Below are 56,513 nucleotides of genomic sequence, written 5' to 3'. Positions count from 1 at the left end.
ATCGAACAGTGGCCGGTGGACAACGCCGCCACGGCCGTGGTGACCGCCGCCGGTGACGTGCTGGGCACGCACGGCGACCCGACGAAGGTGTACCGGCTGGCGTCGGTGACCAAGCCACTCACGGCCTACGCCGCGCTTATCGCGATCGAAGAGGGCGTCGTCGAACTCGACACCCCCGCCGGACCGGAGGGCTCCACGATCCGGCATCTGCTCGCGCACACCTCGGGCCTGGCCTTCAACGAGCACAAGCCGATGGCCGCGCCCGGCAACCGGCGCCTGTATTCCAACGCCGGGTTCGAGCAGCTAGCCGACGCGCTCACCGAGCATTCCGGCATCCCCTTCGCCGACTACCAGGCGGAGGCGCTTTTCCAGCCGCTGGGCATGAAAGCGACCAAACTGACGGGCTCCCCCGCCTCGGGCGCGGAGTCCACTGTGGACGACCTGGTCGCGTTCGCCGCCGAATTGCAGGCACCGAAGCTGATCGCCGCCGAAACGGTGCGCGAAGCGACTTCCGTGGTCTTCCCCGGGCTTTCCGGCGTCCTGCCCGGTTTCGGCCACCAGAAGCCGAACGACTGGGGCCTCGGGTTCGAGATCCGCGACCACAAGAGTCCACATTGGACCGGCTCGTCGAGCTCGCCGCGGACCTTCGGCCACTTCGGCCAGTCCGGCACGTTCCTCTGGGTCGATCCCGACGCCGGCGCCGCCTGCGTCGCGCTCACCGACCGCGCTTTCGGCCCGTGGGCGGCCGAGGTCTGGCCGCCCTACACCGACGCCGTGCTCTCGGAGCTGCGCGGCCTCACTCCATGACGCGGATCGGTGAACCCGCTTGGAAGGCCGCGATGTCCTCGACCGCGTCGCGGTAGAAGATCTCGTAAGCCTCCCGGGTGACGTAGCCGATGTGCGGGGTGAGCACGACGTTGTCCAGCGTCCGCAACGGATGCTCCGACGGCAACGGCTCCACGTCGTAGACGTCCAGCGCGGCGACCGCGATCTCCTTGCGGCGCAAGGCGTCCACCAGTGCGGTTTCGTCCACGATCGGACCGCGCGAGGTGTTGACCAGCATCGCCGTCGGCTTCATCGCGGCGAGCTCGGGCGCGCCGACCAGGCCGCGGCTGCGGCGGCTGAGCACCAAGTGGACCGACAGGACGTCCGCGCGGGCGAACAGTTCCTCCTTCGACACCGCCGTCACGCCGTGGGGATCGGCCTTCTCCTGGGTCAGGTTCTGGCTCCAGGCGATGGTCTCCATGCCGAACGCCTGGCCGATCCTGGCCGCGCCGGCGCCGAGCCTGCCGAGCCCGAGCAGCCCGAGCGTCTTGCCGGACAGGATCGTGCCGACGGTGGTCTGCCAGCCGCCCTCGCGCATGTTCGCCGACTCCACCGGCACGTTCCGCGCGGCGGCGAGGATCAGCGCCCAGGTGTGCTCGGCCGCCGGGGCCGCGATGTACCCGGTGGACGAGACGACCACGCCGTTGCGCCGGGCGGCGGCCACGTCGATCGCCGCGTTGCGGTGCCCGGTGCTCACCAGCAGCTCGAGCGCGGGCAGCCGATCGAGGACCTCGGCGGGGAACCGGGTGCGTTCACGCATCGCGACCACGACCTCGAAGTCGCGGAGGCGGGCCACCACCTCGGTGGGATCCGCGAACGGCTTCGTGAACACCTCGATCTCGGCGCCGAGGGAGTCCCAGTCCCCGAAACCGAGCGCCACTTCCTGGTAGTCGTCGAGAATCGCGATCTTCATGACCCCCAGGCTAGAGTCGGCGCCGAAACCATGCCCGGGGAGGCCACCGTGATCCTGGAAGTCCGCACCTACCGGCTGAAGCCGGGGACCAGCGAGGAATTCCTCCGTGTGATGGCCGAGGATTCCGTTCCTCTGCTGGAGCGCGCGGGACTGCGGGTCGTCGATTTCGGACGGTCGCTGGTCGCCGAGGACGGACACGAAGAGGCCTACCTGATCCGCGCATTCGGCTCTCTCGAAGAACACGAACGGCAAGAACGCGAGTTCTATGGCAGTGAGGCCTGGCTGTCGGGCCCGCGCGAGGCGATCGTCTCGCGGATCGAGAGTTACCACACGATCGTCATCGAGACCTCCGAAGAGGCGGTCAAGGCGCTCGGGCAACGGTGACCGAGGACGAGGAGCAGGGATGCACGAGGGCGGGATCCTGGCCTGGACCGAGGCGGAGCGGCTGAGCTTCGCCGAGCTGCTGGAGGGGCTCGAGGACAAGGACTGGTCCGCGGAGACGCTGTGTCCGGGGTGGACGGTCCACGCGATGGCGGGGCATCTCGCGCAGACCACCAGGAACCGGCTCAAGGACACCCTCACCGGCATCGTCAAGGCCAAAGGGAACTGGGATCGGATGAACGTCGACCAGGCCGTCGCCTACGCCGCGCGGTTCTCTCCCGCCGAACTCGTGGCCCAGATCCGCGAGGACGCCGGCTCACCGCGCCGCTCGCCCGGCGCCAAACCGGTCGACCCGCTCGCCGACGTGCTCATCCACGGCCAGGACGTCGCCCGCCCGCTCGGGATCGACCGGCCGATGCCGGAGAAGCCCGCCATCGCGGCGCTGGAGCACCTGCTCGTCAGCCCGTTCTGGGGCGCGAAGAAACGCTGCAAGGACCTCAGGCTGATCGCCACCGACGCCGAGTGGACCGGCGGAGCGGGCACCGAGGAGGTCCAGGGCCCGCTCGTCGACCTGCTCCTGTCCGTGAGCGGCCGGAGCACCGGGCTCGCCACCCTCACCGGCCCGGGCGCGGCGCTGCTCGGCGCCCGCTGAGTCTTACCAGCGAGGAACGAACACGTCGACACGCACCAGGTGGTGGTCCGAGGCGTCGTTGAGCCGGGCCAGCGGCGAATCGGGCAGCGGCCAGAAGACCTCGGCGTGCCACGGGAACAGGCCCTTCGACGGCAGGACGTAGTCGATCCGCAGGTTCCCCGGCGCCTTGTCGTTGAAGTCGCCGGTGTCGAAGAACGGGTCGCCCTTCTGGCCGATGTTGGCACCCGCCTGGTCCTGAGCGGCCCGCACGCCGCCTTCGCTGCCCGGCCGGGTCTCGATGACGCGCGGTGCGTTCAGCAGGCGTGAAATGGCGCCTGGGACGCTGTCGCCGTCGAGCGGGTCGGAGTTGTGGTCACCGGCGATGACGAACTTCTCGTGCGCGCCCAGGCCGCCGCGACGGCCGCGGTCGTCGTGGATGTAGCGGCCCTTGCCCGGGGTCACGTAGTCCGCCCAGAAGCGGATCTCGTCGTTGTTGCGGGTGCCGTTGCGGTCTTCGGGGCCGTCGAAGGTGGGCGGCGTCGGGTGCGCGGCCAGGAAGTGCACGGTCGAGCGGCCGACCCGGATCGGGACGTCCCAGTGGGACTTCGACGACAGGCGGAGCACGTCGAGCGCCTGCGGCGAGTACCAGTCGTTCGGCGCCGCGGTGGCCGGGTCGTCCGGCAGCAGCGCGCCCGGCATGTCCTTCCAGAGGAACTTCTGGAACGTCCGCACGCTGTGCGTGTCGATCGGGTACTTGGACAACACGAGCATGCCGTACTGGCCCTCGAAGAGGCCGAAGCCGTGCGCGTCGTTGCCGCCGCCGACCTTGCCGTCGCGGTCGAGGTCGAAGCCGGTCGCGACGCCGGTGTTCGAGGGCGCGGTGAAGGCGTACGGGTAGTCGATCGGGGCGGCGCCGTTCTGGCCGCGCTTCAGGTAATTCTCGCGGAACAGGTCCGCGGCGCGGTTGCCGGGCACGTAGTCGAACTCGTTGATCAGCAGCACGTCGGGCCGGTTGCGCTGGATCACCTCGGCGACCTCGTTCGCCTGCGCGTTGCCCGGTTGCGACAGGTCGGTCACGAGCTGGCCGGCGGCTCCGCGGTTGAGCGAAGCGTTGTACGTCGCGAAGCGGACGTTCTGCCCGGCGGCGGCTTCCGCCGGTGTGGCGGCCGGCAGCGTGCCGGCCAGCAAGGCGCCCGAGGCGAGCACGGCGGCGATGCGTTTCACGGTCTTACCTCCCAGAGTCGTAGAGACCCTACGCACTCCGGGCGGCCGCACGGGTGAGCTTCAGGTGAACAGCGCCACTTGAACGCGTTCAAAATCTGGGCTACGGTTCTTCTTGAACACGTTCAAAAGGAGGCCCCATGCAACCCGTAGTCGTGGCCTACGCGCTCTATCTGGCCATCACCGTCCCGTTGACCGTGCTGGTCGCCCGCACGCTGAGCAGGCACGGCAAGACGTTCCTGGAAGACGTCTTCCAGGACAAACAAGCGCTGGCACATTCGGTCAACCAACTGCTCGTCGTCGGGTTCTACCTGGTCAGCCTGGGTTTCGTGACCCTGTTCCTGACCAGCGACGACACCGTCCTCGACGCGCGCGACATCTTCGAGATGCTGTCGGTCAAGGTCGGCACCGTGGCGCTCGTGCTCGGCGTGATGCACGTCGGGAACGTGCTGGTGTTCAACGGAATCCGGCGCAAGCACCTCAACCACGCCGCCGCGCGGCCCGTGCCGGTGCCGCCGCCCTACCCCGGTTACCCGGCGCCCGCTCCACACCCCGCGCCCTGACCGGATAACGTGCAGTGGTGGCGAAGAGTGAGGAAACCAGGTCACTGATCGTGGCGACCGCGTTGCGGCTGTTCGCCGAGAACGGCTACGACCGCACGACCATGCGGGCCATCGCCGCCGAAGCGGGCGTGTCGGTCGGGAACGCCTATTACTACTTCGCCTCGAAAGACCAGCTGATCCAAGGTTTCTACGACGAGATCGCCAACGCGCACCTGACGACCGTGCGCCGGTCGATCGAAGGTGAGCGGGACTTCAGCGCCCGGCTCAAGACAGTCCTGCTCACCTGGCTCGACGTCGCCGAGCCGTACCACCGCTTCGGCACCCAGCTCTTCGTCAACGCCGCCGACCCGGACTCGCCGCTGAGCCCGTTCAGCGAGGAGTCCTCGCCGGCGCGGGACGCCTCCGTCGGCCTGATGCGCGACGTCATCGCCGACTCCGACGTCAAACTCGACCCGGACCTGCGCGACGACCTGCCCGATCTGCTGTGGCTGTACCAGATGGGGGTCGTGCTGTTCTGGGTCCACGACCGCTCGGCGGGCCAGAAACGCAGCCGGATCCTGGTGGAGCGGACGGTGCCGCTGATCGCGCGACTGGTGGGGCTTTCGCGGCTGCGGGTGCTGCGGCCGGTCAGCCGGGAGATCGTTTCGCTGATCCGGGACCTCTCGAAGCGGGACGACGCCTGAGAACGCGTTTAGTCCTCTGAATACACGACGCATTCAGAGGACTAAACGCGTTCAGCGGATCACTCGCGGGCGGTCCGGAAGTACAGGAACCGCGGCTCGGTCCGCAGTTTCGCGTACCACCGCGGGTCCGATTCGGCGATCACCTCGTCCGGCATCGGCTCGACCAGCCTGTCGACGGCGAACCCGGCGTCCCGCACCGCGCCGAACGTCCAGCTCAACGGCCGCCGGTAGAAGTGGACCTTCTGCCCCGCCGGGAACTCGTCTTCCAGCAGTTCGAGCTGGAAGTAGTTCCGCTTCTCGAACCACCGCCAGTCCTCGCCGGGATGGTGCACCGAGAACACCAGGAGCCCGCCCGGTTTGAGCACCCGCCGGAACTCCGCCAGCGCCGGCGCCCACTCCTTCAGGTAGTGGAGCACCAGCGACGCCGTGATGAGGTCGATCGAGGAGTCCTCGATGAACTTCATCGGCTGCGAGACGTCGGCCGTCTCGAACTTCGCGACGTCCCCGAACTTCTCCCTGGCGACGGCGACCATGCTCGAACTGGCGTCGACGCCGAGGACGTCCGCGCCCTTCGCGGCGAGCAGAGCGCTGAGGTGCCCCGCCGCGCTGCCGACGTCCAACACCCGTTTGCCCGCCACGTCCCCGGCCAGCTCCACGATGGCGGGCCGGTCGTAGTGGGCGTTGGTGCTGCTGGTTTCGGCGTGCGCCGCGTAGAGCCGCGCGAAGCCGTCGTACTGGGCCGCGCGCGCCCGTTCGATGATCTCGTCGATCACCTCGGTCTTGGCGTCGGCGTAGTGCTGGATGTACTTCCAGTTGCGCGACGCCAGTTCGCGTTTCTTGGCCTCGTAAAGCTTTCGCTCGTCATCGTGCGCGATCAGGCGATCGCGGAAGAGGCGGTAGCGCTCGGTCTGGCCGTTGTCCGGCGAGTAGACGTGCAGGTTGATGTTCGTGTCCGGACCTTTGAAGCAGCGGTGCTTCTCCCACTCCGGCTCGCGGATGACGAGCCGGTAGCCCTCGGCCTCCAGCTGCGGCACGTAGGCGTCCTCGTCGTCCGAATCGGCGACGATCAGCATGATGTCGACGATCGGTTTCGCGCAGAGCCCCGGCACCGACGTGGAGCCGACGTGCTCCAGGACCAGCGCGCGTTCCCCCAGGATCCCCCTGATGCGCTGGGCTTCGCGGTCGAACAGGGCGGGCCACTCCGGGTCGTATTCGGCCAGCGTGACGGTCGAATTCAGGACCGGGGCCTCATCGACCCAGGCGTTGTTGATGTCTTCTTCGGTGTAGTCGTCTCGATCGGGTTTAGGCATCGACCCCTTGTTCCTTCCTCAGCACTCCTCGCGAGTCTGCGCGCGACCGCGATCACGTCGCCAGGGCGCGAGTAGGAATCAGACGTCCCGTCCCCCATCAAGAGCGCCCTGCCGCCGAGATAGCGGGCCCAACCAGCCAGGGGCGCGCGCGGTGGTCACCTGGTTGCCGCGACGCCCCTCTCGAGGCAGTCGGCCAGATTATCGAACTTCGGCGATCTTGTCAGCCGATCGGCAGAGAAAGGATCCCGCCGGTCGCCTCACGCAGCGCGTCCCGCATCGCCGCTCGCGGCGCGGGCTGCCCGGTGAAGTACTCGGACTGCCCGAAAGCCTGATGCAGCAACATGTCCAGCCCCGTCGCGAGCCGCCCGCCCTGCTCGGCGACGGCTTCGGCGAGCGCGGTCGGCCAGGGGTGGTAGATGACGTCGAGGACGCACCCGATCCCGGACAGCTCCGCCAGATGCGGCCGGACGGCGTCCGGGGGCACCGTGTTCACCAGCACCGCCGAATCGGCCGCGAGCTTCCCGAAGTCGGCGTCGGCCCAGCGCAGGACCTCGACGTCAAGCTCGGCCCGCTGAGCCGCCTCGACCGTTTCCGTCGCCCGCGCGGGATCCCGCACGACGAGCCGCACCGTCCGCACACCGAGCGACGCGAGCCCGACGACGGCCGCCGCGGCCGTCCCGCCCGCACCGAGGACGACGGCGGCATCGTCCGAACCAGGCGAGTACTCCCCCGCGATCCGCAGGGCCTCGGTGACCCCGTCGACGTCGGTGCAGTCCGCCAGCCAGCCGGATTCCCGGCGCACCAGCGTGTTCGCCGCGCCCACCGCCGCCGCGCGTGGCGTGACCTCGTCGGCGAACTCCAGGGCGGCCCGTTTCCCGGGCATGGTCACCGAAAGCCCGGTCCACTCCGGACCGAGACCGTCGACGAACGCGGGCAGCCCGGGACCGTCGATCTCGACCCGCTCGTAGGTCCAGCCCTCCAGGCCCAGCGCGCGGAACGCGGCACCGTGCAGCACGGGCGAGAGCGAGTGTTCGACCGGCTTTCCCAGGATCGCGGCCTTGCGCTTAGTAGACACCGCGCCTCTGTGCGTCCAGCTTGGCCTTGTTGTGCTCGTCGTTCGTCACCGAGAAGCAGGAAAGCCCGTTCTTCTCGCATTTCACGAAGAACAGCCACTCCCCCGCCGCGGGCTTCAACGCGGCCTGGATCGCTTCCGCGCTCGGCACCGCGATCGGCGTCGGGGTCAGGCCGACGGACTTGTACGTGTTGTACGCGCCCGCTTTTTCCCGTTCTTCGGGTTTGGTGAGCAGGGTCGGCCGGTCGAGGACGTAGTTGACCGTCGAGTCCATCTCGAGCCGCATCTTCTCGTCGAGCCGGTTGTAGATGACCCGCGAGATCTTCCCGAAGTCGGCCTTGACCGCCTCACGTTCGATGATCGACGCGATGATCAGCGTCTCGTAGGGCGACTTGCCCTCACCCTTCGACTGCTCACTCAGCCCGGCGTTGAGAATGCGGTCCGCCGACGTCTTGACGACGAAGGTGAGCAGTTCTTCGGCCGTCCAGCCGGGTTTGATGTCGTAGATGCCCGGGGCGATCAGCCCTTCGAGGCGGCGGTCCTTGTGCTCGGCCTTCGTGGCGGCCTCGACGGCCCACGCCGGGACGCCCAGTTTCGCCAGATCCGCGGTCTCGATCGTCTTGCGCAGTTCCTCGACCGGGATACAGGTGCTCTTGCCGTTCAGATCGGCGCAGGAAGCCTTGGACAGCAACGTGTACACCCCGGGCGTCACCTTGCCGTCGGGCTGGGTGATGTCGTGGAACTGGGTGTACGGCCGGATTTCGACCTGGCCGACCTTCGACGCGGGGGCGATCATCTTCTCGACCGCGCTGGCGCCGGACATCTTCGTCTTCATGACGTAGTAACCCTGCTGGAGCCGTGAGACGGCGGTGTTGTCCTCGCCCGCCTTCACGAACGCCTTGCCGCTGGCGACCACTCCGGCCGCCTGCAGCCGGTTGCCGATCGCCGACGTCGAATCGCCCTTCTCCACCTGGACGAGGACGTCGCTCTCGCCGGTGCCTTCGTAGTCGTCGTAGCCGAAGATCTCGGTGAAGCCGTAGTAGGCGCCGCCGGCGAGCAGGACGAGCACGGTCAGCGCGGCGATCCAGCCCAGCGCGCGCTTCTTCTTACGCTTCTTGGGCGGCGGACCCTGACGTTCCGGGCGCTCGTCCTCGATGCGCTCCGGCTCGGCACGGTCCTCGTCGTCGTAGTCCTCGTAATCCTCGTAGTCGTCGTACTCGTCATAGTCGTCGTACGCGTCGTCGCCGAAGATCTCGTTGTATTCCTCTTCGCTGCCCTCAGGCGGTGAAGAGGGAGCCGCGCCGGGGCGCCGTGCCATCGGCGCTTCCTGGATCGCGGGGAGGATGTCGGTCGGCCGCTCGTCCGGGAGCGGGCCGTCGTCCTCGCGGCGACGGCGGCGGCCGGGCCGGGGAGCCTCGTCCTGGGCGTAGGCGGGCATGCCAAGACCCCGGTCACCCGGCTGGGGAGACCGCCGCTGCGGTGCGGGAGGAGGCGGCGGAGGGACCGCCGGTTCCGGAGCACGCCTGGCCGGAGCCGGACGCGATACCGGCGGCTCGTCGGCAGCACGCCGGGCGCGCGGTGGCGGCTCTTCCGGGGACCGGCGGGCACGCGGCGGTTCTTCCGCCGGGCGCCGCACGGGCGGCTCCGGCGGTTCCTGCCGGATGTGCCGTCGTCCCGTCGGCTGGGGTTCGGGCCGTCGACGCGGCGGGGCCGGTGGCTGAATGGCCTCCTCAGGCTCCCGCAACCGTCGTCTACCGCCCTGACGGCGCTCGGGCCGGCCGTGGGGCTCGGTCATGTATCGCCCTTCCGTGCGCGATGTGCCGCTACCGCGTCGATCCACGCCTGCAGGATCTCGACCGCGGCCGCCTGATCGACGACGGCACGTTGCTTACGTCCCTTCACCCCACGCTGCGACAGCATCCTGGATGCCGTCACCGTGGTCAACCGCTCGTCGGCCAGTCGCACCGGCACCGGCGCGACCCTGGCGGCGACCTTTTCGGCATAGTCCAGCGCCGCTTCGGCCGCCGGGCCATGACGGTCCTTCAGCGTCCTCGGCAAGCCGACGACGACTTCGACCACGTCGTGTTCCGTGACGAGTTCGACGAGCCGGTCGACGTCCTTGTCGCCCGCCGCGTCGCGAGTGAGGGTAACGAGCGGGCTCGCGAGGATGGGGTCGGGATCGCTGAGCGCGATCCCGACCCGGACGGATCCGACATCCACCCCGAGTCGCCTGCCGCGCCCCGGATCGGACTCCCCTGGCCGATCCGGGCGCCGCTGAGGGGCGTCGTCAGCCAACTTGGGCGACCGCCGCGCGCAGGGAGGCGATGGCCTGTTCGGCGCCGGCCGGGTTGGTGCCCCCGCCCTGGGCCATGTCCGGCTTGCCGCCGCCACGGCCGCCGATCGCCTCGGCGAACGACGGGACGAGCTTGCCCGCCGCGACGCCCTTCTCCTGCGCCGCCTTCGTGGTGGCGACGACGAAGGCGATCTTTTCGCCCTGCGGGGCGAACAGCGCGACGATGCCGGGCTTGGCGCCGAGCCTGCCGCGGATGTCCGAAGCCAGCGCGCGCAGGCCGTTCGAGTCGACGCCTTCGCCGAGCTTCTCCGCGACGACCGCGATCCCGCCGATGTCCTCGGCCTTGTCCGCGAGCGAACCCGCCGAGCCGAGCACCTGCTGGGTGCGCAGCTGCTCGATCTCCTTCTCGGCGTTCTTGAGCCGGGTGAGCACGTCGTCGATCCGCGACGGCAGCTGCTCCGAGGGCACCTTGAAGGTGCTCGCGAGCTGCGAGACGAGCAGCTGCTCCTTGCGGACGTACTTGAGCGCGTCCGTGCCGACGAGCGCCTCGACGCGGTGCACACCGGAACCGATGGACGAGTCGCCCACGAGCTTCACCAGGCCGAGCTGGCCGATGCGGTCGACGTGGGTGCCACCGCAGAGCTCGCGGGAGTACTCGCCCATGTCGACGACGCGGACGTCGTTGCCGTACTTCTCGCCGAACAGCGCGACCGCGCCCAGTTCGAGGGCCTTGTCCTTCGTGGTGACGAAGGTGTTCACCTCGACGTTGGTCTGGAGGTAGTCGTTGACCTCCTCCTCGACCTCGGTCAGCACGTCGGCCGAGACCCCGCCGGAGGTGGTGAAGTCGAACCGCATCCGGCCCGGCGAGTTCAGCGAACCGGCCTGCGCCGCGCGTTTGCCGTACGCGCCGCGCACGGCCGCGTGGACCAGGTGCGTCGCGGAGTGCGACCGCTCGATCGACAGGCGGCGGTGCTGGTCGACCGAACCGGTCAGCGCGGTGCCGATGGCGATCTCGCCGTCGAGCACCTCGACGCGGTGCACGAACAGGCCCGGCACGATCTTCTGCACGTCGTGGACCTTGAGCTCGACGCCGTCGCCGAGCAGCACGCCGGTGTCGGCGACCTGGCCACCGCTCTCGGCGTAGAACGGCGTGCGGTCCAGGACCAGCTCCGCCTTCTTGCCCGCGCCCACGCTGCGGACGGGGACGCCGTCTTCGAGCAGCGCGACGACCTTCGCTTCGGCCTGCAGGTCGGTGTAGCCGAGGAACTCGGTCTCGCCGTGCTGCTCCAGCACCTTGCGGTACTCGGACAGGTCGCCGTGACCGGTCTTGCGCGACGCCGCGTCGGCCTTCGCGCGCTGCCGCTGCTCGTTCATGAGCGTGCGGAAACCCTCTTCGTCGACGGCCAGGCCCTGCTCGGACGCCATCTCCAGGGTCAGGTCGATCGGGAAGCCGTAGGTGTCGTGCAGCTGGAACGCCTTGTCACCGGCCAGCAGCGAACCACCGGACCGCTTGGTCTCCTCGGCCGCGAGGTCGAAGATGCGCGAGCCGCTGGTGAGCGTGGAGAGGAACGCCTCCTCCTCGACGCGTACGACGTCCTCGATGCGGTCGAAACCGGACACCAGCTCGGGGTACGTCGGGCCCATCGTGTCGCGGACGACCGCGGCGAAGGCGGGCAGCACCGGCTCGTGCACGCCGAGCAGGCGCGCGGAGCGGATGATGCGGCGCAGCAGACGGCGCAGCACGTAGCCGCGGCCGTCGTTGCCCGGCGTGACGCCGTCGCCGATGAGCAGGACACCGGTGCGGGCGTGGTCGGCGATGACGCGGAAACGGACGTCGTCGGTGTGGTCGCTGCCGTAGCGGCGGCCGGAGAACTCCTCGGCGCGGCCGATCACCGGGCGGACGAGGTCGGTCTCGTAGACGTTCTCGACCCCCTGCAGGATGGTCGCGACCCGCTCGACACCCATGCCGGTGTCGATGTTCTTCTTCGGCAGCTCACCGATCGGCTTGTGGCCGTGCTTCGGGCTCTTGTCGCCCCGCACGTCCTGCATGAAGACGAGGTTCCAGATCTCGATGTAGCGGTCCTCGTCGGCGACCGGGCCGCCCTCGCGGCCGTAGTCCGGGCCACGGTCGTAGTAGATCTCCGAGCACGGGCCGCCGGGACCGGGCACGCCCATGTCCCAGTAGTTGTCCTTGCCGTCACGGGACTGGATGCGCTCGCCGGGCAGGCCGGTGAGCTTCTTCCACAGGCCCGCCGCCTCGGCGTCGTCCTCGTAGACGGTCGCCCAGATCCGCGCCGGGTCGAGGCCGTAGCCGCCTTCGCTCTGGGGCTTGGTGATCAGCTCCCAGGCCGCCTCGATGGCGCCTTCCTTGAAGTAGTCGCCGAAGGAGAAGTTCCCGGCCATCTGGAAGAAGGTGTTGTGCCGCGTGGTCTTGCCGACCTCGTCGATGTCCGGCGTGCGGACGCATTTCTGGACGCTGGTCGCGCGCGGGTACGGCGGCGGGGCCTCGCCGAGGAAGTACGGCTTGAACTGGACCATGCCGGCGTTGACGAACAGCAGGTTCGGGTCGTCGAGGATCAGCGGCGCGCTCGGGACACGCGTATGTCCCTTGTTCTCGAAATGGCTCAGAAAACGCTGGGTGATTTCGTGTGTTTCCACGGGATCGTCCTTGTATACGGGCTCGCGCGAAGGGCGCTGGGAATGCGGACAGGCGGGAACGGCGGGGGGCTGGGATCTTCCGGTCGCGGACGCGACCCGATCAGCCCTCCGCCCGGCGAGCTCGCCGGACCGGGCGCCGCGACTGCGCCGCGTGCCTGCCCTCGGTCACGGGGGCCGTGCTCAAGCCGCTCCGTTCGGACACCATGTCGTGCAGCTCCTGTTCCCGTTCGCTCATCCCGGCGCGGACCTCCGCGCCGAACGAACCGACGGCGCCCGCGAGTTCCCGCACGGCGTCGCCCAGGTTCGAGGCTAACCCCGCCGGCGTGGCCTGGCGAGCGGTTTCCGTCGCTTTGCGTGACAGGGCGACGCCGGCGACCACGCCGACGCCGAGCCAGAAAAGGCGCTTCATTTGCGGCCCCGCTTCTTCGCCGGGCGGGAGGCTTTCGCCTCCGCCTTCTTCCGGCGGGCCTTGATGGCCTTGCTGAGGCCGTAGGACAGCGCGGCCGTCTTCACCAGCGGTCCGCCCAGCGTCGCGGTGAACACCGACGACAGCGCGGACACGTTGCCGGACACGGCCTGCGCGTTGGCGGTGATGCCGTCGACCCGCTCCAGCTGCGTGTTGACGTGCGTGATCGTCTCGTTCGCGCCGATCAGCAGCGGGTCGGTGTTCTCGTGCGCCTTGCGGATGGCGATCGTGGCCTCGTCCAGGGTCCGGCCGAGCTTGAACAGCACGATCGCCAGCAGCACGACGAGTACGACGAATGCTCCTGCGGCGATCAGCGCGGCGATCTGCCCTGCCGACACGGGCCCTCCTCAAGGGTCTGCGGTCTTTGGTGCCCGTGAGGTTACCGCCCCGCTGCCCGTTCGGCGGTGTCACCCCGCCCGACGGTCACTCACCGCAGTGGCGTCACGACGAACCGGGCAGAACCGGACGTCAGCGCCCGCTCTTGGGCGGCGTGGTCCTCGCCTTCCTGGGCGGGTCGTCGTGCCCGCGGCCGTTGCCGCGGTCTCCGCCCGGCTGCGGGGAGCCGTCGGAGGCCCGGGTGTCCGGCCGGTCGGGCCAGGACGTCGCCCGGTCCGGAGCGGGTTTGGCGCCAGTGCTCGACGTTTCGCGAACCGGCTCCGGCGCTCCCCGCGATTCCGGCGGCGAAACCGTTCGCGGCTCGCCCGGCGTCGTCGTGGGCGGCGGCGTCGTGGGCGGCGTTGCCGATGGCGGAGGCGGCGGGGTCTCGGGCGACTGGGGTGTCGTCTGTGGCGCGGGGATCGACAGGGGGCCCTGCGCGGTGGGCAGGTCCGGCACGCCGGAGAGCGCGACGAGCAGGAGGGCTCCGTAACAAGCGGCGCCGCCGACACTGATCGCGGCCCGGCGGACGACGACGCGACGACCGCCACCGTGTTCTGCGAACACCTGTTTCACGAGGCTCCCCCACCGTCGTTTCGTCGTGCTGCCCGAAATCGCGGATCGACGTCGTGTCACCATCCGGCTTCCGACTCCGAGTCGACCTGTTCGGTTCTTGTCGCGTTCATATTACTGGGTCAAGGTTCCGGCATGCCTGAACTGTCACGTCGTACGTTGCTGGGCGCCACCGGCGCCGCGGCCGCCACCACGCTTCTCCCGCCGTCCGTCCACGCCGCGATGGCCGAACCCATGCGCCGGGGCGGGCTCGACGCCATCGAGCACGTGATCGTGCTGATGCAGGAGAACCGGTCGTTCGATCACTACTATGGCAGCCTGCGCGGTGTCCGGGGCTTCTCCGACACCCATCCCCTGGAACTGCCGTCGGGGAGATCGGTGTTCGAGCAGCCGAATCCCGCCGGTGGCACGGTGCTGCCGTTCTCGGTACGCAAGGCGGCCGAACTCGCCGGCCGGAACACGGACGACATCCAGTACCTCGGCGACCTCGACCACAGCTGGAACGGCAGCGGCAAGGCTTGGGCGCGCGGCTGGAACAACGGCTGGATCGCGGCGAAGACACCCGCCACCATGACCTACTACGAGCGCCGCGACATCGCGCTCCAGTACGAACTCGCGGACACCTTCACCATCTGCGACGCCTACCACTGCTCGATCTTCGGCTCCACCAACCCGAACCGGAACTTCCTGTGGACCGGGACGACGGGATTCGAGCCGGGCGGCACGACCAACCGCGCGGTCACGAACGCGGCGTACTCCTACGACCACCAGGGCTACGACTGGACGACGTACCCGGAGCGCCTCGAAGCCGCCGGAGTGCCGTGGCAGATCTATCAGGAGTGGGACAACTTCACCGACAACGCCGTCGAGTACTTCGTGCCGTTCAAGAAGGTCGGCACGAAGATCCTCGCTTCGGTCGAGGAGAAGTTCCGCACCACCGAGGAGTTCTACGACGCGCTGCCCAAGAAGACCGCCGAGGAGCGCGCGAAACTGCTGGCGCAGTTCGACGCCGGGGTCGCCAAGCTGACGCCCGCCGAGCGGAATCTGTTCAAGAAGGCCATGTACCGCAGCGAACCGGAGACGCTGGTGACCCGGCTCAAGGCAGACATCCAGGCGCGGCGCCTGCCCGCGGTCAGCTGGCTGGTGCCGTCCGCGAAGGACTCCGAGCACCCCGGCGCGTCCACTCCGGTCGGCAGCGCGAACCTGATCTACCGCGTGCTCGACGCGCTGGCGTCCGACCGTGAGACATGGTCCAAAACGGTGCTGCTGATCAATTTCGACGAGAACGACGGCTATTTCGACCATGTCCCGCCGCCGATTCCGCCCGGGAACGCGGCGAACGACGCGGACCATTTCAACGGCCAGCCGCTCGGTTTCGGCCCGCGTGTGCCGATGACGGTCGTCTCGCCGTGGTCGATCGGCGGCAACGTCGACTCCACCGTGTACGACCACACCTCGGTGCTGCGGTTCCTCGAACGCTGGACCGGGATCGCCGAGCCGAACATCAGCAAGTGGCGGCGGACCGTCGCGGGCGACCTCACCGGCGCCTTCGACTTCTCGCGCGCCGGACGTCAGCCGCGGGTGAACCGGCCCGGCCCGGTGCCCGCGCCGATCAGCCGCTGGCGGCCGTCCGCCCCGGCGGAGCAGAGCCTGCCCGTGGCCGAACCCGGCAACCGGCCGTCCCGGCCGCTGCCGTACCAGGTGTCGGTGTCCGGCGCGGTCGACAAGTCGGGGAATCTGGCGCTTGCGCTGGCCAACAGCGGCTCGGCGTCGGCGCATTTCGCGCTGTACCCGTACAAGGGCGAGTTCGCCGAGCCCGCGCACCGCGACGTCCGCGGCGAGGCGCCGGAACTCGTGCGGCTTGCCGGTGACGAATACCGCGTCGTCGTGCAGGGGCCGAACCGGTCGTGGTGGGAACTGCGCGGAAACCGTCGCGGGGCCGCCGCGGGTGTCGATGTCCGGACGCGGTTCCAGACGTGGCGTTCGGGCGTCGAGTTCAAGCTGTCCAACTCGGGCACTTCGGCGTTGACGCTGCGGCTGTCGTCTTCACGGCTCACGCGGGTCGTGCGAGTCGGAGCGGGACGTTCGGTCACGGTGGACTGGCCGGTTTCCGGCGGCTGGTACGACGTGAAGGTCACCGCGGACGGGGATCCGTCGTTCCTGCGGACGCTGACCGCGCGAGTCGAGAACGGGCGGCCCGGCGTCTCCTGCTGATCGTTGGCGTGAAGGCCTCCTTCCCTACCCTGAGGGTAGGGAAGGAGGCCTTCACTTATTGAGGGGTACGTCAAATACGGCGCGCCGCGCACTCTTAGCGGCCTGGGTCCGCGCTGACCGACGTGGGCCGACTACGCGATGAGTGTCCATAAGGGACACTTTTCGAGCTGCAAGTGCCCGGTTTGGGCAGTCTGCACGGTTTCACAAGAGGGTCGTGAGTGACAAAGAGCGTTCTAACCCTCATTATCACTCACGACCCCGAACAGAATCGTACATATAGATATAAATCGGACACTCAGCAGGTGAAAAGTATCCTTTGTGGACATTCAGTGGCGCTTTGACGTCAGCGAAGAGGACCCGCGCCACGTTTGACTTACCCCTCAAATACTTTTCGAGGGGCAAGGTCCTCCACCGCCCAGAAGAGACACCCGGCCTGCCCCGCGTGCTCGATATCCCGATACGGAGCTTTGTGGAGGGGTCGTGAGTGATGCCGGCGAGCGGGGAGGATTTCGGACGTTGGATGTCCGAAATCCTCCCCGCTCGGCATGCCCACCACTGGCGCGCCCGCGAACACGGCATGTTTGGCTCCCTCCACGACAAATCGGTTGCGTGGGGGTCGCCGGCGTTTCTAGCGTCAGCTATGACCGTCACCTTGCAAGCGCTGGGTATCGCCGCGCACGACCCACGAGTCCTGACGCGTTTCTGGGCGGGTCTCCTCGGCTGGGAAACCGACGGCGACACCCTGATCCCGAACGACGACACCGGATTCCGGCTCAGGTTCGTGCCGACGGCGGAACCGAAGACCCGCCAGAACCAGATGCATTTCGACCTGACGAGCGAGTCCCTTGAGGATCAACGGCGGACGGTCGCGAAAGCCCTCGAACTCGGCGGCAGGCATACCGACGTCGGCCAACTCCCGGAAGAGGAACACGTCGTCCTCGCCGATCCGGAGGGCAACGAGTTCTGCGTCATCGAGCCGGGTAACGGTTTCCTCACCGGATGTGGTTTCGTCGGCGCCATCGCGAGCGACGGCTCGCAGGAGGTCGGCTACTTCTGGAGCAACGCGCTCGGCTGGCCGCTGGTGTGGGATCAGGACCAGGAGACCGCGATCCGGTCGCCGCACGGAGGCCCGAAGATCACCTGGGGCGGTCCGCCGTTCACTCCGAAGACCGGACGCAACCGGCTCCATTTCGTTCTGCACGGCCCGCTTTCGGAAGTCGAGCGGCTTGTCACTCTCGGCGCGACCCGGCTCGGTACCGGCAGGGACGGTCAGGCGGAGATGGCGGATCCCGACGGGAACGAGTTTTCTGTCGTACTGACCGGATAGCCTCCGCGGATGGACATGAGAGCCGTCGCCGACGCCCTCGTCGCGGGAAAAGGCGTCAGCACCTGGGATCTGCGGGAAACCGGGCCGGACGACCTTCTCGAATTGCGTGAAATCCGGCGAACGGGGAATCAGGCGCTGCGTAACGCGGCACTCACCCTGCTGTTCGGTCTGGGCGGCCCGGACGCGCTCGGCGAACACGACCTCGCGCTCGTCCGGCGCCTGATCCGGAGCAGGCTCGCCGTCGAGGTTCCGGTCGCGATGCGGTACTGCGAGTTCTGGTACGCCATCCGGACCGGCGACCAGGCCGCGGTGCTCGACGCGTTCGGCCTGTCCGATCCAGAGCCGGTGACCATGTCGCTCGGCGCCGAAATCTGGCGGCAGCACCATGACGGCTTCGGGCATCAACAGTGTGCCCGGGTCTACGTCAGTCCGGCGCTCGATGGATGGACGTTCGTGTTCGGCCGGGCGTCGGACGATCTGCACCCCGCGGACGTCACCGAAGAAAGCACCTGGAGCATCGAGCCTCGCGAGCACTATCAGGCCATGCTCGCGAACGAGAAGGTCCGGCGCGACGTCGATCGGGAGCGCTGCGTCGCTTTGAGCCGCCGATTCGGTGAGGCGCATAACTACTACCGCAGCCATGGCGACTCCATGACATCTTGGTGCGTCGCCGAAAAAGGCGAACTGATCCGCTTCTACGCCAACGCCGCACCGGAGGAATCGGTCGGCGAACTCGCGGCCGAGAACGGTTACCTGCTCCCCCACGAGGACACCCCATTGCCCGAAGGCTGGGCCGACGACATCCCGCATACCGATGATCCCTTGGACTGGCAACGGGAATTCGTCCGCCGCCACCGTCGCCTCAAGGCGGAACTCGATCTCCCGGACCACTGCGACGCGGACACGATCGCCGAAGCGCTTTCGGTGCACCCCGGCAAGGTCGGCCCGCGCACCCGCGTCGAAGGACACGGGGTCATAGCACTCACCAGATGTGGCAGGCGGTATGGCCATCCGCGAACTCTGCTGCGGGGCCTGACTTACACCCCGGCACCGGAACGGTCCTCACTTCTCGACGAGGACCGGACCTGACGAACCACAGGTACGCCCCGCCGTACGGCACAGGATGGAAATTGGTCTACACCTATTGACGCACGCCAGGTCGGCGGCTCAAGCTGCTGTGACCGAGGGCCATCTTCCACTGTCGGAGGTTCGGCGTGCCAAGGAGAACCAGGAAACTACTCCCCCTGCTGGCGTCGCTCATCACGCTGGCCGGACTCATGATCGTCGTCATCAGCCCCTCCACGTCGAGCGCGGCAGGCCACGAGGACTGCCGCCCCGACGGGCTGTACCGGACACCCGGCGTCGACACCCCCTACTGCACCGTCTACGACACGAACGGCCGGGAATCCCTGGGAGAAGGGCATTCCCGCCGGGTGATCGGCTACTTCACCAGCTGGCGCACCGGAAAGAACGGCGCGCCCGCGTATCTGGCGAGCAACATCCCGTGGACCAAGGTCACCCACCTCAACTACGCGTTCGCGCATGTGGACGCGCAGAACAAGGTGTCGGTCGGTGACCCGGGCCCGAACAACGAGTCCATCGGTATGGAATGGCCGGGCGTGCCCGGCGCGGAGATGGATCCTTCGTTGCCCTACAAGGGGCATTTCAACCTGCTGAACAAGTACAAGAAGCAGTACCCGAACGTGAAGACCCTGGTGTCGATCGGCGGCTGGGCCGAGACCGGCGGATTCCTGAACCCGGACGGCACGCGCAACGCGTCGGGCGGGTTCTACAAGATGACGCAAAGCCAGGCGAGTATCGACACCTTCGCGGATTCCGTCGTGAAGTTCCTGCGTGACTACGGATTCAACGGCGCGGACATCGACTACGAATACGCGACGTCGGCGAACTACGCCGGGAACCCGGACGACTACTGGATCGCGCAGTCCAACCGGGGCACTCTCTGGGCGGGCTACGAGAACCTGATGCGCACGCTGCGCCAGAAGATCGACCAGGCGGGCGCCGCCGACGGCAAGCACTACCTGCTTACCGCGGCCGTCCCCGCGTCCGGCTGGCTGCTGCGCGGCCAGGAGGTCTACGGCGTCACGCAGTATCTCGACTACGCCAACATGATGAGCTACGACCTGCACGGCGCGTGGAACCACTTCGCCGGGCCGAACGCGGCGCTCTACGACAACGGCAAGGACGCGGAACTCGCGCACTGGCAGGTGTACACGACACCGCAGTACGACGGGCAAGGCTATCTCAACACCGACTGGGCGTATCACTATTTCCGCGGCGCCATGCAGGCGGGCCGGATCAACATCGGTGTCGGGTTCTACACCCGGGGCTGGCAAGGCGTGTCCGGCGGGACGAACGGCCTGTGGGGCACCGCACCGCTCCCTGATCAGAAACAGTGTCCACCGGGGACCGGATCCCAGGTCGGCTCGACCGTGCCGTGCGGCAACGGCGCGATCGGCATCGACAACCTCTGGCACGACATGAGCATGACGGGCGCCGAGGTACCGGCGGGCGCGAACCCCATGTGGCACGCGAAGAACCTCGAGAACGAGATCACCCCGGACTACCTGGAGAAGTACGGGCTGGACCCGAAGAACAACCCGAAGGACCGGCTCTCCGGCTCCTACAACAGGTTCTACGACAACACGATGGTGACACCGTGGCTGTGGAACAACGACAAGAAGGTGTTCCTGTCCACTGAGGACGAAGAGTCGCTCGCCACGAAGGCCAAGTACGTGGCCGACAAGGGCATCGGCGGCATCATGATCTGGGAACTGGCGGGCGACTACGCCTTCGACAGCGCCAAGGGCCAGTACTTCATGGGCGACACGCTGATCACGAAGATCAACGACGGCCTGCGCGGCGCGGCCCCGTACGGCAACTCGAAGTCGTCGCGTCCCGCGCCGTCTTCGGTGCTGAACGCGAACGTCAACCTGACCGGATTCGCGCTGGGCGACGCGAACTATCCGATCACCCCGCGGATGCGCGTCACCAACAATTCGACCACCACCATCCCCAGTGGGACGAAGATCGAGTTCGACTACGGCACGAGCGCGCCCGGCAGCATGTCCGACCAGTCGGGCTTCGGCCTGACGGTCACGAGCAAGGGCCACAGCGGGCCCAACTCCGGCGGGATGAAGGGAGACTTCCAGCACGTCGCGGTGACCGTGCCGACCTGGCAGACCATCGCCCCGGGGGCCACGATCGAGATCCGGCTGAACTACTACATGCCGATCGCCTCGCCGTCGAACTTCACGTTCACCTTCGGCGGGACGACCTACGCGATCGCGTCGGACAACCCGCGTGGCGGCGGTGCTCCGCCGACGACCACGACCACACCGACGACGGGAACCACGACCACGACCACCAGTCCGACCACCACGACCCGGACGACCACCACCACCCCGACGACGACCACCACGGTGCCGTCCGACGCCTGGAAGCCGAACGTCGACTACGCCACCGGCGCCCGGGTGACCTACAACGGCGCGGCTTACGTATGCCGGCAGGGTCACCGCTCCCTGCCCGGCTGGGAGCCGCCGAACGTGCCTGCCCTCTGGTCCCCCGCCTGACAGACCCGGCAGCGCGCGAAGGCTCGTGAGTGGTAAGGGCGGTTCTGACCGCCCTTACCACTCACGAGACCAAAACGCTCAGTAACGCCCCGCGGTCAACTCGTCGAACCCCGGGAAGTCCCCCGCCAGCGTCGCGCCGGTGAAGTTGCCGACCCACCCGCCGTCGTCGTGGAAGAACCGGATGGACACGTAGTCGGGCCGCGTCCCCATGTCGAACCAGTGCGTGGTGTTCGCGGGCACGCTCAGCAGATCCCCCGCCTCGCACAGCACCGCGTACACCTTGCCCCCGACATGCAGATAGAACACACCGGACCCGCGCGCGAAGAAGCGGTCTTCGTCGTCGTCGTGGGTGTGTTCGGCGAGGAACTTCTGCCGGGCTTCGGCGGCTTCGGCCGCCCAGCCGGGCTCGTCGGACGGGGTCATGCGGACGGCGTCCACGAACGTGTAGCCCTCGGCCGCCGAGACCTTGCCGATCGGCTCCTCATAGGCGGCCAGCACCTGCTCGGGCGTCACTTCCCGCGGCAGGCCGGGCACGAGGTCCCACCGTTCGAACCGGACACCCAGCCGCCCCAGTTCCCCGGTGATCACGGCCGGATCCTCGGTCCTGAGCGCGATCTCACCGGGCCGGTCGTCCGGCCACACGGTCAGCAAGGTCATCGCACTCCCCTTTCTTCCCTCACGAGTCTCGTCTCTACCCGGAACCGGAGCAACCACTCCAAACATTCCAGGCGATGACGCGCGTGGCGCAGGTCATCCCCCCAGACGTAGATCCCGTGCCGCGCGACGATCACCGCGGGCGTGTCCGCCCGGAACCCCGCCTCGAACGCGTCACCGAGGACACGCATGTCCTGCCCGTTGGCGATCACCGGGATCGTCACCAGGTCGTCGTGCGCGGCTCGGCCGAAACCCTTGAGCATCTCCAGGTCCCGCAGCTCGACGCCGTCCGGCCAGTGCTCGGCGGCCACCACCGGGGCGAGCGCGTGCACGTGGATCACCGCGCCCGCGCCCGACACCGCCGCGATCCGGGCGTGCAGGCCCGCCTCGGCCGAGGGCACTTTGTCCGGATGCGGCTGGTCGGCGACGGCGAGGCCGTCCTCGCCGACCACCACGACGTCGTCGCTGGTCAGCTCACCCTTGTCCCGTCCACTGACGGTGACGGCGACCCGCAGCGGATCGCGGCCGAGCACCACCGAGAGATTGCCGGACGTGCCCCGCATCCAGCCCAGCCCGGCGAACCGCGCGGACTCTTCGGCGAGTGCGCGTCCGGCCAGCTCCAGCACACTCATCAAGGGACGACCTTGATCTCGTCGAACGTCCGGATCGTCCGGTGTGTCCCGAAGTCCGCGTCGCCGAACGGCTCACCCTCGCGGGCGAGGCCGACGGTCTGCCAGCCGTCGGCGGCGGCCCCGTCGAGTTCGGCCGGGACATCGGAGAAGAACACGATGTCCCCCGGCTCGGCCTCCAGCGCGGAGGCGATCGCGCGGTACGACGGCGCCTCGCGCTTCGGCCCGGCGTTGACGGTGTCGAAATGCTTTTCGAACAGGCCGGTGACGTCGCCGTCGGTGGTCCGCGAGAACGAAGCGATCTGCCCGGCGACCGAACCGGACGAGAACACCGCGAGCCGCAGCCCCGATTCGTGCCACGACCGCAGGGCCGGGGCGACGTCGCCGAAGAACTCCGTCGTGAGGTCGCCGTCGGCGTACCCGCGCTGCCAGATGAGGCCCTGCAACGTCTTCAGCGGCGCGATCTTCTGGTCGGCGTCCATCCAGCCGTGCAGCACCCGCACGACGTCCACTGTGGACGCGTCCGCCGGGAGCCCGCCGAGTTCCTTGATCCAGGCGACGGCGCCGGCGACTTCGGGGTCGCCGGCGTGCTCGTCGATCCACGGGCCCAGCCGGGGACGCGCGTAGTCGTAGAGGGTCACGTGCACGTAGCTGGTGGCGGTCAGCGTGCCCTCGATGTCGAGGACCACCCAACGGGCGGTCAGCGTTGCGGTCACTGGTTCGCTTCCCCTTCTGTGTAGTACTCGCGGAGCCGTCCGGGTTCGAAGGCCCCGCGGTCGGTCACCACCGCGGTCACGAATCGCGGTGGTGTCACGTCGAAAGCCGGGTAGTGCCCACGGACGCGTTCGCTCGCGACGCGGTGACCGAGCACGCTCAGCACCTCGTCGCCGTCGCGGTATTCGATCGGCACGTCGGCGCCGGTCGGTGCCGCCTGGTCCGGCGCCTGGACCATCGCGTGGAACGGCACTCCGAACGCGTCCGCCGCCACCGCGAGCCCCAGGGTGCCGATCTTGTTGACGACGTGGCCGTCCATGGTGACCCGGTCGGCCGCGGTCACCAGCGCGCCGACCTCACCGGAGGACAGCACCGCGGCCCCCATCCCGTCGGTGATCAGCCGCGTGTCCGCGCCCATCTCGGCGAGCGTCTCGGCGGTCAGCCGCGCGCCCTGCAGGTACGGCCGGGTTTCCGTGCAGAGAAAGGAGAATTCCTTACCCTGCCGTCGCGCGGCCAGGACGAATTCGACGAGGTACAGGTCGGCCCAGCAATGGGTCAGCACGGTCGCCCCGTCCGGCACCAACGCGGCCGCGTGCTCGCCAAGCGCGCGGCTGCGCGACCGGTACAACTCGTCACCCGCTCGCGCTCCGGCCATCGCGGCTTCGACGAGGTCTCCTGCCGATTTGTCCACTTCGGACAGTACGGCGGCCACGGCCTTGCGCAGATGGTTGTTGGTCTCGCGGGTCGCGACGATCCGCTCCCCCGCCCGCTCCAGGTAGGCGCGAGGGTCCGCGGACCCGGACGCCTCGCGCGCGGCGAGCACCATCGCGCCCAGTGCGGCGAAATACGGGCCTGAGGACTGCGTGACCATGTCCTCGATGGCCACCGCCACCTCTTCCGAAGTGCGGCACAGCACCCAGTTCCGTTCGAACGGGAAGACCCGGCGGTCGAGGATGTGCACGCCTTCGCCGTCGAGGCGGACGCTTTCGGCGAGGATCGGCGGCGTCATCAGCTGTACCCCGAAAGGCACGGCGGGATCCCATTGAGGAAGTGGTCGCCGACCTCGCGCGCCTTGTAGGTCACGGGATCGTGCAGCGTCAAGGTGCGGGCGTTGCGCCAAAAACGGTCGAAGCCGTACTTCGTCGCCGTGGCCCGCGCACCGGTGAACTCGAAGACCTTGCTCGTGGTCTCGACGGCGGCCCGGCTCGCGACGATCTTCGCCAACGAGATGGCGATCGCCGCTTCGGCGCGCTCGGCCGGGGTCAGCTCGAACCCGCGCTCGTCGGCCTCGCCGAGGGCGGCAACCGCTGCGTCGACGGCGAATCCGGCCGCCCGAGCCGTCGCGACCAGCTCACCGTAACCGGCCAGTGTGTACGGATCCTGGGTCGCTTTGTCCACATCGGACAGTGTCCAGGGACGGGCGGTCTCCCGCGTGTAGACGGCCGCGGCGTCGAGCGCCCCGAAAGCGAGACCGACGTACACCTGCGCCAGCATGAGCTGGAAGCCGATCGCCGCCAGGGAGATGCGGGGCACCTTCGGATCCGACTGGTCTTCCGGCTGGGCGCCGAGCACGTCGTCCTTGTCGATACGGACGGCCTCGAACCGCACGGCGCCGCTCGCGGTGAGCCGCTGGCCGATGTTGTCCCAGTCGCCGGGGAAGGTGATCCCGTCGGCCCGCGCGTCGACGACGAACGTCAGCTTGTCGCCGTTGTCCGTCCTGGTCGCGCTGACCACCAGGCGGTCGGCGACGGCCGCCCCGGTGGCGAAGGTCTTGGTGCCCTCGACGGTGAATCCGCCGTCGATCGGGGTCAAGAGCAGGGCCGCGTCGAGCGGGTTGCTCACGCCCGCCCAGAACCAGCCCGGTTCGCTCGCCGCCCGCGGCCCGAACAGGCCGGTCCGCCACAGCTGCAGGTAGTGGTACCCGAGCAGATGCCCGACCGACGCGTCCGCGGCGGAGACGATCCGGGTGGCCTCGTTCGCGGCCGCCCAGCCGGCGGTGTCGAGCAGCGGCAAGAGCCCGGACTCGCGCACCAAGCCGACTTCGTGGACCGGGAGACGTCCGGCGAGGTCCCGCTCGGCCGCGTCCGCCGCCAGGGTGCTCGCCAGTTCGAGAGCCGCCTTACGCCACACTTCGGTCATTCCGCCCCTTCCACGTCGATGAGCGCGTCCAGCGCCACGCGGGTCGCCCTCGCCACTCCGGCGGCCACGACGTCGCGATGCGGGTCGTAGGCCGACGGGTCGGGGTGCTCGGGCCGCGCGTCGCCGTCGATCACGAGCACACCACCGGCCCGCAGGCCGCGCAATGCCGCGAACACCAGCAGCGTGGAGAGTTCCATCTCAATGGCGATCACCCGCGCGGCCAGGTACTCGGCCATCGGGAGGGTGAGCACCAGCGGGCTGAACGCGGCCCGCGTCCACACCACGCCCCGGTGCGCCTCCGGTGCCTCGCGGCTCAGCGCCACGACGACTTCCGGAGTGGCGAACGCCGGGTACTCGGGGTGGATCAGCTGCTGGGTGACCCCGTCGTCGCGGACCGCCGCCTCGGCGATGACGAGATCGCCGTCGGTGATCCCCTCGGCCAGCGAACCGGCCGTGCCGAGCCGGAGGAACGTGCGGACACCCGCCTCGGCCAGCTCACCGAACTGGCACAACGCACCAGGTCCGCCGACGCCGTGCGAGGACACGACGACCGGGACGCCCTTCCAGGTGCCCGTGTAGCTGCGGTACTCGCGGTTCTGCCCGACGAGGACGGCGTCCTCGAGCGACTCGGCCACCGCCGTCGCGCGGTCCGGATCGCCCACCACGAGGGCGCGCGGCGGCAGTCCGTGCCGGGGGATCTTGGTGATGGGCAGGACGTCGCTCACGCGGGCTGTCCCTTCTTGCGTTTCAGGTTGGACAGGAACAGCGCCACGAGCGTGACGACATAGGGAGCGGCGTCGGTGGCCTGCTGCGGCAATCCGATGCCCTGCAACCGGAAGCCGAACGCCTCGGCGAGGCCGAACAGCAGCGCCGCGAGGAGCACCCCGAGCGGATGCGCGCGGCCCAGCATGACCGCCACGACGGCGATCCAGCCGCGACCCGCGGTCATGTTCTCGGCGAAGAGGGTCACCGACCCCAGCGCCAGTTGCGCGCCGCCGAGACCGCACAGCGCTCCCCCGGCGAGGATCACCCCGTAGCGGTATTTCGTCACGTTGACGCCGAGACTGGACGCCGCCCCCGGACGCTCGCCGACCCCGCGTAGCCGCAGGCCCCACGGATGGCGATAGAGCAGGACCGCGAGCCCGGGCACGGCCAGCCAGGACAGGTAGACCAGCAACGACTGCCCGGGGATCGGCCCGAACTGGCCCAGCCCTTGCAACGAGGGGTCGCTGAAGGAACCTTCGGTGCCGAAGACGGTGCGGATGAGAAAGCTCGTCAGGCCGACCGCGAGCAGGTTGCTCGCGACGCCCAGCACGATCGGATCGCCGTCGAAGGTGATCGAACCGATCGCGAGGATCAGCGAGTACGCCGTCGCCGCGATCACCGCCACGACGACGCCGATCCAGGCGCTGCCGGTGTACCAGCTCCCGGCGACCGCGCCGAAACAACCGACCAGCAGGGATCCTTCGAGGGAGATGTTGAAGACCCCGGCCCGCTGGCACAGCGCGCCCGCGAGCGCCGCGAACAGGATCGGCGTCAGCGCGGTGAGCGCCGAGGAGAACAGGCTCGCGTCGATCATGCCCGCCTCCCCTTCCGCTTGAAGACCCCCGAGGTGGCCGCGAGGAAGATGATCAGCACCGCCTGCAGGACCGCGGTCAGTTCGCGCGGGACCTGGGTGGCGCGTTCCATCGCGAACCCGCCGCTGGTCAGCGCCGCGAAGAAGACCGCCGCGAGCAGCGTCCCGAGCGGGCTGGCCCCGGCGAGCAGCGCCGCGAGCAGGCCGATCCAGGTGTACTGCGGCGTGATCAGCGCGCCGTCGATGAACCGGTACGGAAAGCCGAGAACGGCGATCGCGCCGACCAGCCCGGCCGTCCCGCCGGACGCGGCGAGCAGCCGCAGCGTGAGTTTCGGCCGGTCGATCCCGGCGTAGGCGGCGAATCGCGGTGCCCAGCCGGTCACCTTGGTCTCGAAACCGGCGGGCGTCCGGGCGTCGATCACCGTGTGGACCGCGATGACCGCGACCACCAGGAAGATCCCGGTCGTCACGCCGTCGATTTCGGGCAACCGCGCGCTTTCGGGCAGTTGCGGGCTCTGCGGCAGGCTGGATCCGGCGTCCTTCAACGGGAACCGCACCAGATACCCGGCGAGCGACATCGCCGGATAGCTCAGCAGCAGCGTGCTGATCAGCAGCGGGACGCCGAGCCGGTTCTCGCAGACCGCGGCCAGCGCGGCGTACGCGGCTCCGGCGAGGATGCCCGCGAGCAGCGCGAGGATCACCTTGACCGGCCCGGGGCCGGGCACGTACAGGCCGACGGCGAGCGCACTGACCGCACCGAGCACCAGCTGTCCCTCGCCGCCGAGGTTCACCATGCCGGCGCGCAACGGGATCGCGAGCGCGGTCGCCATCCCCGCGACGGGGACGGCGTAAGCGAGGGTGTCGCCGATGCCGTCGGGGCCGAACGCGCCGGAGACGATCGCGCCGTAGGCGGCCAGCGGATCGGTTCCGGTGGCCAGCAACAGGATCGCGCCGAGGACGAGCGCCGCGGCGACCGGGACGGCGATGAGGCGGACGCGGGTCATCCGGCACCTCCCGCCATCGCGAGGCCGACCGTGTGCTGATCGGCCTCGTCCTTGGCGAACTCCGCGACGATCCGGCCCTCGAACAGCACCAGCACGCGGTCCGACAACGCGAGGATCTCGCTGAGCTCGGCGGAGATCAGCAGGACCGCGTGCCCGGCGTCGCGATGGGCGACGAGCCGGGCGTGGATGTTCTCGATCGCGCCGACGTCGACGCCGCGGGTGGGCTGCTCGACCAGCAGGAACGGCGCGTCGTGGGTGAGCTCGCGGCCGAAGATCGCTTTCTGCTGGTTGCCGCCGGACAGCGTGCCCATCGCGGCGGCGGGGCCGGACGCTCGGACGTCGTAGTCCTCGATGATCGCCGACGCGTGGTCGTCGATCGCCTTGCGGCGCAGGAATCCCTTGCGCACCAAGGGAAGCTTGCGATGGAAACCGACGGCCAGGTTCTCGCGGAGGCTCGCCGTGGGCGCCGAGCCGACCTCGGCACGGTCTTCCGGGACGTGGGCGAGCCCGGCGTCCCTCCGCGCGCGCACCGACAGCCCGTCGAGGTTCTGTCCTTTGAGGACGATGGTGCCGCTGGTCTTCCGCAGGCCGGTGATGGCGGTGGAAAGCTCGGCTTGCCCGTTGCCCGCGACCCCGGCCACGCCGACGATCTCCCCCGCACGCACGGTCAGAGAAACGTTCTCCAGCAACGGCTTTCCTTCCGTACCGGGAACGGACAGGGAACGGGCTTCGAGGACGGTGTCGCCGGGCGACCCGGGCGGGTGGACGCGGTCGAGGTCGACCACACGTCCCGTCATCGCCGCGGCCAGCCCGGCGGCCGTCTGGTCCGCGGTACGCCCGCGCGCGGTGACGCGGCCGTCCCTCAGCACCGTGACGTGGTCGCTGACGGCGAGGACTTCCTGGAGTTTGTGCGACACCAGCAGGATCGTGCGGCCCTCGGCGGCGAGGGTACGCAGGACGACGAACAGCCGCTCGGTCTCGGGCGGGGTCAGCACGGCGGTCGGTTCGTCGAGGATCAGCACGCCGGCCTCGCGGTACAGCAGTTTGAGGATCTCGACGCGCTGGCGGAGCCCGACCGGCAGGTCACGGACCCGGTCGCCGGGCCGCAGCCGCAGTTCGTGCCGTTCGATCAGCTCGGTGACGCGGGCCGTCGCCGCCTTGCGGTCCAGCAGGCCGCGGCGGGTCGGTTCGCTGCCGAACACGACGTTCTCGGTGACGGTGAGCTCGCCGAACAGCGCGAAACCCTGCTGCACCATGCCGACACCGGCGTCGATGGCCTGCGCGGGCGAGCCGAAGGAGACTTCCTCGCCGTGCAAGGAGATCGTGCCCTCGTCGGGCCGGTGCAGACCGTAGAGCACGGACATGAGCGTCGACTTGCCCGCGCCGTTCTCACCCATCAAGGCGTGGATCTCGCCTTTGCCGACGTCGAGGTCCACCTGGTCGTTCGCGAGCACTCCGGGGAACCGCTTGACGATCCCCCGGAGTGAGACGGCGTCAGGATTTGGCGGGGTCATCGACGACGATCGCGCCCGAGATGATCTGGTCCCGCAGTTCGCCGACCTTGGCCAGCACGTCGGGGTGGGTCGCCACGACGCACTGCGAGGTCGCCGCGTCCGGCTCCAGCCCGGTCAGGGAGATGCCCTTCTCCTTGACGCCGTAGGACTTCGTCTCGCCGGTCTTGCCGCCGAGGATCGCGTCGACTCCGTCGCCGATGACGACGTTGGTGCGCTTGATGACGTTGTCCACGACCTGGCCGGGGCTCGCCGGGCACTGGTTGGCGTCGACGCCGAACGCGAAGAACCCGCCCTGCTTGGCCGCCTCGAACACGCCGAGGTTGCCCGCCGCGGAGGCCGCGCCCATGACGTGGTCGACCCCCTGGCCGGCGAGCGTGGTGGCCAGCGCCTTCGCGCGGGCCGGGTCGTTGAACGGGTTCGAGCCGCCGATGAACAGCGGGGCGAGGGTGGTGCCGGGCTTGGCCTTCTCCGCGCCCTGCCCGAACGGGATCGAGTACCGGCGGAACTGGGGCGCGTCGAGCACGACGACCGCGCCGACCTTGCCGCTCTTGCTCAGCAGCCCGGCTTCGGCGCCGGCGAGGTAGCTGCCCTCGTGCTCACGGAACACCGCGCAGGTGACGTTCGGGAACGGTTTGGTGGTGCAGGAATCCACGAACAGGAACTTCTGCTCGGGGTTGCGCTCGGCCTCGGCCGCGATCGCGTCGGCGAAGTTGAAGCCGACGGCGACGATCACGGCGGGCTTCTCGCGCACGGCGGCCGCGAGGTTCTGCTGGATCGAGGCCGGATCGGTGCTCTGGTAGACCTTCTGCGTCCCGTTGTGTTTCTTGGCCGAGTCCTCGATGCCCTGGACGGCGAGTTTGAGGAAGTCGTTGACGCCGACCGGGCTCGGCGTGATCAGGACCAGCGCGGGTCCGGCGGCGTTCTGGGCGGCCGGATCCTTGGCCGAGGCGTTGCACGCGGCGAGGAGCGTGACGGCGGAAACGGCCATGACGGCCCGCAGGAGGGTTCTCGGCGACATGTCCCGGACTGTATGTCTCCGGTCCACGATATGGCACCGAGTCCCACCATGCGGGCGCGTGTAGGTCGTTATACGTCGCCCGCATCCGCCCCGAGCACGGTCGCGTGCCGCGAACGGTGGAGGCCGGCGGTGCGGCGCAGGGTGAACCGGTCGATCTCGGCGCCGTCGTTGCGCAGGGTCCGCACGGTCAGCGTCGTCCGGCGGCCGGGCCAGGCCGGCTCGACGTCGATCGCGAGGAACGAGTATCCGGTGTAGCGCACCCGCGACCACGAAACGGTCTCGGTCACCTTCTCGCGGCCCTTGACCCAGTGATAGGACTGGAACTCCCCCGCGAATGTGTCGGGCACGGGGAAACTGTAGAGACTCTTCCCGCCACCACCGCAGGTCGCGTAAACGGTGCCGTCGCGGTCCGGCTCGACGGTGTCGCCGATCTTGACCTCGCGGGTCACCTTGCCACCGCGCAGGGCGTCGGTGCGTTCGTAGATGTGGTTGTGCCCGTTGATCACGAGGTCGACCCGGAACTCGTCGAACAACGGGACCCACTGCTCGCGAACGCCGCCCTCGGACGCGTGCTGGTTGGTCGTCGAGTAGGCGCAGTGATGGAAGAACACCACGACGAAGTCGACGTCCGGCTGCGACCGCAGATACCGCAGGCGGCGCTTGAGCCACGCGGTCTGGGAGCCATGCGAGTAGCCGAGGTTGGCCGGGATTTCGTAGGAGACGTCGTTGGCGTCGAGCGAGATCACGCCGACGTTGCCGTAGATGAAGGAGTACACGCTGGGACAATCGTGCGGGCCGCCGCCGGGGAAGTCCCAGCGCTTGACCTGGCCGCCATAGCCGTCGGGCGAGTAGAGGGCTTCCATGTCGTGGTTGCCGGTGGTGACCATCCACGGCACCGACGCGGCGACACCCTCGATCTGGCGGTAATAGGCGTCCCAGACCTTGGGGTCGAAGAGGTCGTGATCCGCGTCGGGCTTGGACCCGGGCGGCTTGCCCGCACCACTCGGATCGGCGTACGCGATGTCGCCCGCCAGCAGGTGGAAGCGCGGGTTCTGCCGCGCGACGGCACCGTCCTGCGCGAGCGCCGTCGTCGAAACCCCCTGGTCGCCGAACGCGGTGAAAGTGAACTTGCCCGCCGGAACACCCCGGACGGGCGCGGTGGTGAACGTCGAGATCGCGGCGGGCCCGCCGTCGCCCGACGCCGGGTCGAATCCCTCGTGCCCGACGGCGTAGCGGTATGTGCGGCCGGGCCAGAGGTGATCAGCCTCGGCGTGCAGGTAGTACTGGTCGTACGGCGCGATGACCCCGGCGACCTCCGAATGCAGCGCGCGGACCTCGGCCGGGATCCGATGACTCCAGCCGCCGTGCTCGTCGGCGATGCGCAGGAACGGCTTCCGCACCGGCGCCGGCACCTGCCACGCGACCCGCATCGACGTCCGCGGGTTCCGGCCGAACGCGAGATGCCGCCCCACCGGGACGACCTTGTCGCCGTCGGCGTACGCGGTGCCCTGCAAGAGAAGCGGCCCGGCCGCGAGGAGGGCGCCGGTTCCCTTGAGCATCGTGCGGCGACTGAGGTACTCGTGTTGTTCGGCCATCGTGAGGCGCGAGGCCAGCGCGTCGGGAACACCGACCCTGGGGATTTCCATGCGCCGGATACTCGCCGACGGACATGTTCGGCTCGCGACGGTGAGACTAACGGAAGTGGGCGAGCTGTCCAGGGTGGGATCAAGGGGTTCTCAAGCGGGTTTTACCTTTCGCATTCAGTCGACTAATTGCGCCGACTAATTGCGCCATGCTTTCTTTGCGTGGCCACCTTGCGAGCTATCATCACCCTTTAGTGTTGTTAGCTAAGTTCGCTCGTCGCTTAAAATTACGAACACATGTTCGACATGGTTGCGGTATTATTGAGGGGTGTCCGAGACCTTCCTCCCCGAACTGCCGCAGGAACTGTGGCGTGCTGGCAAGCTGGAGCTTGCCCAGGGCGTGCAGCAGTCCCTGCAGGTGATCAGGATGGCGACTGCTGCTTTGGGGCAGTTTCTGGCGGAGATCGAGTCTCGGGGCGCGAAAGACTTGTACGGGTACGGTCGGACGGCTGCCTGGTTCGCCGATATAGCGGGATTGTCGGCCGCTGAGGCGAGTGCCGTGGTCAAACGGGCCCTTGCTCTGAACCCCACCCGTGCGTTGGACGGCACGGAGGTTCCCGCCGTGGCTCCCGCGACCGCCGCGGTCGCCGCCGAGGGGTTGGTCGGGGATGAGCGGATCGATCAGATCCTGGAGATCTTGAAGAGACTTCCCGCCGACACCTCTGCCGAGGATCGGGAGAGCGCGGAGAAGATCCTCGCCAACCTCGCCCCGCACGCCGGTCCCCGCCAACTCGCCGACGCCGAAGTGAACCTGCTGGGCTGGCTCGACCCGGACGGCAACGAGCCCAAGGATCCCGAGCCGAAGGAACCACGCCGGGAAATTACCCTGGAACGCCGCAAAGACGGGTTCTGGAAACTCACCGGTCTCCTCGACGACGAGACCGGCGCCCGCACCGCTGCCGTCCTCGAGGCCTACGCCCAACCGCGCCCGGTCGACGAATTCGGCCAAGCAGACCTGCGGATGAAATGCGAACGCATGGGAGACGCCTGGGTCGACGTTCTCGATCTGGCGATCGCCTGCCCGGACCAGCCCGGCACCAGCGGCTACCGCACCCTCCTGCACGTCACCATCGGACTCGACGAACTCAAATCAGGTCTCGGGACCGCGTGTCTGGATTTCGTCGGGACGATGACCGCGCGGGAAGCGCGGCTCGCGGCCTGCGACTGCCTGATGCTCCCGGTGGTGATGAGCTCCGCTGGGGAACCCCTCGACGTGGGTCGGCTGAGACGGTTCGTCACCCCCGGCCAGCGACGCGCGTTGAACATCCGCGACGGTGGTTGCGCGTTCCCCGGGTGTCATCGGAAGCCCAAGAATTGCCACGCTCATCACATTCATCACTGGGTAGACGGCGGGCCGACGGATCTGCGGAACCTCGTGCTGCTGTGCGGTTTCCACCATAGGTTGATTCATCATGGTGATTGGGAAGTACGGATGGCGGCCGATGGGTTACCGGAGTTCATCCCGCCTCAGTATCGGGACCCGCTCCGAAAACCCCGGCGCAACACCCTGCACCGAGTTTGACCTGAGGAGCCCGTCGGCCACGCCGGCGACGGGCCCCTCGTCATGCCCGGCACCGGCGACCGTGTGGATTTCAGGTCATCCAACGCACCAAAATCCACACAGTCCTCACCAGCGGCCCGATCACGACCAAAAGACCGGCACTCGCCCGACCGCGCGAAGTACCCGTCGGTCGGCTTGGCCGCCCGGCAGGATCCCCTCTCCGCCGCGTCCAAGTCGCGCTGATCATCCCGGGATTGCGCCGAACGCCGACTACCGCTCTCCCCGGACGGTCCGCCGCAGCTTCGGAACCCGCTCGTACAACGTCCGCTCCGCGCCACGCTGTGTCGGCTCGTAGTAGTCCCGCCCCACCAGCTCATCCGGCGGATACTGTTGCGCCAGAACACCTTCCGGCACTTTTTGCGGATGCCGGTAGCCCTTCGCGTTGCCGAGCTTCTCCGCGCCCGCGTAGTGCCCGTCGCGCAGATGCGGCGGCACCGTCCCGATCCGCCCGGACCGGACGTCGCTCAGCGCGGCGTCGATACCGGTGATGACGGCGTTCGACTTCGGTGCCGTCGCCAGGTGCACGGTCGCCTGCGCCAGCGCGAGACGGCCTTCCGGCATGCCGATGAACTGCACGGCGTGCGCCGCCGCGACGGCCGATTGCAGTGCCGTCGGATCGGCCATGCCGATGTCCTCGCTCGCGTGCACGACCAGGCGCCTGGCCAGGAACCGCGGATCCTCCCCCGCCTCGATCATCCGCGCCAGGTAGTGCAACGCGGCGTCCACATCGGACCCGCGGATCGATTTGATGAACGCGCTGATGACGTCGTAGTGCTGATCGCCGTCGCGGTCGTAGCGTACCGCCGCTTTGTCCACTGTGGACTCGACGATGGCGAGATCGATCGTCTTGGCCTCGGTGGCGCTCGCCGCGTCGGCGGCCGCTTCCAGTGCGGTGAGCGCTCGCCGCGCGTCGCCGGAGGCCAGCCGCACCAGATGCGCCCGCGCGTCCTCGGTCAGGGTGAGTTCGCCGCCGAGACCGCGTTCGTCGGCCAGCGCGCGCTCGATCAGCGCGACGATGTCCGCGTCGGTCAGCGGCCGCAACTGGAGCACCAGCGACCGCGAGAGCAGCGGCGAGACGACGGAGAACGACGGGTTCTCCGTCGTGGCGGCCACCAGCAGCACCGTCCGGTCCTCCACCGCGCCGAGCAGGGCGTCCTGCTGGGTCTTCGAGAACCGGTGGACTTCGTCGATGAACAACACGGTGTTCTCGGCGTTGTAGTTCCGGCGGCGGCGGGCTTCCTCGATGACCCCGCGCACCTCCTTCACCCCGGCCGACAGCGCCGACATCGCCACGAACCGGCGGCCGGTCGCGGCCGAGACCAGGTTCGCCAGCGTGGTCTTGCCCGTCCCCGGCGGGCCGTAGAGCAGCACGGAAGCGGGAGCCGCGCCTTCCACGAGCCGCCGCAGCGGCGCGCCCTCGCGCAGCAGGTGCTGCTGGCCGACGACCTCGTCGAGCGACCGCGGCCGCATCCGCACCGCCAGCGGCGAGCCCGCCGGTACGGCGGTCTCCCTCGGCTCGGCCTGCTCCGGCGGCGGCGCGAGGTCGGGGTTCACGGTGAAGAGTTCGTCCTGTGCCACGGTGTCGACGGTAGCCGTACCCACCGACGGTTCCGGCCACAGGTCAGCGCAGCCGCTCCCGGAACGCGTGCCACATGATCACGGCCGCGTACGGCACGAACTCGCGGCCGCGCCGCCACACCCACGGAATGCCCTTGAGCACCAGCCAGCCGACGTGCCCGGCAGTACTCGGCTCCACGCCTCCCGAGCAGGTCAGGCTGACCGGCCGCGGCACCGCGAACCCGGCCTCGGCGAGCCGCTCGGTGAATCCGGTCGCCAGCATCCGGTGCCCGAGTTCCGACGGATGCAGCCGGTCGACGCTCCACGCGGTGAGGTCGTAGGCGCCGGGCAGCAGTTCGAGGTCGAGACACGGCACGCCCTCACGTTCGACGACCCCGTCGATGGCGGCGTTCAGTTCTGCCACCCGCTGGCTCAACGCCCGCCGCAGCGACTGCGGGAGGCGGAACACCTTCCCGTGGTCGTGGTAGCGCACCGGGACCACGACGGTGCCGACGGCGGCCAGCGAACGGATCACCTCGGTGAGGTCCGCGGCGATCTTCTCGGCGCTGAAGTCGGGGCGCAGCGTGTCGTTCATGCCCGCCACCACCAGGGCGACGTCCGGCCGGTGCGCGACGGCCTCAGGAAGCTGCTTCGTCAGCACGCAGCCCATACGCGCCCCGGTGAACGACGGGTTCAGGTAGCCGCCCGGCTCGATACCGAGCGCCTCGGCGACGAGCGGGCCGACCCCGCGCCAGCCGCCCCGGTCCGGCAGCGGGTCGCCGAGGCCCACGGCCGTGGAATCGCCGAGCACGACCAGTCTGCGAGCGGACCGCGGGACGGCCGGTGCGGAAGGGAGGAGGGGTTCGGGACTCGGGGTGACTTCGACACTGATCACGGTCACGGTAGCCACCATCGGCCACGCAGACTCACCCGCGGTGATGCCTGGGTAACGCGGCGAGGACGGTCGAGCGAAAAGTCCGTGCGGCGGTTACCGGAACGCCGGATAGAACGCGAGATCCGCGTGCGGCCCCAGCCTCGCGCCGAGCGCCGCGGCGACCCTGGTGGCGTGCTCGGAGATATGCGTCAGGCGGGCGCGCATCGAATGCTTGGCCAGCTCCCGCCACCAGGTGACCAGCGCGGCCTCACGGCTGATCGGCGTGGCGTGCCGGTCCAGGTCCAGCTCCGGGAGGATCTCCCAGGTGAGGACCCACAGCAGGAGCAGCTGACCGTCCATCAGGTGCTCGGCCAGCGCGTCCTCGTCCGCGAGCCCCGGCCAGACCGAGACGACCTCGGACCGCCAGGCCGCGATCATCGCCTCGCTCATCCCCGGCGGCAGGGCCAGCGCGTCCTCGCTCGACGCGAACGGGAGCCGCAGGTACGCCACGTCCATCAGGGTGCTGCGCACCCGGCCGCGTTCGAAATCGAGGAACCGCACTCCGCCGCTGGTCACGAGGTTGTTGTCCGGGCTGAGATCCACGGGGCTGAACGCGCGGTACGACGGCGAACCCGCCCGCTCGGCGACCTCCATGACGCGCTGCTGCACCGGCTCCGGCGTCTCGACGTCGAGCAGTTCCTCCAGCAGGCCGGGCAGTTGCGCGCAGACCGCGGGCAGCGGCGCGTCCTCGTTCTTGACCGGGCCGCCCAGACGGCGCAGCAGCGCGTTGAAATCGGGCTCGCGGCTCGCCGTGCTCGCGTGCAGCCTGCCCAGCGACCGGGCCCAGGACAGCAGCGCGCGTTCGGCGCCGCGGGCGTCACGCGCGTGAAGCTTGTCGTGCAGCGTGGGGACGCCGCCGAGGTCCTCGATCACCAGGACCCGGTCCCGGCCGTCGTGCGCCAGCAGCTCCGGGCACATCCGGTCTTCCGGGGCGAGCGCGGTGAACAGCTGGTAGCTGACCGCCTCCTGCGCGAACGGATCGGGGCGTCCCGCTTCGGGCGGATCGGGGTAGTGCTTGATGACCAGCGTCCTCGGCAGCGCGAACGGCGACGACGCCACCCGCGCCCGCACGACCGTGGCCGGGCCACTGCCGGCGAGGTCTTCGGGGGCGACGAGGGTGATCGCGCTGCCGAATCGGCGCGAAAGGACCGACTCGCCGGCGGCGACCGCGGCCGCCACGGCGAGGGTTTCGGCTCCAGCTCCGACGGTCGAATCGTCGGCAGAGGAGGTATCGACTGTCATTGCCACCGACCCTACTCGTGACTGAGCAACCATGACCACTGAGATCCGGGCAATCGCGCGCACTGGCGCGATCCGCGGACTCATCCGCGTGAGAGCGGACGTTCCGTCACCCTCGATCGTTGCCCACGACGGCGCAATGTCAGCACAATGGCCGCAGCTGCAACGATTCCGAGGAGATTGACCAGCAGCTGGCCCGCCGAATAAAGGCACCGTTCCCACTGACCGGCAACCGCCGCGACGACCGCGTAACCCGCCGCGGGCACCGTCGTCACCGAGATGAACACACCCACGAGCGCGGCGGATTTGGCCGACGTCATGGAAAGCATGCCCGCGGCACCGGCGAGGAGCGCGACGATCAGCGACGCGACTCCGACCTTGTAGACGAAATCCACCTCGTGGTTTTCGGCGAGCTTGCTGACTTCGAGCACACCGGTGGCACTGCCTGCCAGAACCACACCGAGGGTGATCACCATCGCGATCGGGAAGCCGCCGAGCAACGCGATTCCGCCCTGCTTCACGAGGTCTTTCCGGCGCAGCACCAGACCGACCGCGATCGCCGCCAGCGGGCCGAATTCCGGCCCCACCACCATGGCGCCGACGATGGTGACCGCCGAGTTCGTGATGACGCCGACCGACGCCAGCAGGCACGCGATGGTCAGGAATGCCTGAAATGTCCAGGTGAGCCGGGACTCCTCGCCGGAGCGGCCGACGAGTTCCTGCCACACCACCGCGTCCGCGCCTTCGCCCGGCGCGGCCTCCTCGGCCTTGTCTGCGGCGTCGGACACCGCGGTGTCCAGCGCTTCCAGGGTGATCCCGCCGGTGTGATCGAGGTCGAGGGTGCACAGCGACTCGACGATCTCGTCGGTCGCCTCACGGGCGATGTCCGCCTCGATCAAGTCGCCCTCGGGCGCGACCGCCACCCCGCGATGCACCACGAGGTGCGCCGTCCCGGCGTGTGCCCGCAGGATCCGGATCGCTTCGTCGGTCCGGTCCGGCGGGCACACGGCCCTGAGGTGGAGCATCAGTTCTTCACGGGCGGCGCGGGCTTGGCGTCGATGCCCGCCTCCTTGCGCTGCTCCGCCGTGATCGGGGCGGGAGCGGCGGTCAGCGGGTCGAACCCGCCACCGGTCTTCGGGAACGCGATCACGTCACGCAGCGACTCGGCCTTGGCCAGCAGCATGACGATCCGGTCCCAGCCGAACGCGATACCGCCGTGCGGCGGCGGGCCGAAGGCGAAGGCGTCGAGCAGGAAGCCGAACTTCTCCTGCGCCTCCTCCTCCGACAGGCCCATCAGCTCGAAGACCTGCTTCTGCAGTTCCTGCTGGTGGATACGGATCGAGCCGCCGCCGATCTCGTTGCCGTTGCAGACGATGTCGTAGGCGTAGGCCAGCGCGTTGCCGGGGTCGTCGGCGAGTTTGCCGATCCACTCCGGGGTCGGCGAGGTGAAGGCGTGGTGCAGCGCCTTCCACTTGCCGCCACCGACCGCGACGTCGTCGGACTCCTCGGCCGAGATGAACATCGGGAAGTCGACGACCCAGACGAACGACCAGGCGTTCTCGTCGATCAGGCCGAGACGGCTGCCGATCTCCAGCCGGGTGGCGCCCAGCAGCGCACGTGCGTCGGCGGGCTTGCCGGCGGCGAAGAAGACGCAGTCGCCGGGCTTGGCGCCGACGGCTTCGGCGACCGTCTCGCGCTCCTTCTCCGACAGGTTCTTCGCGACCGGACCGCCGAGCGTGCCGTCCTCGTTGACCAGGATGTAGGCGAGCCCGCGGTGCCCGCGCTGCTTGGCGAAGTCCTGCCAGGCGTCGAGCGTGCGGCGCGGCTGGTCGGCCCCGCCCGCCATCACGACGGCGCCGACGTACGGCGCCTGGAACACGCGGAACGGGGTGTCGGCGAAGAACGCCGTCATGTCGGTGAGCTCGAGGTCGAAGCGCAGGTCCGGCTTGTCCGAACCGTACTTCTCCATCGCCTCGGCGTAGGTGATGCGCCGGAACGGCCGGGGGATCTCGGCGCCGATCAGCTTCCACAGCGCCGTCACGATGTCCTCGCCGAGCGCGATGACGTCGTCCTGCTCGACGAAGCTCATTTCGATGTCGAGCTGGGTGAACTCGGGCTGCCGGTCGGCGCGGAAGTCCTCGTCCCGGTAGCAGCGCGCGATCTGGTAGTACCGCTCGAGGCCGCCGACCATGAGCAGCTGCTTGAACAGCTGCGGCGACTGCGGGAGCGCGTACCAGGAGCCGGGCTTGAGGCGGGCAGGGACCACGAAGTCGCGGGCGCCCTCGGGCGTGGAGCGGGTCATGGTCGGGGTCTCGACCTCGACGAACTCCTGGGCGTGCAGCACCTCGCGGGCGGCGCGGTTGACCTCGCTGCGCAGGCGCATCGCGGCCGCGGGGCCGCTGCGGCGCAGGTCGAGGTAGCGGTGCTTGAGGCGCACCTCCTCGCCGACGTCGACCCGGTCGTCGATCGGGAACGGCAGCACGGCGGCCTCGGACAGCACCTCGAGCTCGGTGGCCAGCACCTCGATCTCGCCGGTGGGGATCTCGGTGTTGGCGTTGCCCTCCGGCCGCTTCGAGACCTCGCCGACGATGCGGACGCAGTACTCGGAACGCAGCTGGTGGGCGCGCTCGGCCATCTCGCCCTCGCGGAAGACGACCTGGCTCACGCCGCCGGCGTCGCGCAGATCGATGAAGATGACGCCGCCGTGATCGCGCCGCCGAGCCACCCATCCGGTGAGGGTGACCGTCTGACCGGCATGCTCGGCACGCAAGGTGCCGGCTTTGTGGGTGCGAAGCACTGCGGGTGCTCTCCTTCGGCATCACGATTCTGCGATTCACGGCGCTGCGGTTCGACTGCTCTGCGCCGACGTCAAAGGCTAACGAATCGCCTCGGATGCCTCGCGACCAGGTGTTCTCACCTCGCCGGCCAGGCCTCCAGCGCCGCGACCATCCGCCGCGTGTGCGCCAGGTAGTCGGGCACGGAAAGGACCCGGCCGTCGATGTTCTCCAGCAGCCAGCCCGAGGCCGCCTCCTCCGACGCGAAGAACTGCGTGCAGACCAGCGCCTCGACGTAGTCCTGGCCGAGGGCGAGGTCGATACCGGGCAGCCGCGACGCGGCGACGACGGCGTGCGGCGGGTCGACACTCAGCACTCTGTCGCGGGTGAAGTGGACACGGACGTGCGCTCCGGTCGCCGGGCAGACCGCGTCCGCGTGGACGGGTTCACCAGTGGCGACGGCCAGGAGGAACAGGTCCACCCGGTACCGGTCGGTTCCCGCACGCTCGGCCGGACGCGAGCCGCGGTCCATCACGACGAGGCCGTCACGGATGGCGAAACCCATCATGTCCATCAGGCGGTGGGCTTCGGCGGGGTCCATGCCGACGGTGGCGGCGAGTCTGCCGATGGCGATGGGGTGTCTGCCCGCTCTGGTCAGCTTGGTCGCGGCCCAGGCGATGCGGACAGCGGCGGTGCGATCCGTACGGGTGGTCAACAGGCACCTCCTCGCCTTCGTCCCCTTGAGATTAGGCACGAAAAGGTTTTCCGCCAAGCCACTGCGCCGAACGGCCGAATCCGTTGCGCGGCAAGAAAATTCACCGTGTGTAGCGAGCGACGGCCCTACAGCAGTTTGAGCTGCTCGGCAGGCGGCACCACCTCCTCCGAACGCTGCACGGGCATCGTCACCTGCATCCTTTCCCCGTCGTCCGCACGGGAACCGAAGCCATGACGGCGCAACAGCGGACCGACCCGGGCACCCAGCCGCTCCCGATAGGACTTCGGCAGATAGGCACCGCGCGCGTACAGCTCGCGGTATTTCGGTACCAGCTCCGGATGTTCCCGGCCGAGCCAGCGCGCGAACCATTCCCGCGCGCCCGGCCGCAGATGCAACGGGAGGACGGTGACCCGCGTGGCGCCGGCCTCGGCCAGCCGCGAGAACAAGGCGTCGAGCGCGGCCACCGAATCGGTCAGGTACGGCAGCACCGGCGCGACCAGCACCGAACACGGCAGCCCGGCGTCGCGTGCTTTGCGGATCAGGTCGAGCCTCGCCCGAGGGCTCGGCGTCCCCGGCTCGAGACGGCGTTGCAGGTCCTCGTCCAGCAACGCGAGCGAGATCGCCAGGCCGGCGGGCACGTCCTTCGACACCGACTCCAGCAACGGCAGGTCCCTGGCCAGCACGGTGCCCTTGGTCAGGATCGACAGCGGCGTGCCCGAATCGGCCAGCGCGGTGATGATGCGCGGCATCAGCTTGTACCGGCCTTCGGCGCGTTGGTAGGGATCGGTGTTCGTGCCCATCGCGACGTGCTCGCGTGTCCAGCTCGGCCGCCGCAGCTGCGCGGCCAGCACCTCGGGCGCGTTGACCTTGACGATCACCTGGGTGTCGAAATCGCGGCCGGCGTCGAAATCCAGGTATGTGTGGGTGTTCCGGGCGAAGCAGTTGTGCGTGACCATGCCGTCGGCGATGAAGTCACCCGTGCCGGTGGTGATGTCGAACAACGGAAGCTCGATGCCCAGCGGCTCGATGGACGCCACCTTCCGTCTCGTCCTGCCGATGGGAAGTCCGTCGAGCGATCTCTTCCAGCCGACGGCGGGATCGGCGAGATGGAAGAACCGCACCTCCTCCGAGGGCCCGCCGAGGATCTGCACCGTCCACAGCGGACGGAACTTGGCGTTTTCGGTTCGCACGTAACGGAAGCCGAAGTTTCCCAGCGCGGAGCAGAAGGTCGAGACGATGTCCTGCTCGTCGTGGGTGACGCGCAGCGCGCCGTGCCGGTAGCTCCCGGCGAGGTCGAACAGCCCGGCCAGGAATCCGCGCTGCCAGTGGGAATCCGGCGACGGCGGCACCTGCACGAAGCCGACCGACGCGCCGAAGTCCGGCAGGAACCCGAGCGCCCGGTCCGCCGCGTCCTTCTCGGCCGAGAACCCGCCGGAGCGCAGCATCCCGCACAGGTACCCGGCGCGATAGCCGATGGTGTCGTCCGGGGTGCGGGCGAGTTTGCCGACGCCGACGAGTTCGGTGCCGCCGACCAGATGCGGCCGCTGCGCCGCGCCGAACCGGGTGCCGGTGACGTGTTTCCACCCGCGCCCGGTCAGGAACCGGTGATCACCGCTGGCCACGATGGACGTTCCGTCGTCGAGGGTCACGCGATACGCCGGTTTCAGCGTCGACCAGTGCGCGAGCACCTTCGTCGGCACCAAGCGGCGGCCCGCGCCGCGCCCGCGCGTGCCGTAGATCGCGTCGCCGGGGGCCAGCTCCGCCAGCGCCTTCGTCCGGCCGTCGGCCATCAGGACCGGCGTGCCGCCTTCGAGGCAGTACGTGCACGCGTGCGAACAACCGCGATACGGGTTCACCGTCCATCCGAACGGGACACCCGAGCCCTCGGGCACCTTGTTCAGCACGGATTTGGCGTGCACCTCGTGAAAGGTGACGCCGTCGAACTCGGGCGTGCGCACCGAGCGCAGCAACCCGTCCAATCCGGGCAGCACCGGCTCGCCGCCGTCCGCCCGCTGTCGATCCCATCGCACCCGGCCAGTCGAACACATGTTCTAGACAGGTGTCAAACGTATGTTCGAACACGGGTGATCTTCCCCGCGTTTCGTCCTCTGAACGCGGTAGTTGCGCGTGCAAGTACCGCGTTCAGAGGACGAAACGCGGGCTCCGCACCACCCGCCTGTGGGCCCGGCCCGACGGACCGGAGGTCTGTCAGGGAGACTGGGGGCCAGTGCCCGCCCTCTCGACCTGGAGCCTTTTATGCCGCAAGGGACCGTCCGTTGGTTCGACGCCGAACGGGGTTTCGGCTTCCTCGCGCCCGAGGACGGCTCGCCGGACGTGTTCGTGCACGCCTCCGAGATCGTCGGGGACGGCGGCGCGAAACTGCTCCGCGAGGGTCAGGCCGTCGTGTTCGAGGTCGGAGAGAACGACCGCGGGCCCCAGGCGCTGCGCGTTCGCGTCACCGCCGATGCGGCCACCGGCAGCGCCGTGGGCCTGCTCGGCACCGTCACCTGGTACGAGCCGGGCAAGGGGTACGGCTTCGCGTCGCCGGACGGCGGCGGCGCCGACATCTTCGTGCACAGCTCCGCCATCGTGACCGGCGGCGTGGTCACCGAGGGGCAGCGGGTGGCCTTCCTGATCGTCGAAGGCGAGCGCGGCCCGCAGGCCGGGCACGTGATCCCGCTGGGAGCAGGGGCCGGCTCACCCGCTGTGGCCGGTGTCGCGGACGGTGCCGACGGCACGGTGGCCTGGTACGACGAGGACAAGGGCTTCGGCTTCATCAACCCCGACTCCGGCGCCGGGGACGTCTTCGTTCACGCCCGGGCCCTGGCCGAGGGGCTGACGTGGCTCGCGGAGGGCGACCGCGTCGCCTACGAGGTGGTTAGTGGAGACAAGGGCCCGCAGGCCCGCGACGTGCACCTGGTCCGGGGCACCGAGCCCCAGACGGCGCCGCAGCGGTCGGCACCTGCCGCGGCCGCGGGGCCGGCGGCGCGGGACGTGCCCGTACGAGGCGGCGAGGGCGTCGTCGCGCGCTACGACGACGACCGCGGCTTCGGCTTCATCACCCCGGACGCGGGCGGCGACGATCTCTTCGCCCACGTGTCCGTGATCATGGGGTCGGAGCCGCTGCAGAAGGGTGACCGGGTCCGGTACACGGTGCGTCAGAGCGACCGGGGCCCGCAGGCCGACCGCATCGAACGCCTCTGACGAGGCGGCCTCACCGGTGGCTGATCACTTCCCGACGAGAGTGCTCGTTCTTCCCCGTCGATGGTGCCGTCAGCAACGCGGCTGCGGCCTCCTCCAGGAGATGGTGCGTTCGACGACCAGGACCGGCAGGTCACGCAGTGACACACCCTTAAGTTTTGAGACCAGGTCTAAAGCTTCGTGATCTCTTCCGTCACGTACCCGGCGGGCTGGATCAGCCCCGCGCATCGGCTTTCCCCGCGCGGCGCCGCCGAGCGCCGGCGCACCGTCACCGAGTAGAAGTCCTCGCCACCGCGCACGGTGACCACCCGCGCGTCGGATTCGAGCAGCGGCTCTTCCTGGACGGCGAGCACATCGTCCAGACCGCGCAGATCCAGCTCCCGCCGGAGGGCGATCTCCGCGAACTGCGCCCACGCCGTCCGGGCGGACGTCCGGCCGCGAAGCTGCTCCGGCTCCACCTGGCCGCGCAGCGCGGCCTTGGCGACGAGCGCGGCCTCGGCCGGGTTGAGCTGGCCGTGCAGGAAACCGTCCGGGACCACCAGCAGATTGCCCGCCCAGCGGTCGCCACCGACGTGGCTGACCTCCCAGGCCCTGCCGGGATGGTTGGTGTCGAGTGTCGACGCCAGTGGGCGGCCGAGCACCGCGCAGCACATGTCCTTGGTGCCGTGCGTGCAGACCAGGAACAGCGGCCCGTCCACGCGAGTGCCGAGCCCACCGGCGCCTTCGGCGACGGCTTCGAGGTCCAGCGCGGCCAGTGCGCCCAGGTCGCGAATCTCCAGGCGCTCCAGCCAGCGATTACCCGGCTCGCCCCCGCCGACATACACGGAACGAGGGCGATCCGGGTCGCGCCGGTGTTTGCCGGGACGGCGGATCAGGAGCGGACGGAGCCCGTGGGACCGTCGCAAGTTCTCGAGCAGCTCACGACGCTCGGCGGGGAAGGCCTCGTCGAGAACGTTCTCCAGCGCGTCCGCGGGCCAGGGGCCCGGCTGCTCGATGAGCAGCCAGCAGCGCATGTCCGCCGCGGTGCCGGCGGGGCTCGCGCCCAGCATGCGCGCGACGGTGGCGCAACCCGGCAGCGCGGCGGGCGGCGCGTCGGTGTCCGAGAGCTGAGCGGTCATCGGGTGACCCCTCCGGACTTGACCTTAGGCATGCCTTAGCTTACCCCGTCCGAGCTCCTTTCACACTTCCCGTCTCCTGTGACCTTCAGCCGATCGAGAGAAGTCCCTGCGTGGTGAGCTCGCCGAGGAACGCCCGCACCGTCCCCCGATCGAGTTCGGACAGCTCGGCGAGTCGCTTGACCGCCTGCGGGGTGCCGTCGAGCAGCGCCTTCAGCAGCGGGGTCGCGGCCGCCGCGAAAACGAACCGTTTCCCGTCCGCGAGCAGGGTCACCCTGCCGTCCCTTTCTTCGAGCACCGCCCTCGGGACGAGGAACCGGACCTCGGTCTCGTCGCCGTCCGGCAGCAGGCCGGGGGTAGCCGCCCACGGCAGGCCGACCCGCGGATGTGCCGGGGCCGCCGAGTCCCGTTCGGCGAGGAACCTGTCGACGACGTCGGTGGTCAGCGCGGCTTCCAGTTCCGTGCGCAGTGCCGAGGCGCGGGCCGCGCGCTCCTCCGCCGTCCCGAACCGCGGGAGGTCCTGGCGGAACGCGGTACTCGCCCGCAGCTTGTCGGCGAGCCACGACACCAGGTCGATACCCGTGGCCGGGCTGAAACCGAGTGTGAGGTGCAGCGACATCTCCCCCACCGCGGTGACGTCGTGCCAATGCCCACGCGGGACGTAGAGGACGTCGCCGTCTTCGAGAATGAAGTCGTCGATCGGCTCACCGGGCCGCTCGGGCTGCTCGACGTCGCGATGCAGCGGCGCCGGCCTGGTCGGGCCGTGCATCCGCCAGCGTTTGCGGCCGGCGACCTGGATGATGAAGGCGTCGTGGTCGTCCCAGTGCACGTCGAAGCCGTGGGTCACGCCCCAGCCCGCGTACAGGTTGACCTGGACGCTCTCGCGGAGGTCGTGTTCGAGGCTCCTGGCGAGATCGCCGATCGGGTCGCTGAGTTCCTGGATGGCGTCGAGCACCATCGTCGCGCCGCCGCGCAGGTGCTCGGTGAACGGAGCGGCTCGCAGGCGGGGGACGGTGCCACTGCGGCGGGTGGGGACGAGATCGGTGTAGCTCTCCATGGGCACCGGGGTGCCATCGAGCGCGAGGCGCAGCCGCGGGAACTCCAGGCGATGCTGCCGGAGGATCGCGTTCAGCGCCGGCCACGGCAGCAGGTCGGCGAACCGGCCCGCGCGGCCTTCGAAACGGCGGTAGGTCTCGCCCTGGACGTCTTGGAAGAACTGGCTGACCCCGAGCGGAGCCACGAGGTCAGCCAGCGTCGGCGTTTCGGGCACTCAGCCGTCGTTGCCGTCGTTGTCGGCGGCCGCGCCGTTGGCCTTCCCGCGGTCGACCGCGGTCGGGATCATTTCGACCTCCAGCAGCAAACCGCTGTCGGGAGCCTGCGTACCTGACTGTTCCTGTGCCATCCTGCCACCTTTTTCTCGGACGAGCGGACGGACCGAAAATCGGTCTGGAGCGTCGCCAAGCCTACGACACGTTTCGAGAAAATTCACCGTCCAGCAGGGAAAAACGGCCTGGCGAGCGATCTTCGACACCGTGGCGCGGGTTCACTCGGACAGCGGTTCTAAGCTGCCATTCATGGCTGAACCGGCATCCGTCCCCCGCTCGCGCTGGGACGTGCTCGCGGCCATCGGCGCCGGTGGCGCGCTGGGCAGCCTCGCCCGGTACGGACTGTCGCTCGCGCTCCCCCATTCCCGGGGCCAATTCCCCCTTTCCACCTTTGTCACCAACGTTTCCGGCTGCCTGCTGATCGGTGTCCTGATGGCGGTCATCACCGGCGCCACGAGTCCGCACCGGCTGCTGCGTCCCTTTCTCGGAGTGGGGATCCTGGGCGGTTACACCACGTTTTCGACGTATACGACCGAGACACTCGATCTCGTGACGACCGGACATCCGTTCACCGGATTGTCGTACGCGGCGGGTAGCGTGGTCACCGCCCTGGTCGCGGTCCTGATCGGCGGGGAAGCGGCCCGGGCCTGGCTGAACCGGACGGGAGCGAAACCATGAGGCTCTCCGGGCGCGCGCTACGGCTGTCGATCCACGTGGGCGAGGACGACGTCTGGCACCACAAGCCGCTGTACCACGAGATCGTGCGGCGAGCGCACGAAGCCGGGCTCGCCGGCGCGTCGGTCTTTCGCGGGATCGAAGGGTACGGCGCGAGTTCGCTGATCCACACGACCCGGTTGCTCTCGTTGTCCGAAGACCTGCCGGTGATGATCGTGATCGTCGACGAGGAGGAGCGGATCCGGGCGTTCCTCCCCGAGCTCGACGAACTGATCGACGAGGGCCTGGTGACCCTCGACGACGTCGAGGTGATCCGCTACGTGGGCCGGACGGCGACGTGACCGTTCTGTTCGTCGCGCTCGGCGGCGGCCTCGGCGCGATCCTGCGCTACCTGACCGACCGGCGCGTCCAGGCCTGGCGGAATTCCGCGTTCCCCTGGGGCACGCTCACGGTGAACGTCGTCGGCTCGGCGATCCTCGGCGTGCTGACCGGCTGGGCGCTGCACGGCGGGCAGCCGGACGCCGTCCGCGCCTTACTGGCCGTCGGTTTCTGCGGCGGGCTCACGACGTTCTCGACGTTCGGGTACGAAACCCTGCGCCTGTTCACGGAGAAGGCACGGCTCTACGCCGTCGTCAACGTCTGCGTAACGGTCTTCGCCGGGCTGACCGCGGCGACGGCGGGCCTGCTGCTCGCCGCCGCGATCTGGCACTGACTCAGTCTTCGGGCGCCATCCGCCACGCGGCCGCCGCGATCGCCTCACGCTGCCCGGCCGGGAGGTCGGCGGCCATCTCCTCCAGCTTCTCGACGACGCCTTCGTGAGCCGCGTTCGCGAGCCGGAGCCCCTCCTCCGTCAGCGTGATCTTCAGCGCGCGGCGATCGCAGGAATCCGCGACCCGTTCGACGAGCGCGCGCCGCTGCACCCGGTCCACCAGGCCGGTGACGCTGGACTTCTCGAGGTTCAGCATCTTGCCGAGGTCGGTCATCCCGACGCCCGTCTCCCCCTGCGCCAGCACGCAGAGCAGCTGCGCTTGCTGCGGCGTGAGGTCGTATGACCGGCCGACGTCGATGAAAGCCCGCTGCACGAGATGCGAAAGCCGCACCAGCGCCGTCGCGAATCCGAGGTCTTCGGCCGTGGTCATGCCCGAAGTCTACTTGACGATCGTTCGGAGTACGAACTACTGTAGTTCGTAGTACCAACATTACGTACTACGAACTAGGGGATTCTCATGACCACGACCGTGGCCGTCATCGGCGGGGGATACGGCGGCACGACCGTCGCCAAGGAGCTGGACTCGTTCACCGACGTCGTGCTCGTCGAGCCGCGCGAGGACTTCGTCCACCACGTCGCCGCCTTGCGGGGGCTCGTCGATCCCGAGTGGACGGACCGGCTCTTCTACCCGTACGCCCGGCTTCTCGAGCGGGGGCGGGTGCTGCGCGACCGCGCGGTGAGCGTGGACCAGGGCGGCGTCACACTCGGGTCGGGCGAGCGGCTCACGCCGGACTACGTCGTGCTGGCGACCGGTTCGGCGTACCCGTTCCCGGCGAAGATCGATTTCCACGACAGCGCTTCGGCGAAGGCGAAGATCCGTGCCACCCGGGAGGAACTCGCGGGCGCGGAGAAAGTCCTGTTGCTCGGGGCGGGCCCGGTAGGCCTGGAGCTGGCAGGCGAGATCAAGGGGGTGTGGCCCGAGAAGGCCGTGACGATCGTCGACCCGGCGAAGGAGATCCTGGCCGGCTTCCCGGAGGAGTTCCGCGCGGAGATCCGCCGCCAGCTCGACGACCTGGGCGTCGAACTCCTGCTCGGCACTTCGCTGACCGAGCCACCGGTCTCGGAGCCGGGGCAGGCCAAGACGTTCACCTCGGGGCTCACCGGCGGCGGCGAGGTGACCGCCGACCTGTGGTTCCAGTGCTACGGCGGCGCGCCGCACACCGCGTACCTCGACGGCGAACTGGCCGCCGCGCGGCAGGCGAACGGACAGGTGGAGGTGACGCCTGAGCTGCGGTTTCCGGGGCAGCCCCGCGTGTTCGCGCTCGGCGACATCACCGCGTTGCCGGAGGGGAAACTCGCGAAGGTGGCCGGTGACCACGCCGAGGTCGTCGTCGCCAACATCCGGGCGCTGATCGAAGGTGGCGAACTGCGCGCCCACACGCCGGGCGGGCCGATGATCTCGTTGCCACTCGGGCCTTCCGGGGGCGCGACCTACGCCGAGGAGGTCGGGATCCTGGACGCGGGGACCACTTCGGAGATCAAGGGATCGCACATGATGGCGTCGCGGTACGAGGAAATGTTCGGGAAAGCGTAGGGGCTCGTGAGTGGCAAGGACGGTTCTCTACTAACCGCCCTTACCACTCACGAGACTTCAGCGGGGAGCCAACCCACGCACGTGCGCGAACGGGTCCTCACCCGTCGGCAGCAGCGCGATGATCGGCGTCGTCAGCCCGTTGTCCACATAGGACTGCACCTGCTCACGGCAGGAATCGAGGCTGCCGTGGACGATCAGGTCGTCGACGACCTCGTCCGGGATGACCTGGTTCGCCTTCTGCCGGTCGCCCGCGGCCCACGCCTCGTGCATCGGCGCGAGCGCCTCGCCCCGGCCAAGCCATTCGTGGAACGCGGCGTACACCGGCACGGTCAGGTAGCTCGAGATGAGCATCCGGCCGAGCCCCCGCGCGGCGGCCTTGTCCTCGGTGGGACAGACGAAGATCCGCGCGGCCAGTTCGGTGTCCGGCCCGATCTCGGCCCGCACCTTCGGCACGTCGGAGGCGGCGAGCCAGTTGGTGATGGCGCCGTCGGCCTCCTTCGCGGCCAGCCGCAGCATCCCCGGCCGCAACGCCGCGAGCATGATCGACGGCGGCGGGTCGGCGGGCCGTTCCAGGCGGAACTTGCTGACGGAGAACGACTCGTACTCCTCGGTGACCTTCTCCCCCGCCAGCGCCGAACGCAGGAAGCGCAGGGTGTCCCGCGAGCGCGCGAACGGCGCCTCGAACTCGGCGGCGTTCCAGTTCTTCACGATCACCGGCGACGACGCGCCGATCCCGAGGACGAACCGGCCGGGCGCCAGTTCCGCGACGGTCGCCGCGCTCATCGCCAGCAGACCGGGCCCGCGGGTGTACACCGGCACGATCGCGGTGCCCAGCCGCAGCTGCGGCGCCCATTGCGAAGCCAGCACCAGCGGCGTGAAGGCGTCGTGGCCCGCCGTCTCGGCCGACCACGCGTCGGTGTAGCCGAGATCCGGCAGCTCCCGCACCATCTCCTCGTGCGCCGCGAGCGGCACCCCGGTCAGCGGAATCGTGATGCCCCACCGTTTCATGCGTTCTCCTCGCTCTTGACCGCGGCACCGGACAGCTCACGCACGATCCAGTCCACCTGCGTGCGCATCAGGTTCTCCGCGACCTCTTCGGCTTGCGGCGTCATATGCGTCGCGCCGGCCAGCGGCAGGAACACGTGCGCGCGTCCCTTGGACAGCAAGGCCGACGACAGGCGCAACGAGTGGGCGACGAAAACGTTGTCGTCGGCCAGTCCGTGCACGATCAGCAGCGCCCGCGAGAGGTCACCGGCACCGGCGATCAGCGAGTTGTGCTCGTACGAAGCCGTTTCCTCCTGCGGAAGGCCGAGGTAACGCTCGGTGTAGTGCGTGTCGTACAACGACCAGTCGGTCACCGGCGCGCCCGCGACACCGGCGTGGAAGACGTCGGGGCGGCGCAGCACGGCCAGCGCGGACAGGTAGCCGCCGTAGGACCAGCCCCGGATCGCGACCCGTTCCAGATCCAGTTCCGGATGGAGCTCGGCGGCCGCGTGCAGGGCGTCGACCTGGTCGGCGAGGGTGACGTCGGCGAGTTTGCCCGCGATCTCCTTCTCCCAGGCGGAACCCCGGCCCGGCGTCCCGCGCCCGTCGGCTACCAGCACCGCGAAACCCTGGTCCGCGAGCCACTGCGGGGTCAGGAAGGCGTTGCGCGTCTGCAGGACACGCTGGGCGTGCGGGCCGCCGTACGGGTCGAGCAGCACCGGGAGCTTGCCTTCGCTCTCCTCGTAGCCGGTCGGCAGCACCAGCGCGGCGCGCAGGCCCCGCTCCCCCAGCGTCAGCCAGGTCAGATTCGGCACGACGTCCGGGTCGACGGTGTAGGAACCGATACGCGCCACCGTCTTCTCGCCGGAGACGACGGTCACCACCGGGCCGCTGCGCTCCAGGCTCCACGACGAGAGCACGGTCAGCGCGGCGTTCCCGGAGCCGACGTGCACACCGTCCTCAGTGGACAGACGACGGAGCTCGCCGCCTTCGGTGCGGAAGACGTGGATCTGCGTCGGATCGGCCTCCGACGCGCTGAACAGCACCTCGTCGCCGACGTGCAGGATCGAGCGCACCTGCACTCCCGGCGGGGTGACGGCCACCCCGTCGACGACCAGCCGGTGGTCGCCGTCGGCGGCGCTCTCGCGCACCAGACGTCCGTCGGAGGTCCACGCCGGGACGCCCGCGGCGAGCTCGACCCAGTGCTCGTCGGTCTCGGTGTGCAGCACCTCGACCGCGCCGGTCGCCGGGTCGACCGCCTGGATCTCGAGTTTCCGCTGGTCACGCGACTGCACGGACAACAACGGCTGGCCGGCGGCGGACCAGTGCACCGCGGCCAGGTACTCCCAGTCGGTCTTCGCGACGTCGACGCGGGAGCCGTCGAGGCCGAGGATCGCCAGCGTCACGTCCGCGTTCGTGGTGCCCGCCGCCGGATACGCGACGACGTTGGCCGCCGACTGCGGGTTGGCCGGGTCGGCGATCGTCCAGCGCGGCACGGCCGCCCGGTCGGACCGCTCGACGAGCAGGCTCTTCCCGTCCGGCGACCACCAGTAGCCGCGGGTGCGGCCCATCTCCTCGGCCGCGATGAACTCCGCGAGCCCCCACGCGATGTCCTCGCCGTCTTCTTCGATGAGCACGCGATCGGCACCGGTGGCCCGGTCGATCACCCGCAGGCGCCGGTCGCGGACGTAGGCGACGTGGGTGCCGTCCGGGCTGGGCCGCGGGTCGACGACCGAACCGTCGACCAGCACCGCCACCTCGCCGGTGGCCAGGTCGAGCGTATGGAGCTTGCCCGAGAGCGAGAACGCGGCGACGGTGAAGGCGTCGTCGACCGCGTAGCCGACCACGCCACCGCCGGTCTCCCGGCTGCGCTCGCGGCGGGCACGCTCCTCCGGCGGCAGGTCCTCTTCACCGGGCAGCAGTTCGGCCGCGTCGACCAGCTTCGTCTCCTCGCCCGACGCGACGTCGAACGACCACAGGCTGTGCCGCGGGTCGGTGCCGGACTCGGTCCGCAGGAACAGGATGCGGGAGCCGTCCGGGGCGACCTTGAACTCTTTCGGCGCGCCGAGGGTGAAGCGCTGGGTGCGGGCCTGGCGGCGGAGGAACGGGAGATCTTCGAAGCTGGTGTCGGTCACGTCCGCACTCTCTCAGACGATCAACCGGGGACGCCAACGCCTTCCAGCTTCTTCAGCTCCGTCTCGGGATCGAAGTCGGCCGGAGGGAACTTCGGGTCCATCTCCTCGATCGTCTCGATCAGCAGCCGCGCGACCAGCCAGTTGCGGTACCACTTGCGGTCGGCCGGGACGGCGTACCAGGGCGCGGCCGCCGTGGAGGTCTTGGCGAAGATGTCGGCGTAGGCCTTCTGGTAGTCGTTCCACTGGGCGCGCGCGTCGAGGTCGGCGGGGTTGTACTTCCACCACTTCGCCGGGGTCTCCAGCCTCGCCTTGAGCCGCTTCAGCTGCTCCTCCGGCGAGATGTCGAGGAAGACCTTCACGATGGTCGTGCCCGCCTCGGTCAGCTCCTTCTCGAACGCGTTGATCTCGGCGTAGCGCTTGCGCCATTCCGCGGCGGGCACCAGCTTCTGCACCCGCGGGACCAGGATGTCCTCGTAGTGGGAGCGGTCGAAGACGCCGACCTGCCCCGGCACGGGCAGCTGTTTGCGGATCCGCCACAGGTAGTGGTGGCGTGCCTCGGCCGCGGTCGGCTTCTTGAACCCGGCGTACCGCACGCCCATCGGGTTGACCAGGCCCAGGACGTGGCCCACGGTGCCGCCCTTGCCGGAGGTGTCCATCCCCTGCAGGACGAGCAGGACACTGCGGTCGCCCCCGCCGACGCCCTCCGCGTAGAGAGCCTCCTGCAGCTCGGCGAGCCTGCCTCCGGCGTCCGCGAGGTCTTTCAGCCCCTTGGGCTTCTTGCGCGGCCCGATCGGGAACGAGCCGGGATCGTGCCGCTCGGTCCCCTTGCCGATCCGCAGCGTGTCCCGGACGGAGACGTTGTCCTTTTTCGCCATCCGGCGACGATAACCGCGCTCCGCGCACCGCGCCTCCGATGATCAAGTACGCCGGTGCATGATTTCGCCACCCGAACGAGTCGATACGCAATGAACAACGGGTCAAAGCAACGTTTCCCGGATGAAAGCAGCCGGATGGGCATCTAACCTGAACGCATGACGACCGCCGACTTCATCGCGCTCGACGAGCAGTGGAGCACGCACAACTACCACCCCCTGCCCGTGGTGATCGCCACCGCCGAAGGCGCCTCGGTCACCGACGTCGAGGGCAAGACCTACCTCGACTTCCTCTCCGGCTATTCGGCGCTGAACTTCGGGCACCGCCACCCCGGGCTCATCGCCGCCGCGGTCGAGCAGTTCGGCCGGGTGACGCTGACCTCGCGCGCCTTCCACCACGACCAGCTCGGGTTGTTCTGCAAGGAGCTCGCCGAGCTGACCGGCACCGAGATGGCCCTGCCGATGAACTCCGGCGCGGAAGCCGTCGAATCCGCGGTGAAGATCGCCCGGAAATGGGCGTACCGGGTCAAGGGCGTCCCCGACGGGACCGCGGAGATCGTCGTCGCGGGCTCCAACTTCCACGGCCGCACGACGACCATCGTGTCCTTCTCCACCGACGAGACCGCGCGCGCCGACTTCGGCCCGTTCACGCCGGGCTTCGTCACCGTCAAGTACGGCGACGCCGAAGCGCTGCGCGACGCCATCACCGAGCGCACCGCCGCCGTCCTCCTGGAGCCGGTGCAGGGCGAGGCGGGCGTGATCGTCCCGCCCGCCGGCTACTTCGCCGAAGCCCGGCGGCTGTGCGACGAGCACAACGTCCTGCTGATCGCCGACGAGATCCAGTCCGGTCTCGCCCGCACCGGCACCGTCCTCGCGCTCGACCACGAGGGGGTCCGCGCCGACGTCTACACGCTGGGCAAGGCGCTCGGCGGCGGCATCATGCCGGTGTCGGCCGTCGTCGGCGGCAAGGACGTGCTCGGCGTGCTGCGGCCGGGTGAACACGGCTCGACCTTCGGCGGGAACCCGGTCGCGTGCGCGATCGGCCGCGCCGTGGTCGGGCTGTTGAAGACCGGCGAGTTCCAGGAGCGCTCGCGAGAACTGGGCGCCCACCTGCACTCGCGGCTCGGCGAACTGGTCGGCAACGGGCTCGCCGAGGTCCGCGGGCGCGGGCTCTGGGCGGGCATCGACATCGCGCCCGGCGGGCCGACCGGCCGCGAGGCGTCCACCGCGCTGGCCGAACGCGGCGTGCTGTGCAAGGAGACGCACGATCACACCTTGCGGATCGCGCCGCCGCTGGTGATCAGCCGTGAAGAGCTCGACCGCGGTATCGACGCCATCACGGAGGTCATCAAGACGCGGTGAACCTTTCGGGCGGGCTGTACGTTGCCTGTCCATGGGAGACGAGCGGGAGTGGGTGGAGCGGCCGCTGGTCGGCACCGAGACGGTGTCGCCGGAGGACTGGTCCGCCAGGGGTAAGGCGCTGCGGGCCGAGGCGCCGACGTCCGCGCACGATCACGCGGCGGCGGGCGAGGGACGGCCGAGCGTGGCGGAGTTCTTCGCGCGGAGCAACGAAGGCCGCCTGCCGGAGCTGGTGGAACTGCGGCGCGAGCGCATGCTCGCGTCGCCGTTCACCTTCTACCGCGGGGCCGCCGGGCTGATGGCCGCCGATCTGGCGGGCTCGCCGGTGTCCGGGCTGACGGCACAGCTCTGCGGGGACGCGCACGCCGCGAACTTCGGGCTGTACGGCTCGCCCGAAGGCCAGATCGTCATGGACATCAACGACTTCGACGAATCGGTGCCGGGCCCGTGGGAGTGGGACCTCAAACGGCTCGCCGCGAGCCTCGTCCTGGCCGGGCGCGAAGGCGGCATCGGCGATTCAGGCTGCCGTGAAGCCGCCGAGGACGCGGTGAAGTCGTACCGGCGCACCATCCGGGGACTGGCGGAGCTGCCGTTCCTGCGGTCGTGGAACGCGCTGCCGGACGCGTCGGTGCTGAGCAAGGTCAAAGCGCACGACCTCATCGACGACTTCGAGGAAGCGGCCGAGAAGGCACGGAAGAACACCAGCGCCAAGGTCACCGCGAAGTGGACCCGGCGGATCGACGACCACGAGACCGGCCTCGAACGGCACCGGTTCGTCGAAGACCCGCCGGTGCTCACGCACGTCGACGACGCGACCGCCGAGGCGGTCGTCACCGGACTGGTGTCCTATGTGGACACGCTGCGCGAGTCGCGGCGGACGCTGATCTCGCGGTACCGGGTGTCCGATGTGGCCTTCCGGGTGGTCGGCACCGGCAGTGTCGGGTTGCGCAGCTACGTCGCGCTGCTGCACGGGAACTCCGGGGAAGACCTTGTACTGCAAGTGAAACAGGCCAACCCGTCGGCACTCGCGCCGTTCCTCGGCTTGCCCGCTCCGGAGCACGAGGGCCGCCGGATCGTCGAAGGCGCGCGGCTCGTGCAGGCCGAGACGGACATCCTGCTCGGCTGGACGACCATCGACGGCGTCCCGTACATCGTGCGGCAGTTCAGGAACCTCAAGGGCGACATCGACCCGGCGGAGCTGAAGAAGGACCACCTCGACGACTATGGCCGCCTGGCGGGCGCTCTGCTGGCGCGGGCCCACGCGCGGTCACTGCATCCGCGGATGCTGGCGGGGTACTTCGAGGACGACGAAGACCTCGACGAGGCCATCGGCGCCTACGCCGTGCGATACGCGGATCAGACCGAAGCGGACTTCGAGGCCTTCGGCGCCCTCTGACCCTGCCGCGGGCCCCAAGATCCCGACGGGCTTGACGGTCCACAAAGGGCACTTCTTGAGAAGTTCGCGCCCAATTTGAGGAGATTGCCCGATTTCCCATGGGGTCGTGAGCGGCAAGTGTCGTTATTTGAGGGGCAAGTCAAATATGGCGTGCCGCGCACCCTTTGCGGCCTGGGTCCGCACTGACCGACGAGGGCCGATCGCGCGGTGAACGTCCACAAAGGACACTCTTCGGGCTGCAAGTGTCCGGTTTGGGTAGTCTGCACGGTTCCATGAGGGAGTCGTGGGGGGGGGGGGGGGGGGGGGGGGCCACGAGGCCCCCACCCCCCCCCCCCCCCCGCGGAACAAACACAAAAACAAACACACCCCACCACCCAAA

52 protein-coding genes (1 of these 52 running past the window's edge) are annotated in these 56,513 nt (G+C 69.3%); 17 read left to right on the top strand and 35 right to left on the bottom strand.

Going from position 1 to position 56,513, the window contains the following annotated elements:
* Positions 1 to 807, top strand: partial view of a serine hydrolase domain-containing protein gene (locus tag ACIRGA_RS11340; RefSeq protein ID WP_400939430.1) — the 3' portion only. It extends 18 nt beyond the left edge of the window; the window shows 807 of its 825 coding nt (coding positions 19-825); its start codon lies beyond the left edge, outside the window; it ends in the stop codon at positions 805 to 807.
* Here ACIRGA_RS11340 and ACIRGA_RS11335 read toward each other — a convergent pair.
* Positions 797 to 1,738, bottom strand: a complete 942-nt coding sequence (locus ACIRGA_RS11335) for a D-2-hydroxyacid dehydrogenase family protein (protein ID WP_400939428.1) — start codon at positions 1,736 to 1,738, stop codon at positions 797 to 799. The two genes, ACIRGA_RS11340 and ACIRGA_RS11335, sit on opposite strands and share 11 nt — an antisense overlap.
* Before the next feature lie 48 nt (positions 1,739 to 1,786).
* Here ACIRGA_RS11335 and ACIRGA_RS11330 point away from each other — a divergent pair, with 48 nt between their 5' ends.
* Positions 1,787 to 2,122 (top strand): NIPSNAP family protein, encoded by a 336-nt coding sequence (locus ACIRGA_RS11330; RefSeq protein WP_400939425.1) that lies wholly within the window; start codon positions 1,787 to 1,789, stop codon positions 2,120 to 2,122.
* Between the two features lie 19 nt (positions 2,123 to 2,141).
* Positions 2,142 to 2,771 (top strand): maleylpyruvate isomerase family mycothiol-dependent enzyme, encoded by a 630-nt coding sequence (locus ACIRGA_RS11325; RefSeq protein ID WP_400939423.1) that lies wholly within the window; start codon positions 2,142 to 2,144, stop codon positions 2,769 to 2,771.
* A 3-nt stretch (positions 2,772 to 2,774) separates the two neighbouring features.
* On the opposite strand, the gene ACIRGA_RS11320 is transcribed toward ACIRGA_RS11325, so the two are convergent.
* Complete coding sequence (locus ACIRGA_RS11320; RefSeq protein WP_400939420.1) at positions 2,775 to 3,974, bottom strand: endonuclease/exonuclease/phosphatase family protein; 1,200 nt, start codon at positions 3,972 to 3,974, stop codon at positions 2,775 to 2,777.
* A gap of 137 nt (positions 3,975 to 4,111) precedes the next feature.
* Between ACIRGA_RS11320 and ACIRGA_RS11315 the strand changes: the two genes are divergently transcribed.
* Both ACIRGA_RS11315 and ACIRGA_RS11310 read left to right on the top strand, forming a co-directional pair.
* Positions 4,112 to 4,534, top strand: coding sequence for a hypothetical protein (locus ACIRGA_RS11315; RefSeq protein WP_400939418.1), 423 nt, complete (start codon positions 4,112 to 4,114; stop codon positions 4,532 to 4,534).
* A 17-nt stretch (positions 4,535 to 4,551) separates the two neighbouring features.
* The gene (locus ACIRGA_RS11310) at positions 4,552 to 5,217 is read left to right on the top strand and encodes a TetR family transcriptional regulator (protein WP_400939415.1); all 666 of its coding nucleotides are present in this window, start codon (positions 4,552 to 4,554) and stop codon (positions 5,215 to 5,217) included.
* Between the two features lie 59 nt (positions 5,218 to 5,276).
* On the opposite strand, the gene ACIRGA_RS11305 is transcribed toward ACIRGA_RS11310, so the two are convergent.
* From ACIRGA_RS11305 to ACIRGA_RS11270, 8 genes are all read right to left on the bottom strand, one after another.
* On the bottom strand, positions 5,277 to 6,527 hold the full coding sequence (locus ACIRGA_RS11305; protein ID WP_400939413.1) for a GrpB family protein: 1,251 nt from the start codon (positions 6,525 to 6,527) through the stop codon (positions 5,277 to 5,279).
* Between the two features lie 220 nt (positions 6,528 to 6,747).
* Positions 6,748 to 7,578, bottom strand: a complete 831-nt coding sequence (locus ACIRGA_RS11300) for a shikimate dehydrogenase (protein WP_400939459.1) — start codon at positions 7,576 to 7,578, stop codon at positions 6,748 to 6,750.
* 13 nt (positions 7,579 to 7,591) lie between these two features.
* Complete coding sequence (gene mltG / locus ACIRGA_RS11295) at positions 7,592 to 9,037, bottom strand: endolytic transglycosylase MltG (protein WP_400939410.1); 1,446 nt, start codon at positions 9,035 to 9,037, stop codon at positions 7,592 to 7,594.
* A gap of 353 nt (positions 9,038 to 9,390) precedes the next feature.
* Complete coding sequence (gene ruvX / locus ACIRGA_RS11290; protein ID WP_400939407.1) at positions 9,391 to 9,894, bottom strand: Holliday junction resolvase RuvX; 504 nt, start codon at positions 9,892 to 9,894, stop codon at positions 9,391 to 9,393.
* On the bottom strand, positions 9,887 to 12,550 hold the full coding sequence (gene alaS, locus ACIRGA_RS11285) for an alanine--tRNA ligase (protein WP_400939405.1): 2,664 nt from the start codon (positions 12,548 to 12,550) through the stop codon (positions 9,887 to 9,889). Before alaS ends, ruvX begins: the two co-directional genes overlap by 8 nt.
* 100 nt (positions 12,551 to 12,650) lie before the next feature.
* The gene (locus ACIRGA_RS11280; protein ID WP_360127082.1) at positions 12,651 to 12,959 is read right to left on the bottom strand and encodes a hypothetical protein; all 309 of its coding nucleotides are present in this window, start codon (positions 12,957 to 12,959) and stop codon (positions 12,651 to 12,653) included.
* On the bottom strand, positions 12,956 to 13,354 hold the full coding sequence (locus ACIRGA_RS11275) for a DUF948 domain-containing protein (RefSeq protein ID WP_007031187.1): 399 nt from the start codon (positions 13,352 to 13,354) through the stop codon (positions 12,956 to 12,958). Before ACIRGA_RS11275 ends, ACIRGA_RS11280 begins: the two co-directional genes overlap by 4 nt.
* Positions 13,355 to 13,484: 130 nt before the next feature.
* Positions 13,485 to 13,967, bottom strand: coding sequence for a hypothetical protein (locus ACIRGA_RS11270; RefSeq protein WP_400939403.1), 483 nt, complete (start codon positions 13,965 to 13,967; stop codon positions 13,485 to 13,487).
* 132 nt (positions 13,968 to 14,099) lie between these two features.
* Here ACIRGA_RS11270 and ACIRGA_RS11265 point away from each other — a divergent pair, with 132 nt between their 5' ends.
* The 4 genes from ACIRGA_RS11265 to ACIRGA_RS11250 all read left to right on the top strand — a co-directional run bounded on the left by ACIRGA_RS11265 (position 14,100) and on the right by ACIRGA_RS11250 (position 21,098).
* Positions 14,100 to 16,178: a phosphocholine-specific phospholipase C gene (locus ACIRGA_RS11265; RefSeq protein ID WP_400939400.1), complete on the top strand. Its 2,079-nt coding sequence runs from the start codon at positions 14,100 to 14,102 to the stop codon at positions 16,176 to 16,178.
* A 640-nt stretch (positions 16,179 to 16,818) separates the two neighbouring features.
* Positions 16,819 to 17,505 (top strand): VOC family protein, encoded by a 687-nt coding sequence (locus tag ACIRGA_RS11260; RefSeq protein ID WP_400939397.1) that lies wholly within the window; start codon positions 16,819 to 16,821, stop codon positions 17,503 to 17,505.
* A 9-nt stretch (positions 17,506 to 17,514) separates the two neighbouring features.
* Positions 17,515 to 18,594 carry a hypothetical protein gene (locus ACIRGA_RS11255; protein WP_400939394.1) on the top strand — a complete coding sequence of 360 codons (1,080 nt, stop codon included), beginning with the start codon at positions 17,515 to 17,517 and terminating at the stop codon, positions 18,592 to 18,594.
* A gap of 125 nt (positions 18,595 to 18,719) precedes the next feature.
* Entirely contained in the window at positions 18,720 to 21,098 is a 2,379-nt protein-coding gene (locus ACIRGA_RS11250; protein WP_400939391.1) for a chitinase C-terminal domain-containing protein, read from the top strand.
* A gap of 78 nt (positions 21,099 to 21,176) precedes the next feature.
* Here ACIRGA_RS11250 and ACIRGA_RS11245 read toward each other — a convergent pair whose 3' ends face one another.
* From ACIRGA_RS11245 to ACIRGA_RS11195, 11 genes are all read right to left on the bottom strand, one after another.
* Positions 21,177 to 21,755, bottom strand: a complete 579-nt coding sequence (locus ACIRGA_RS11245; RefSeq protein ID WP_400939388.1) for a 1,2-dihydroxy-3-keto-5-methylthiopentene dioxygenase — start codon at positions 21,753 to 21,755, stop codon at positions 21,177 to 21,179.
* Positions 21,752 to 22,384 carry a methylthioribulose 1-phosphate dehydratase gene (mtnB, locus tag ACIRGA_RS11240; protein ID WP_400939385.1) on the bottom strand — a complete coding sequence of 211 codons (633 nt, stop codon included), beginning with the start codon at positions 22,382 to 22,384 and terminating at the stop codon, positions 21,752 to 21,754. Before mtnB ends, ACIRGA_RS11245 begins: the two co-directional genes overlap by 4 nt.
* Positions 22,384 to 23,097, bottom strand: coding sequence for an acireductone synthase (mtnC, locus tag ACIRGA_RS11235; RefSeq protein WP_400939382.1), 714 nt, complete (start codon positions 23,095 to 23,097; stop codon positions 22,384 to 22,386). Before mtnC ends, mtnB begins: the two co-directional genes overlap by 1 nt.
* Positions 23,094 to 24,104: a s-methyl-5-thioribose-1-phosphate isomerase gene (locus ACIRGA_RS11230; RefSeq protein ID WP_400939456.1), complete on the bottom strand. Its 1,011-nt coding sequence runs from the start codon at positions 24,102 to 24,104 to the stop codon at positions 23,094 to 23,096. Before ACIRGA_RS11230 ends, mtnC begins: the two co-directional genes overlap by 4 nt.
* Entirely contained in the window at positions 24,104 to 25,234 is a 1,131-nt protein-coding gene (locus ACIRGA_RS11225) for an acyl-CoA dehydrogenase family protein (RefSeq protein WP_400939380.1), read from the bottom strand. Before ACIRGA_RS11225 ends, ACIRGA_RS11230 begins: the two co-directional genes overlap by 1 nt.
* Complete coding sequence (locus ACIRGA_RS11220) at positions 25,231 to 25,959, bottom strand: nucleoside phosphorylase (protein ID WP_400939377.1); 729 nt, start codon at positions 25,957 to 25,959, stop codon at positions 25,231 to 25,233. Before ACIRGA_RS11220 ends, ACIRGA_RS11225 begins: the two co-directional genes overlap by 4 nt.
* A complete protein-coding gene (locus ACIRGA_RS11215) occupies positions 25,956 to 26,813 on the bottom strand; it encodes an ABC transporter permease (protein WP_400939375.1) in 858 nt (285 codons plus the stop codon). Before ACIRGA_RS11215 ends, ACIRGA_RS11220 begins: the two co-directional genes overlap by 4 nt.
* Positions 26,810 to 27,814, bottom strand: coding sequence for an ABC transporter permease (locus ACIRGA_RS11210; RefSeq protein ID WP_400939373.1), 1,005 nt, complete (start codon positions 27,812 to 27,814; stop codon positions 26,810 to 26,812). The genes ACIRGA_RS11215 and ACIRGA_RS11210 overlap by 4 nt, the downstream gene beginning before the upstream one ends.
* Positions 27,811 to 29,328, bottom strand: coding sequence for an ABC transporter ATP-binding protein (locus ACIRGA_RS11205; RefSeq protein ID WP_400939370.1), 1,518 nt, complete (start codon positions 29,326 to 29,328; stop codon positions 27,811 to 27,813). Before ACIRGA_RS11205 ends, ACIRGA_RS11210 begins: the two co-directional genes overlap by 4 nt.
* Positions 29,309 to 30,346, bottom strand: coding sequence for a BMP family ABC transporter substrate-binding protein (locus tag ACIRGA_RS11200; RefSeq protein WP_400939368.1), 1,038 nt, complete (start codon positions 30,344 to 30,346; stop codon positions 29,309 to 29,311). The genes ACIRGA_RS11205 and ACIRGA_RS11200 overlap by 20 nt, the downstream gene beginning before the upstream one ends.
* 68 nt (positions 30,347 to 30,414) lie before the next feature.
* Entirely contained in the window at positions 30,415 to 31,992 is a 1,578-nt protein-coding gene (locus ACIRGA_RS11195) for a purple acid phosphatase family protein (protein ID WP_400939366.1), read from the bottom strand.
* A gap of 265 nt (positions 31,993 to 32,257) precedes the next feature.
* Here ACIRGA_RS11195 and ACIRGA_RS11190 point away from each other — a divergent pair, with 265 nt between their 5' ends.
* Positions 32,258 to 33,511: a DUF222 domain-containing protein gene (locus tag ACIRGA_RS11190; protein WP_400939364.1), complete on the top strand. Its 1,254-nt coding sequence runs from the start codon at positions 32,258 to 32,260 to the stop codon at positions 33,509 to 33,511.
* Positions 33,512 to 33,760: 249 nt separating this feature from the next.
* Here the strand turns inward: ACIRGA_RS11190 and ACIRGA_RS11185 are convergent, their stop codons facing one another.
* The 7 genes from ACIRGA_RS11185 to ACIRGA_RS11155 form a co-directional block, all read right to left on the bottom strand.
* Positions 33,761 to 35,128, bottom strand: a complete 1,368-nt coding sequence (locus ACIRGA_RS11185; protein WP_400939361.1) for a replication-associated recombination protein A — start codon at positions 35,126 to 35,128, stop codon at positions 33,761 to 33,763.
* 43 nt (positions 35,129 to 35,171) lie between these two features.
* Positions 35,172 to 36,020: an SGNH/GDSL hydrolase family protein gene (locus ACIRGA_RS11180; RefSeq protein WP_400939359.1), complete on the bottom strand. Its 849-nt coding sequence runs from the start codon at positions 36,018 to 36,020 to the stop codon at positions 35,172 to 35,174.
* Positions 36,021 to 36,095: 75 nt separating this feature from the next.
* Entirely contained in the window at positions 36,096 to 37,283 is a 1,188-nt protein-coding gene (locus ACIRGA_RS11175; protein WP_400939357.1) for a phosphotransferase, read from the bottom strand.
* Between the two features lie 80 nt (positions 37,284 to 37,363).
* On the bottom strand, positions 37,364 to 38,305 hold the full coding sequence (locus ACIRGA_RS11170) for a DUF389 domain-containing protein (RefSeq protein ID WP_400939355.1): 942 nt from the start codon (positions 38,303 to 38,305) through the stop codon (positions 37,364 to 37,366).
* A complete protein-coding gene (gene aspS, locus ACIRGA_RS11165; RefSeq protein WP_400939353.1) occupies positions 38,305 to 40,077 on the bottom strand; it encodes an aspartate--tRNA ligase in 1,773 nt (590 codons plus the stop codon). Before aspS ends, ACIRGA_RS11170 begins: the two co-directional genes overlap by 1 nt.
* 116 nt (positions 40,078 to 40,193) lie before the next feature.
* On the bottom strand, positions 40,194 to 40,769 hold the full coding sequence (gene merB, locus ACIRGA_RS11160; RefSeq protein WP_400939351.1) for an organomercurial lyase: 576 nt from the start codon (positions 40,767 to 40,769) through the stop codon (positions 40,194 to 40,196).
* Between the two features lie 125 nt (positions 40,770 to 40,894).
* Positions 40,895 to 42,799: an intein-containing Rv2578c family radical SAM protein gene (locus ACIRGA_RS11155; protein ID WP_400939349.1), complete on the bottom strand. Its 1,905-nt coding sequence runs from the start codon at positions 42,797 to 42,799 to the stop codon at positions 40,895 to 40,897.
* A gap of 226 nt (positions 42,800 to 43,025) precedes the next feature.
* On the opposite strand from ACIRGA_RS11155, the gene ACIRGA_RS11150 reads away from it, so the two are divergent.
* Positions 43,026 to 43,973 carry a cold-shock protein gene (locus ACIRGA_RS11150; RefSeq protein ID WP_400939346.1) on the top strand — a complete coding sequence of 316 codons (948 nt, stop codon included), beginning with the start codon at positions 43,026 to 43,028 and terminating at the stop codon, positions 43,971 to 43,973.
* A gap of 167 nt (positions 43,974 to 44,140) precedes the next feature.
* On the opposite strand, the gene ACIRGA_RS11145 is transcribed toward ACIRGA_RS11150, so the two are convergent.
* From ACIRGA_RS11145 to ACIRGA_RS11135, 3 genes are all read right to left on the bottom strand, one after another.
* Positions 44,141 to 45,088, bottom strand: a complete 948-nt coding sequence (locus tag ACIRGA_RS11145; protein WP_400939343.1) for a sucrase ferredoxin — start codon at positions 45,086 to 45,088, stop codon at positions 44,141 to 44,143.
* An 85-nt stretch (positions 45,089 to 45,173) separates the two neighbouring features.
* Complete coding sequence (locus tag ACIRGA_RS11140) at positions 45,174 to 46,355, bottom strand: cupin domain-containing protein (protein WP_400939340.1); 1,182 nt, start codon at positions 46,353 to 46,355, stop codon at positions 45,174 to 45,176.
* Positions 46,356 to 46,487, bottom strand: coding sequence for a hypothetical protein (locus tag ACIRGA_RS11135; protein ID WP_255431246.1), 132 nt, complete (start codon positions 46,485 to 46,487; stop codon positions 46,356 to 46,358).
* Between the two features lie 172 nt (positions 46,488 to 46,659).
* Here ACIRGA_RS11135 and crcB (ACIRGA_RS11130) point away from each other — a divergent pair, with 172 nt between their 5' ends.
* From crcB (ACIRGA_RS11130) to crcB (ACIRGA_RS11120), 3 genes are read left to right on the top strand one after another with little or no spacing between them, the layout of a single operon-like run.
* Entirely contained in the window at positions 46,660 to 47,088 is a 429-nt protein-coding gene (crcB, locus tag ACIRGA_RS11130; RefSeq protein WP_400939338.1) for a fluoride efflux transporter CrcB, read from the top strand.
* A complete protein-coding gene (locus ACIRGA_RS11125) occupies positions 47,085 to 47,426 on the top strand; it encodes a DUF190 domain-containing protein (protein ID WP_400939335.1) in 342 nt (113 codons plus the stop codon). Before crcB (ACIRGA_RS11130) ends, ACIRGA_RS11125 begins: the two co-directional genes overlap by 4 nt.
* Positions 47,423 to 47,797, top strand: coding sequence for a fluoride efflux transporter CrcB (crcB, locus tag ACIRGA_RS11120; protein ID WP_400939333.1), 375 nt, complete (start codon positions 47,423 to 47,425; stop codon positions 47,795 to 47,797). The genes ACIRGA_RS11125 and crcB (ACIRGA_RS11120) overlap by 4 nt, the downstream gene beginning before the upstream one ends.
* Position 47,798: 1 nt before the next feature.
* On the opposite strand, the gene ACIRGA_RS11115 is transcribed toward crcB (ACIRGA_RS11120), so the two are convergent.
* Complete coding sequence (locus ACIRGA_RS11115; RefSeq protein WP_400939332.1) at positions 47,799 to 48,224, bottom strand: MarR family winged helix-turn-helix transcriptional regulator; 426 nt, start codon at positions 48,222 to 48,224, stop codon at positions 47,799 to 47,801.
* An 87-nt stretch (positions 48,225 to 48,311) separates the two neighbouring features.
* Here ACIRGA_RS11115 and ACIRGA_RS11110 point away from each other — a divergent pair, with 87 nt between their 5' ends.
* On the top strand, positions 48,312 to 49,388 hold the full coding sequence (locus ACIRGA_RS11110) for an NAD(P)/FAD-dependent oxidoreductase (protein WP_400939329.1): 1,077 nt from the start codon (positions 48,312 to 48,314) through the stop codon (positions 49,386 to 49,388).
* Positions 49,389 to 49,445: 57 nt separating this feature from the next.
* Here ACIRGA_RS11110 and ACIRGA_RS11105 read toward each other — a convergent pair whose 3' ends face one another.
* Genes ACIRGA_RS11105 through ACIRGA_RS11095 form a run of 3 tightly spaced genes read right to left on the bottom strand, consistent with a single transcriptional unit; the run spans position 49,446 to position 53,382 of the window.
* On the bottom strand, positions 49,446 to 50,396 hold the full coding sequence (locus ACIRGA_RS11105) for an LLM class F420-dependent oxidoreductase (protein ID WP_400939326.1): 951 nt from the start codon (positions 50,394 to 50,396) through the stop codon (positions 49,446 to 49,448).
* Entirely contained in the window at positions 50,393 to 52,507 is a 2,115-nt protein-coding gene (locus ACIRGA_RS11100) for a prolyl oligopeptidase family serine peptidase (RefSeq protein WP_400939324.1), read from the bottom strand. Before ACIRGA_RS11100 ends, ACIRGA_RS11105 begins: the two co-directional genes overlap by 4 nt.
* A 20-nt stretch (positions 52,508 to 52,527) precedes the next feature.
* Positions 52,528 to 53,382: a PPK2 family polyphosphate kinase gene (locus ACIRGA_RS11095; protein ID WP_400939322.1), complete on the bottom strand. Its 855-nt coding sequence runs from the start codon at positions 53,380 to 53,382 to the stop codon at positions 52,528 to 52,530.
* A gap of 156 nt (positions 53,383 to 53,538) precedes the next feature.
* On the opposite strand from ACIRGA_RS11095, the gene rocD reads away from it, so the two are divergent.
* The gene (gene rocD, locus ACIRGA_RS11090; RefSeq protein ID WP_400939320.1) at positions 53,539 to 54,741 is read left to right on the top strand and encodes an ornithine--oxo-acid transaminase; all 1,203 of its coding nucleotides are present in this window, start codon (positions 53,539 to 53,541) and stop codon (positions 54,739 to 54,741) included.
* A gap of 31 nt (positions 54,742 to 54,772) precedes the next feature.
* A complete protein-coding gene (locus tag ACIRGA_RS11085) occupies positions 54,773 to 56,134 on the top strand; it encodes a DUF2252 domain-containing protein (RefSeq protein WP_400939317.1) in 1,362 nt (453 codons plus the stop codon).
* Positions 56,135 to 56,513 lie beyond the last annotated feature (379 nt).

The sequence above is a fragment of the Amycolatopsis sp. NPDC102389 genome, assembly GCF_044765885.1.
Classification (GTDB): domain Bacteria; phylum Actinomycetota; class Actinomycetes; order Mycobacteriales; family Pseudonocardiaceae; genus Amycolatopsis.
Note: the sequence above shows the minus strand (reverse complement) of the source record. Positions and strands in the feature narration are given on the sequence as shown.

Bases quoted from the DNA above. Each gene is read 5' to 3' on its own strand.
- ACIRGA_RS11315 (WP_400939418.1), top strand. From the start codon at position 4,112: ATGCAACCCGTAGTCGTGGCCTACGCGCTCTATCTGGCCATCACCGTC.
- ACIRGA_RS11125 (WP_400939335.1), top strand. From the start codon at position 47,085: ATGAGGCTCTCCGGGCGCGCGCTACGGCTGTCGATCCACGTGGGCGAG.
- ACIRGA_RS11175 (WP_400939357.1), bottom strand. From the start codon at position 37,283: ATGACAGTCGATACCTCCTCTGCCGACGATTCGACCGTCGGAGCTGGA.
- crcB (WP_400939338.1), top strand. From the start codon at position 46,660: ATGGCTGAACCGGCATCCGTCCCCCGCTCGCGCTGGGACGTGCTCGCG.
- ACIRGA_RS11180 (WP_400939359.1), bottom strand. From the start codon at position 36,020: ATGGTGGCTACCGTGACCGTGATCAGTGTCGAAGTCACCCCGAGTCCC.
- ACIRGA_RS11260 (WP_400939397.1), top strand. From the start codon at position 16,819: ATGACCGTCACCTTGCAAGCGCTGGGTATCGCCGCGCACGACCCACGA.
- ACIRGA_RS11170 (WP_400939355.1), bottom strand. From the start codon at position 38,305: ATGCTCCACCTCAGGGCCGTGTGCCCGCCGGACCGGACCGACGAAGCG.
- ACIRGA_RS11230 (WP_400939456.1), bottom strand. From the start codon at position 24,104: ATGACGCCGCCGATCCTCGCCGAAAGCGTCCGCCTCGACGGCGAAGGC.
- ACIRGA_RS11255 (WP_400939394.1), top strand. From the start codon at position 17,515: ATGGACATGAGAGCCGTCGCCGACGCCCTCGTCGCGGGAAAAGGCGTC.
- ACIRGA_RS11085 (WP_400939317.1), top strand. From the start codon at position 54,773: ATGGGAGACGAGCGGGAGTGGGTGGAGCGGCCGCTGGTCGGCACCGAG.
- ACIRGA_RS11225 (WP_400939380.1), bottom strand. From the start codon at position 25,234: ATGACCGAAGTGTGGCGTAAGGCGGCTCTCGAACTGGCGAGCACCCTG.
- ACIRGA_RS11245 (WP_400939388.1), bottom strand. From the start codon at position 21,755: ATGACCTTGCTGACCGTGTGGCCGGACGACCGGCCCGGTGAGATCGCG.
- ACIRGA_RS11110 (WP_400939329.1), top strand. From the start codon at position 48,312: ATGACCACGACCGTGGCCGTCATCGGCGGGGGATACGGCGGCACGACC.
- ACIRGA_RS11210 (WP_400939373.1), bottom strand. From the start codon at position 27,814: ATGACCCGCGTCCGCCTCATCGCCGTCCCGGTCGCCGCGGCGCTCGTC.
- rocD (WP_400939320.1), top strand. From the start codon at position 53,539: ATGACGACCGCCGACTTCATCGCGCTCGACGAGCAGTGGAGCACGCAC.
- ACIRGA_RS11325 (WP_400939423.1), top strand. From the start codon at position 2,142: ATGCACGAGGGCGGGATCCTGGCCTGGACCGAGGCGGAGCGGCTGAGC.
- ACIRGA_RS11195 (WP_400939366.1), bottom strand. From the start codon at position 31,992: ATGGAAATCCCCAGGGTCGGTGTTCCCGACGCGCTGGCCTCGCGCCTC.
- ACIRGA_RS11280 (WP_360127082.1), bottom strand. From the start codon at position 12,959: ATGAAGCGCCTTTTCTGGCTCGGCGTCGGCGTGGTCGCCGGCGTCGCC.
- ACIRGA_RS11115 (WP_400939332.1), bottom strand. From the start codon at position 48,224: ATGACCACGGCCGAAGACCTCGGATTCGCGACGGCGCTGGTGCGGCTT.
- ACIRGA_RS11150 (WP_400939346.1), top strand. From the start codon at position 43,026: ATGCCGCAAGGGACCGTCCGTTGGTTCGACGCCGAACGGGGTTTCGGC.
- ACIRGA_RS11205 (WP_400939370.1), bottom strand. From the start codon at position 29,328: ATGACCCCGCCAAATCCTGACGCCGTCTCACTCCGGGGGATCGTCAAG.
- mltG (WP_400939410.1), bottom strand. From the start codon at position 9,037: ATGCCCGCCTACGCCCAGGACGAGGCTCCCCGGCCCGGCCGCCGCCGT.
- ACIRGA_RS11105 (WP_400939326.1), bottom strand. From the start codon at position 50,396: ATGAAACGGTGGGGCATCACGATTCCGCTGACCGGGGTGCCGCTCGCG.
- ACIRGA_RS11135 (WP_255431246.1), bottom strand. From the start codon at position 46,487: ATGGCACAGGAACAGTCAGGTACGCAGGCTCCCGACAGCGGTTTGCTG.
- ACIRGA_RS11335 (WP_400939428.1), bottom strand. From the start codon at position 1,738: ATGAAGATCGCGATTCTCGACGACTACCAGGAAGTGGCGCTCGGTTTC.
- ACIRGA_RS11265 (WP_400939400.1), top strand. From the start codon at position 14,100: ATGCCTGAACTGTCACGTCGTACGTTGCTGGGCGCCACCGGCGCCGCG.
- ACIRGA_RS11215 (WP_400939375.1), bottom strand. From the start codon at position 26,813: ATGATCGACGCGAGCCTGTTCTCCTCGGCGCTCACCGCGCTGACGCCG.
- ACIRGA_RS11305 (WP_400939413.1), bottom strand. From the start codon at position 6,527: ATGCCTAAACCCGATCGAGACGACTACACCGAAGAAGACATCAACAAC.
- ACIRGA_RS11095 (WP_400939322.1), bottom strand. From the start codon at position 53,382: ATGGCGAAAAAGGACAACGTCTCCGTCCGGGACACGCTGCGGATCGGC.
- ACIRGA_RS11200 (WP_400939368.1), bottom strand. From the start codon at position 30,346: ATGTCGCCGAGAACCCTCCTGCGGGCCGTCATGGCCGTTTCCGCCGTC.
- mtnB (WP_400939385.1), bottom strand. From the start codon at position 22,384: ATGAGTGTGCTGGAGCTGGCCGGACGCGCACTCGCCGAAGAGTCCGCG.
- ACIRGA_RS11145 (WP_400939343.1), bottom strand. From the start codon at position 45,088: ATGACCGCTCAGCTCTCGGACACCGACGCGCCGCCCGCCGCGCTGCCG.